The organism is Streptomyces scopuliridis RB72, assembly GCF_000718095.1.
GTDB classification, from domain to species: domain Bacteria; phylum Actinomycetota; class Actinomycetes; order Streptomycetales; family Streptomycetaceae; genus Streptomyces; species Streptomyces scopuliridis.
The window spans coordinates 115,344-173,014 of sequence record NZ_JOEI01000018.1; the positions used below are offsets into that span (position 1 = coordinate 115,344).

Consider the following 57,671-nt stretch of genomic DNA (forward strand, 5'->3'; position numbering starts at 1 on the left):
AGCTGTCGAACAGCTCGGCGTACGCGCTCGAATCCCCGGCTCTGATCCGGGTACGCAGTTGAGTGCTCACTTCAGAGAGCTGTCCGGCACCACACACCGACTTCCCGTGACCTGCGCCACACGCCACTCACTCCTGTCCCGGGGCTCGGGCACCGGCGTGGTTCGACGAGGCGCGGCTCAACCGCCCGCCTCAGACCGGCCCCGGATGGCAGAACAGCGGGCCGGGGCCGGTCTGAGAACCGGTCACTTTCGCCAGAACAGGTGGTGCGTCACCCCGCTCGGGCTGGGCACGACATCCAGACTCCCGCCCACGACCACGCACGAGCACCCCGACCAAACGTCACACCAGCCCCGCTGAAGCAGCTCAACTCAAGTAGGCGGAGGCTCACTGGAGAGCCGGGTGCGGTCAAAGCCGTCTGCCCGGTTGGGGAAGGGGGCCGTCGGAAAAGGACCCGAGCCACGGGCACCTCGTCGGCGGCCTGTTTCACGTGAAGCGGCGGGGGCTGGAAACGGAGCGTCAGCTACCGCGCCAGCCCCGACCCTACCCGTTTGAAGACAGCAAAGCCCCCGGTCAGCGGGGCGTCATCGCTTGGCGATGGGGAGGGCTGCGGAGACCAGGTGGGCCTGCTCGTTGTGCCCGTACTCGTTGGGGTGAGCCGCACCCCACAAGGCATAGTCGGGGTTGGTCTTGGGGGCAGGGACGGGCCAGATCCACCGGTTGGGGGACGCGGGCTGGCAGGGCTCGTGCCCCTTGAAGTGGTCGTAGGTGTTCACGTAGGTGACAGCGAAGTTGGGCTCTTTCGCGGCCAGCCCGGTGACGGTGTCCTCGACGCTTGCGTTGAACGCTTCGAACTTGCCCCGCAGCCACACGAGGTCACCGTGGGAGACCGGCCCGAGCCCGTTCCTCAGGAAGGGGATGGGATCCGTGTAGAAGTTGCACCGCGTCACGTCCTGGGGGATGACTGCGGGATAGCCGACGACCGCTACCTGAGCCTGCGGAGCCCGCTTGTGGATTTCCAGCAGGGCCTTCTGGATTTCTTCCTGTGCCCCCGGGATGTCGAACTGGTAGTTCCTCTCGCGGTTTTCGGAGCGGTCCTTGCACGAGGTGCCCTGGGGGTCGTTGCCCCTGCCGGTGCCGCCGAAGTCGCGGTCGGTCCCGTCATTGATGCAGGTGAGGAAGACGTTGCTGACTCCGCTGTCGTTGCCTCCCATCTGAAACGTCACGTACTTGGTGTCGGCGTCGACCTCGTCGATCATCGCCGGGGTCCGCCCGCCGTCGATGGACTCCCAGAAGCCACCCCTTCCGGACCCCCAGACACCCTTCTTGAGGGTCGCCCCGTTGCAGGAGGTGTCGGTGATGTCCCAGCCCTTGGCTTCGGCCACCTGATGGGGATAGTTCCTCAGCGACCGTCCGCCGCAGGCTTCATCGGTCGGGTCGAGCGGCTCGATGGAGCCGCCGGCGGCGAACGAGTCGCCGATCGCCACGTACTTGGGATCGGCCGGCTTGGACGCCGCGGGCGCCGTATGGGACTGCGGTGCGGCGACCGCGACAGACAGCCCCACGCCGAGCAGGGACGCGGCGGCTGCAGCGATCGCCGAACTGCGCAGCAGGCGGCGTGACGAACGTCGACCGGGCAAGGTGACCTCCTCGTTGGTGTCCCCACCTCAAGGCGGGTGGGGACTCCGACGAATACTCACCAAACTCTCAGGTAAGAGGCAAATCGGTACACCATATGGGTGACGGGATGATCGAACCTCCGCAAAGTCTCGATCGGCAAGCCTCTGACAGTCGTCGGCGATCCGGTCGACGAGGGAGTCCAGCTCCTGGCGGGGCATGCCGGTCAGGGCCGGATCCGACAGCGCAAGCCGCTGACTCGGGCGAAGAAGGAGGTCAACAAGCTGATCGCCAGTGAACGGGCGGTGTGGGAGCACGCGTTCGCGCATCCATTGAAGTTCAGACCCTCAGTAGCTGAGCCGCGTGTTCCTCCCGTGATGGCGACAACGCTGGTGAGACTCCCCGGGCCGGACAAACTCATCGCCGCGTCCGCGACGGTCAGAAATTGGGCTGCCCACTGGGTGTGGCTGGACACCCCGGACGCGCTCGTCCCGTGACCCCCAGCTCCGCACACTGTGTCAGAGCCTCAGCTCAGCGCTCAGCGCTCGGCCAGCAGCTCCGCGTCGTGGGCCAGGACCGCCGCCTGGACACGGTTGGCGCAGCCCGTGGTCGTCAGGATCCGGCTGATGTGGGCCTTGACCGTACCGGCGCTCAGATACAGCTGATCGGCGATCTCCGCGTTCGACAGACCGGTCCCGACCAGCCGCAGGACCTCCCGTTCCGCGGCGGTCAGCTTCTCCGTCCGGCGCAGGGCGGCCTGGGTGTCCTCCGTGGAGCGTACGTGCTGTTCCATCAGCCGCCGGGTGATCCGGGGGGCCAGCACTGGTTCGCCGTTCGCGGCGCGCCGTACCGAGTGGATCAGCTCCGTGGGACCGGTGTCCTTGAGCAGGAAGCCGCTCGCGCCGACCCGCAGGGAGCGCGTCACGCTCTGCTCCTCGCCGAAGGCCGTGAGCATCACCACGTATGTGGCGGGCGAGATACGGGTGATCTCCTCGGCGGCGGCGATCCCGTCCCTGCCCGGCATCTGGATGTCGAGCAGCGCCACGTCGATGGTCCGGTCGCGGCAGGCGGCGACGGCTTCGCGGCCGTCGGCCGCTTCGGCCACCACCTCGATGTCCTCGGCGTTCTCCAGGATCAGCCGGATGCCGGCGCGCATCAGCGTCTCGTCGTCGGCTATGAGGACTCGTATCACCTGTTCATCTTAGGACGGCCGTTGTCAGGAGAATTATCAGGAAAGTCGCGGTGGGCAGTATGACGAGCGCCGCCGCACAGCCCGCTCCCAACACCCGTGGCCAGGTGAGGACTTCCGTCGACAGGGGAGGGCGGGTCCCCGTACGGACCGTCCGGCCCCCGGCGGGTTCGCTCGCCGGCGGCAGGGGGACGGCGGCCGTGGGCATTCCGTTCGGACGCGACGGCAGCAGGGCGACCACCCGAAACCCGCCGTCCGGCAGCGGGCCCGCCGTGAACGAGCCGCCGAGCAGGGCGATCCGCTCCTCCAGGCCGACCAGCCCGCTGCGGTTTCCGGGCTGTGGGCGACGGCCCTCGCGCGGCGCCTCGTTGGTGACGGAGACCTCGATCACGCCGTCCCTGTTCCTGATCTCCACGCGCGTGGGCGCCCCGGACGCGTGCTTCAGTACGTTCGTCAGCCCCTCCCGGACCACGCGGTGCATGGACTGGCGGGTGCGCGGGCTCGGATCAGCCGAGTCGGGGACCGACCAGTCCAGCTCCACGCCGACACCCGCCAGCCGGGACTCCGCCACCAGGGCGCTGACGTCGTCGCGCGTCCCCCGGTCCCGTTCCGGCTCCGACGTCGCCTCCTCGCGGCGCAACAGGCCCAGGATGTCGCGCAGTTCCTCCATCGCCGTACCGGCCGTCGTACGCAGCAGCTCGGCCTGCCCGGCCAGCGGCGGTGCCTGGCGCGCGGCGGCCATTTCCAGCGCCCCGGCGTGCACCGAGATCAGGCTGAGCCGGTGGCCGAGGAGATCGTGCATCTCACCGGCGATACGGGTACGTTCCTCCATCCGCGCCGCCGCCGCCGTCAGTGAACGGGCCTGCTCCAGATAGGTGTTGCGTTCCCGCAGCAGACTGACCAGGGGGCGGCGCCGCCCGAGCAGTGTCCCGGCGAGCGCGGGGAGCAGTACGAGGAGAACGGCAGAGGCGGCGTTCCCCGCCAGATACTCCACCCAGGCGCCGGGCACGATCAGGCTTCCGGTGATCGTCAGTACGACGCATACCGCGCAGGCGATCCCCGCCGCGCGCCAGGCCCGGCGCGGCGGAGCGATGCGGCGGGTGGCGGACAGCACGATCAGCGGTACCACCGCCATTACCCAGACGTTGGGGCCCACCAGCAACGGTCCCGTCCCCAGCACCGCCTGTACCGGACGGTATCGCCGCAGCGGCATCAGGCACGCCGCGTACAGCGCCTCCAGTACGGCCAGTACCGGCCGTTCGGGCCGTATCAGCAACAGGGGGACGAGTCCGAGGGCCGCCGTCAGTACGACGGCCAGCGTCTCGGCGACGACGGTGCGGCGCGGGGCCCGGCGCACGGCGGGCCATGCTCCCGCCGCCTCGCGCCGTACCGACCGTACGGCGTGCGCCGTCCCGGACCTCGCGCGCGACCAGGCCCGCCGCGCGCGCTCGGGCGGCAGCCGCCTCACGTCCATCCCAGCCCTCGCCCCTCGTCCAGTCCCCTGTCCGGCGGATGGCCCCTGTCCGGCGGACGCTCCCTGACCGGCGGCTCTCCGGGTGGCAACGGTAGCGTCGGCCGGACCGCCGGGCGCCTCGCGGGGTCGGCCGCCCCTCACGCGCTCAGTCGCGGAGCCAGGTCCGCCTTCAGCGCGGTCGGGTCCACGCCGTGCGCGCGCAGCCGCCGGGAGACCGAGCCCTCCTCGTCGTCCGCCACATCATCGAGGAGCGCGGCCAGGAGGTGCACCGTTCCGGCCGAGGAGGCGTGGTGCTCCGCCGCGATGAGCCGCGCCGAGGCAAGGGTCCGCTCGGCGGCGGCGGAGAGCGGCACCTCATCGGGTACGGGGGACGGGTCGGCGGCGAGGGCGGACAGGGCCAGCGCGTCCAGCCGTACTCCATGCGTACGCAGCAGACCGGCGGCCCCGTTGACGGCCGTGACCTCGGCCGGCAGCGACCGTCCCGCGAGGGACAGCGCCCGGTCCAGGGCCAGGACGGCCAGCAGCAGATGGACCGGCTCCACCGCGCTCCGTCCGCACCGTACGGCCTGGCGACCCGACTCGACGATCACCGCGAACAGCATGGACGTGCCGTCGCCGGGGTGCTGGGTCGTCCACGCCATCACCTTGCGCGCCAGCCAGTTGCTCCGGTCCTGTAGCAGCCCGGCCCGGCGCAGGACGGTGACGGCGTGGGAGAGCGGGCGGTCGGTCGCGGGCGCGGCCGGTGTGTCCCGCGAGTCGCGTGCGTCCAGCGCGTCCAGTGCGGCGTACGCGGCGGCCCGGTCGAGCCGCCGCAGCGCGTACGCTTCCCGCGCCCTGCTGTCGGGGAGGTCCAGCAGGGCGCGGGCCACATGCCGGGCGTACACACCGGGGGACGCCTCCAGGCGGGCGAGCCCGAGGGCGAGGAACAGGCAGGCGCGCAGGGCGCTGGACGGCTCGGGCCATTCCTGGTCGCCCTGCGCGACCGACTCCGTCGTCTCTGCCGTCTTCGCCGTTTCCGCTGTCTCCGCTGTCTCCGCCGTCTTGGATGCCTTCGTCGTCTTCCGGGCGCGCATTGCGGTCTGCCACTGCGCGACGCGCCACGCGGCGGCAACCTCGTGCTCATCGGCGGGTTCGCCCGACGTCTCGTCGTCGTGGTCGTCGCTCGCCCAACCGCGCCCCGCCCGGCCGCGGATCAGTCCGCTAAGCGCACTGGCGTGCCGCATGCCGGGGGCGATCGCCTCGCCGGCCGCCGAGTCGCCCATGACCAGGGTGGCGAGCAGGTCCTCCGTGCCCACGGTCCGAGACTCGCACTTGAATGCGCTCTGAAGCGTCTCCACGAGAAGTTCGATGACATCGGTCTCGAACTCCGTTGTCACGGAGGTGAGTTGTGGGTGGTTCTCCATCGGGCGATTCCCCTCGGGGTGCGGGTGCGGTGTGTTGGCTGATCCGCGAACGACGCTAGGCGTCCGCCCCGTACCGGCGCATCGGCCGACCGGCCACGCTCACGGTCCGACCGGCCACAGCCGCCGTCCGATCGGCAGACTTCCCCAAACTTCCCTGAACTGCTCAACGGAATGGTAGTTTAGGGAAGGATAAGGAAGTCGAAGGAGCTGGAGTCATTGCCGCAGCAGTACTACTCGGTGGACCAGGTGGCGGAGCTGCTGGATCTCCATGTGCGGACGGTGCGCGGTTACGTACGGGACGGCCGGCTGAAGGCGACCCGCATCGGTAAGCAGTACCGGATCGCGCGCGAGGATCTGGAGGCGTTCACCGGCCGCCCGGCGCCCTCGTCCTCCCCCTCCGCCGGCCCGGAACGGCGCCAGGCCGAGGCATCCGTCATCGTGCGGATCGACGCGATCGGCCCCGAGGCGACCATGCGTCTGACGAACACGGTCATGGCCGCCATCGCGCACGGCCAGGACGGCGGCGAACGCTTGCGCGTGGAGACCGTCTACGACGAGGAGCGGGCCGTGCTGAAGGTGATCATCCTGGGCGGCCTGGACAGCACCGCCGAGCTGCTGAAGATCGTCAACGCCCTGATCGAGCAACCGGAATGAACAGGAACCCGGACATGGCCGAACCCGCCGAAACGTCCCAGCCCCTCCAGACCCTCCAGCACATCCACGGCATACCCGTTCTCCTCTGTGCTCCCGACGGTGATCCGCTGCGCGGCGAGCGCGAGGCGCTCGATCTCATCGGCGACGCGTTCCACCTCGGCGCCGTCTGGGTCGTCATCCCGGCCGGCCGGTTCGAGGACGCCTTCTTCCAGCTGCGTACCCGCGTCGCCGGCGACATCGTCCAGAAGTTCGTCAACTACCGGCTGCGCGTCGCCGTCGTCGGTGACATCGCGCGGCACACGGATGGCAGCGCCTCGCTACGGGACTTCGTCCGCGAGAGCAACCGCGGCACACAGCTCTGGTTCCTCCCCGACATCGAGTCCCTGAGCGCCCGCCTCGGCCCCCAGCCGCACGAGTCGTAAAAAGGCGACAGAAGATGTCCGGTATCCCGTGTTGGCTGGACGCATGACATTCACCTGGGCCGATTTCGTCTCGGCGGAGCCGCGCTTCGCCGAGACCGTTCAGCGGCGATTCGAGAAGCACACCCACCATGTCCTCGCCACTCTCCGCAAGGACGGCTCCCCGCGCGTGACAGGACTCGAAGTCACCTTCAGATTCGGGGAGTTGTGGCTCGGCATGATGCCGAATTCCCGTAAGGCGCTCGATCTGATGCGCGACCCGCGCTTCGCTCTGCACGCGAATCCGGGTGAGGGCGGCGAGATGGCGGACGGCGACGTCAAAGTCGCCGGACGGGCGGTCGAGGTCACGGACGAAGAGACGCTTGTGCGATTTGCGGCGACGGTCGAGCCTCCGCTGCCGTTTCACCTCTTCGGGGTGGACCTCGGCGAGGTGGTGTGGACCGGACTCGACGGTGACGACCTGGTCGTACGGATCTGGCGGCCGGACGGGCCGCTGCGCACCGTACGGCGCGGGTCCGACGACAGTCCGCCCCGCGAGGACCACGGGTGATCGTTGCGCCGGTGCCGGGGCGTGCTAGGCTGACTGCGTTGCAGTTTTGGTACCCATGAACTTTATGTGCGCCTGACGGGAATGTTCCTCAGGCGCATTATTGTTTTTGCCGGCTTCTCCGGATGGGGCTCAATGCGGCGACGAGGAATCCGTAAAGTGCGGATTTCCGGCTCTGCACCTGTTTTAGGAGAATGACATGGCTACAGGCACCGTGAAGTGGTTCAACTCGGAAAAGGGCTTCGGCTTCATTGAGCAGGACGGCGGCGGCGCCGACGTCTTCGCCCACTACTCGAACATCGCCACCCAGGGCTTCCGTGAGCTCCAGGAGGGCCAGAAGGTCTCGTTCGACGTCACGCAGGGCCAGAAGGGCCCGCAGGCGGAGAACATCGTCCCGGCCTAATTTCCGGACGTGTACCTCGCAGCCGGGGCCCGCACCGTGCAGGTGCGGGTCCCGGCTCGCGCTGTTCTCAGGCCCAGGAAGGCTTTTTCCGAATGACTCGATCCGAACGCCCGGCTCGCGCTGCCCGCCCCGCCGGCAAGCGCCCGGTGAACTCCCGCGCGAAGGCGCCCGCGAAGGGCTCGGCGAGGCCGGCCGCCCGCCGCCCCGCCGCGCGCCCGCAGGAGTTCACGCTGCCGGAGACCCTTACCCCCGCGCTGCCCGCCGTCGAGGCGTTCGACGAGCTGGACATGCCCGCAGGACTGCTCAAGACGCTCACCGCCCAGGGTGTGACCACCCCGTTCCCCATCCAGGGCGCGACTCTCCCCAACTCCCTCGCGGGCCGCGACATCCTGGGCCGTGGACGTACCGGCTCCGGCAAGACGCTCGCCTTCGGGCTGGCGCTGCTCGCCCGTACGGCCGGCCGGCGCGCCGAGCCGCGCGCCCCGCTCGCGCTGGTGCTCGTACCCACGCGTGAGCTGGCGCAGCAGGTGACCGACGCGCTCACCCCGTACGCCACCGCCGTCAATCTGAAGCTGACGACGGTCGTCGGCGGGCTCTCGATCAGCAAGCAGGCGGGTTCGCTGCGGCGCGGCGCCGAAGTGCTCGTCGCGACCCCCGGGCGGCTGAAGGACCTCATCGAGCGCGGCGACTGCCGGCTCGACCAGGTGTCGATCACCGTGCTCGACGAGGCCGACCAGATGGCCGACATGGGCTTCATGCCGCAGGTCACCGCGCTGCTCAAGCAGGTCGAGCCGGACGGGCAGCGGATGCTGTTCTCGGCGACGCTGGACAAGAACATCGACCGGCTCGTACGGCAGTACCTGACGGACCCGGTCGTGCACTCCGTCGACCCGTCGCAGGGCGCGGTCACGACGATGGAGCACCATGTGCTCTACGTCCTGGACGAGACGGACAAGAAGGAAGTCACCACGCGGATCGCGGCGCGCGACGGCCGGGTGCTGCTCTTCCTGGACACCAAGCGGTCGGTGGACCGGCTGGTCAAGCGGCTGCTGGCGAGCGGCGTACGGGCCTCGGGGCTGCACGGCGGCCGTTCGCAGCCGCAGCGCAACCGGACGCTGGAACAGTTCAAGACCGGTCTGGTCACCTGCCTCGTCGCGACGAATGTCGCGGCCCGCGGCATCCATGTCGACGATCTCGACCTGGTCGTGAACGTGGACCCGCCGGTCGATCACAAGGACTATCTGCACCGCGGCGGACGCACCGCCAGGGCGGGGGAGTCCGGCAGTGTCGTGACGCTCGTACTGCCCGAGCAGCGGCGCGAGATGACGCGGCTGATGTCGGACGCGGGGATCGCGCCCCGGTCCGCGCGGATCAAGTCCACGGACGAGGAGCTGGCGGCGCTCACCGGCGCGCGGGTGCCCTCCGGGGTGGCCGTCACCATAGAGGTGCCGCAGCAGCCCGTCCAGGCGAAGCCGAAGACGCGCGCGTCGCGTCCGGCGAGGAAGAACACCGGCGGGGGCTCGGGCGGAGGCTCGGGCGCCGGGGGTGGCGCGGCCCGTCTCGGCGGTGCGTCGCGCGGCAGCCGCGGCCGTCGAGGCCGTCCGGACCGGGGCGCCGAGGGCGGACGCCGCACCGCCGCCTGAAGCGGACGTACGTAGTTTTACGCACGACGTCCCACGCACGAAGAACGGAAGCCCGGTGCCGCGCTCGGCGCGCCGCCGGGCTTCCGTACGTCCAGGCCAGGGGGCCACGAATGGGGTGTACGGGGCGCTACGTTGGCGGGCCGGTTGGTTAACTTCCTGGAAATTCCGCACAGTTGTTATTGACGTGTACGCGTCTACGCGCGTCATCATGGGGGCATGCGAATTCCCCCACGGATCGCCACCCTCGGTGGCATCGCCGCTCTGGCCTCCACCCTCCTCGTCGGCGGAGTCACCGCCACCGCTACCGCCGCCCCCACCGCGGTCGGCAGCATCTGCTACTCCAGGCTGCCCGTCCAGGCCCATGACACCCTCGACCTCATCGACGCGGGCGGGCCGTTCCCGTACCCGCAGGACGGTGGCGTCTTCCAGAACCGGGAAGGCATCCTGCCGAGCCAGTCGACCGGCTACTACCACGAGTACACCGTCAAGACGCCCGGCTCCTCGACCCGCGGCGCGCGCCGCATCGTCACGGGCAACAAGACCAATGAGGACTACTACACCGCCGACCACTACGCGTCGTTCTCGCTCGTCAACTACAGCTGCTGACCGGTCGTCGACCGGAACCGGAAGGTAACCTCCGTCCCATGACGGTGACGTATGTGATCGACGGGGCGGAGGTCACCGGCCTCGAAAGCTTCTGGCAGGTGATCGGCGCGGCCGTGAACGGGCCCGGCGGATACTTCGGGAGCAATCTCGACGCGCTCGCCGACTGTCTGCGCGGCGGGTACGGAACGCCGGACGACGGCGACTTCGTCATCGAATGGCGCCGGCACGAACTCTCGCGCCGCGCACTCGGCCAGGAAGAGACCGTGCGTACGCTCCAGCGGCGGCTGGAGCGTGCGCACCCTGACAACAGGGCCGCCATCCAAGGGCGGTTGGACGCCGTCCGGGCCGGCGGTGGTCCGACCGTCTTCGACGAACTGGTGCGACTGATCGAGGAAGAGGCGCCCGGGGTGCTCCGGCTCCTCTGAAAACGCTTAAAACGCCAGGCCGAACGGCCCGTCAGCGGCGGCGCGGGAGTGTCCGCTCCAGGCGCCGTCGCTCCGGGCCGTGCGGTACGTACCGCACGGCCTCCAGCGCCGTCCTGCGCGCGTATCCCTCCGGGTCTTCGTCCCCGAGGATCCGGGCCAGCGCGTCGACCGCGCGCGGATCGCGGCGGGCCGCCAGCCCCTTGGCCGCCTCGGCTGCCGTATGCGCGTCCGGGTCGTTCAGCCGGGCCGCCAGCGCCTCGCGCAGCTCGCGTGTGTCCGCGTCCAGGCCCGCCAGCGCCACGACCGCGCGGGCCCTGACCGACGCGTCCGCGTCCCTGCTCAGCAGCGTCAGCGCCCAGAGCGCGTCGCCGTCATCACCCGGTACGAGCCCGGTCAGCGCGAGGGCCGCCCGGCGGCGTACCCCGGAGTCCGGGTGGCCGGTGTGGCGCAGGATCTCCGGGAGCGCGTCCGGGTCGCCGTACTGGCCGAGCGCCACCACGACCGCGCGGACCAGCTCCGGTTCCACGGCGTGCCGGGACAGTTCGCGCAGCAGGGGCACCGCGCGCGCGGCGAACGGACTCTCCCCGTCCGCCGCGCCCAGCCGCGCCAGCACATCGGCGGCGAAGGCCCGCCGCAGCGGCTCGTCGCTCGCGCACCACGCGGCGGCGGCCTGAAACGTCTCCTCGTCGCCGCGCCGCCACAGCGCGGACACCGCCTCCGTCCAGTCGTCCCTGCCGGGGTCCCCGCAGTGCAGGGCCCGCCCCGCCAGCTCCTCGTAGGGCGTCGGAATGCCCAACTCCGTTTCGAGTATCGTCGCGACGGCGGCGTGCCCGGTCTGCTGCTCGCGGCCGGCCACCGGCTCGCCGTCCCGCAGCAGTTCGACGACGACGGTCTCCGAGCCGTCCTCCTCGATCCGGCGCACCACCGTCTCGTAGCCGTCGCCGTAGGCGCTCAGCAGCCCGGCCCGCAGCTCCTGTTCCACATCGCGGGTCAGCCAGCGCCGCGCCTCGGCGAGCGCCGTGTCGCGCGTCCGCGCGTACACCCCGTCCGGCGCGCCCGCGCCGTAGCGCAGCAGGACCCGCACGGCGGGCGCGGACCCGCGGCGGGCGGCCAGCAGCAGCGGCGGCTCGCCGCCGGGGCCCGGCAGATCGGGGTCGGCGCCGTACTCCAGCAGCGCTTCGACGGTGTCCGCGAAGCCCTGTACGACCGCCCAGGCGACCGCCGTGAAGCCGAACTCCTCGCGGCCGTCGGGCGGCGCGCCGGCGGCGAGCAGCGCACGGACGACCTCGGTGTGCCCGCCGCAGGCCGCCCCGCACAGCGGCAGATCTCCGCCGTCCCGGCCGCTGGCCCGGCGGGGGTCGGCGCCCGCCGTGAGCAGCAGCCGTACGAGACCCGGCTCGTCGCTGACCGCCGCGCGGTAGAGGATCGTTTCGCCGTCCCCGTCGGCCGACTCGGCGGATACGCCGGCGCGCAGCAGCCGTACCACCGTGTCGTCGGCGCCGCCGCCGACCGCCGCGAACAGCTCGTCGACGCCCGCGCCCGCTGTCGGCTCATTCGTCATGCTTCGACCCTACGTTCGCCCGGGTTCCGCCGTCGCCCGGGATACGGGAGGCGAGGCCCGCCCGCTCAGGTGTCGCAGTCCAGCACGCTCCCGCACAGTCCGCACCGCGCCCGCACCCGGCCGCGGACCGGCACCCGGATGCGCTGGAGGCAGGTGGGGCAGGGGAACGAGACGCGCAGCCCGTCCGCCAGCCGCTCGAAGGCGTACGGCGCGTACGGCGCGGCGGGGACGGGCGTGGCGCCCGCGTGGTCCAGCGCGTAACGGCGGTCCTTGGCGTAGCGGTGCCGGCCCGACCAGCCGGCGGTCGTCAGCGGCGGCTGCTGCTCGTCACGCAGCGACTGCGCCCGTCCTTTCGTATACGACGTGTACCCCTGCGGGCTGGTGAACCAGATCCGGGGGTCCTCGTCGAACACGAGCGCGCGCTTCGCCAGGACGTAGCCGAACTCCTCGGGGGTGAGATAGCCGAGTTTCTGGCTGGAATCGCGGTCCTCGCGGTAGGCGTCCAGAAGCAGCCAGCCCGCGCCCAGATAGGTCGTGGCGGTGTCGGTGAGGATCTCGTTGTCGCGGGTGCCGGGGAAGGAGAGGCCGAGACGGTGCAGCAGGACATGGGTGATCTCGTGGGCGAGCGCCGCGCCGATGTCCCTGCGATGGGTACGGAAGCGGTTGTTCAGCTCGATGAAGTACTCCGGCCCGGCGGTCAGCTCGACATTCGCCGCGTGCTCCATGTCGCGGAAGCTCACGATCACGCGCGCGTCCGGCAGCCGCAGCTGCTGGACCAGGACGTGGGCCACGCGCTGGGTGCCCAGATAGAGATCGTCCACGTCGGAGAAGGCGACATCGGCGGGGGCCACGCTGGTGGGGTACGCGCGGATTCCGTCGGCCGAGAGCCGCCGGTAGAGCGCTGTGATGGCCGCGCGCGCCGTGTCGAGATGCGGGTAGCCGTGCTGGACCTCGCCGCCGTTCGTCACGTCCGTACCCCCTGCGTCCCGCGGCTCCGCGTCCGGTATTCCCCCGCGCGGGACGGCCCGGGCCCGCTCGCCTCAACTGTACGGGGGCACCCCGGGCGCCGGAGGGGCACGCCCGGCGGGCGCGTCCGTTCAGCGGACGGCGCGTCTGATCGGTGGACGGCCTGTCTGACCGGCGGACGGCACGTCCGATCAGAGGACAGTGGCCGACAGCTGGCCCTGTCGGGTGGCCGAAAGCAGGTTCTTGTGGCGTGGCTGATCCCCTCCGCATAATCCGGATCACGCTTTCTTGTCGGGCTCATGCCAGCGCTACGCAACGCGCGTTGACCGGAGCCCGGCCCGTGTGCGAATCCCTCATGCCCCCCCACGAAAGGCAGACCGTTGAGCATTCTGGGTGTCCTCAAGAGAACCGCCGCAGCCGGCGCCGTCGTACTCGCCGCCATCAGCCTCCAGCCGTCCTCCGCCTCCGCCGCGCCCGCGCCGGTCGCGCCCAAGACCCAGGCCGCGGCGCCGCTCGCACCGCCCGTCGTCGGCGGCACCCGTGCCGCCCAGGGCGAATTCCCCTTCATGGTCCGGCTCTCCATGGGCTGTGGTGGCGCGCTGTACTCGCCGACCATCGTGCTGACCGCCGCGCACTGTGTGAGCGGATCCGGTAACAACACCAGCATCACCGCCACCGCCGGTGTCGTCGACCTCCAGAGCACCAGCGCCATCAAGGTCAAGTCCACCAAGGTGCTCCAGGCCCCCGGCTACAACGGCGCGGGCAAGGACTGGGCGCTGATCAAGCTCGCCGCGCCCATCAACCTGCCGACCCTGAAGATCGCCACCACCACGCAGTACAACACCGGCAACTTCACCGTCGCCGGCTGGGGTGCGGCCACCGAGGGCGGCGCCCAGCAGCGCTACCTCCTCAAGGCCACCGTCCCGTTCGTCTCCGACGCCAGCTGCAACGCGTCGTACGGCGGCGAGATCATAGCGAGCGAGGAGATCTGCGCCGGGTACGCCCAGGGCGGCACGGACACCTGCCAGGGTGACTCGGGCGGTCCGATGTTCCGCAAGGACGACGCCGGAGCCTTCATCCGGGCAGGTGCTGGACGGTTGGTCCAACACCTGCCCCGCCTGTGTTCAGTACGTGGCGAGCTGTACGTACGGCTGGCCCGCGCCCTCCAGCTCCAGCACCCACACCTCGTTCCCGCCCTCGCGCAGCACCGGACCGGGCACGTACAGCGACTCCTGCGGGCCCCGCGACCAGTAGCGGCCCAGGCAGTGGCCGTTCACCCAGACGAAGCCCCGGCCCCGGGAGGGGAGCGTGAGCCGGGCGTCGCCCGCGCCCGCGACCTCGAAGGCGGCGCGGTAGAGCCCCCGTCCCCCCTCGCCGTCCGGCTCGCGGAACGGGACCCCCGCCACCGCCCGCGCGTCGTCGAAGGCGTCGAGGCGCAGGCCCCGCGCCCGTACGCCGTGCAGATACTGGCGCTCGTGCAGCACCCCGCCCGTGAGGCCCTTGGACTCGCCCAGCCGCGGCCCGTAGTTGACCCGGCCCAGCGACTCCACCCAGATCTCGACGGACGCGGGCCCCGCCACCGGCTTGGCCAGGGCCGCGGTCTCGCCGTCGAGCACCTCCGCCCGTACCCCGTCCACGTACACCACGGCCAGATCGCGCAGCCCGGCCAGCATGAGCGTCCGGGGCGTCCGGGGGCCCGGGACCTCCAGCCGGTAGCGCACCAGCCCGCGGTCCACGTCCAGTTCCTCGAAGGTGGGCGGCAGCGCCGTCTGCGACTCCGGTCCGCCGAGCGTCTCCATGACCTCGGCCAGCGGCGCCCACGCGGTGAACTCCGCGCGTACGGGACCGGCGAGGGCGGGCCGAGGCCGCGGCGGTTCGGGCGGCGGGCCGCTCCGGTAGGCCGCCAGCACCTCGCGGAACCGCCAGAACTTCTCCGTCGGCCGGCCCGCCTCGTCGACCGGCGCGTCGTAGTCGTACGAGGTGACGTCCGGTTCGAGCGCGCCGTCGTTCAGCTCACCGGCCCGGTTGGCGCCCGCCCAGCCCCCGGCGTTCGTACCGCCGTGCGCCATATACACATTGACCGAGGCGCCGGACTCCAGGATCTCGCGCAGCGCGCCGGCCGCCTCCGCCGGATCCCGTACGGCATGCGCACCGCCCCAGTGGTCGAACCAGCCGCACCAGAACTCCATGCACATCAGCGGCCCGTCCGGGCGGTGCCCGCGCAGCGTCCTGAAGGCGTCGCGGGCGCCCGAGCCGAAGTTGACCGTCGCCAGCAGCCCGGGGACCGAACCGCCGGTGAGCATATGGTCCTCGGGGCCGTCCGAGGTGAACAGCGGTACGGAGATCCCGCACGCCCGGGTCAGCTCGGTCAGCCGGGCCAGATAGACCCGGTCGGAGCCGTAACTCCCGTACTCGTTCTCGACCTGCACCATGATCACCGGACCGCCCCGGCCGATCTCGCGCTCGGCGACCTGGGGGAGCAGCTCGCGGTACCACCGCTCCACGGGCGCCAGGAATCCGGCGTCCCTGGTCCGTACCCGCGCGCCCAGCGGGCCGGTCAGCCAGTGCGGCAGCCCGCCGTTCTCCCACTCGGCGCAGATGTACGGGCCCGGCCGTACGATCGCCCACAGCCCCGCCTCGCGCACGGCGTCCAGGAACCGGCCGAGCGCGGCCACGTCGTGGTAGCGGCCGGGCTCCGGCTCGTGCAGATTCCACGGGACGTACGTCTCGGCACAGTTGAGGCCCATGGCGCGCAGCATCCCGAGCCGGTGGCCCCACAGCTCCTCATGGACCCGGAAGTAGTGCAGCGCGCCGGAGAGCAGCCGCACCGGCCGTCCGTTCAGCAGAAAGTCCTCGTCCCCCACCATGAACTCAGCCACCGGCTCAGTCACCGTCCCCGCTCTCCCGTCCCGCGTTCGTTCTCGTGTCTTCTTCGTCCGGTTCCGGACCGTGGTCCACCCTCTCCCTCTGGCGGTGGCACGGTCCATGGACAAAGATCACCTCTGTTTGGACGCGGCGGACGCGACCGGACGACCGGGCCAACGGACGATGAACAGGCGAGGTGGGAGCGGATGTATCACACCTGGATGCGGTACTTCACTCCCAGCCCGGTCCACCACCGGCTCGGGCTCGTCTGCCTCGGCGTCGGACTCCAGCACGGCCGCCTGCCGACGGTCGGGCCGCGCACCCTCGATCACCATGTGGCGGTCGTGATCAGCGCGGGCAGCGGCTGGTTCCGCGCGGCCGACGGGCGGCGCACCCCCGTCACCGCGCCCGCGTTGCTCTGGCTGACCCCCGGCATCGCGCACCACTACGGGCCCGACGAGGAGCACGGCTGGGACGAGAGCTTCGTCGACTTCACCGGACCCGCCACCGCCACGTACACGGAACTCGGCTATATCGAGCCGGACCGGCCCGTCGTACCGCTCTCCGACGCGACGGGCGCGCGGGCGGCCATCGCGCGGATCGCCCGCGCCGCCCGCCGGGGCAACCCGCTGCTCGAAGTCGAGACCGGCGCCGCCGTCCATGAACTGCTCGTCGCGCTGCGCCGGGCCCGCGCCGACACCGACGCCGAGGGCGACCCGGTCCTCCAGGCGCTGGCCCGTGACGCCTGCCGGACGCTCTCGGTCGCCGAGCACGCGGCCCGCCACGGCATGACCCCCGCCGAACTGCGCACGGCCGTACGCAGGGCCGCGGGCTGCAGCCCCAAGGACTATCTGCTGGGCATCCGCCTCGGCCGCGCCAAAGAGCTGCTCGCCGCGACGGAACTGCCGGTCGCGGCGGTGGCGCGGCGCGTCGGGTACGACGACCCGGCGTACTTCTCACGGCTGTTCACCCGCCGCGTCGGCATCCCGCCCATCCGCTTCCGCGACCAGCAGGGGCGCGCCGTCCCGGGCGGCTGGAGCAACGAGATCCCGCATCCTGATCACCCGCCGACCATCGCGCCGTGCTCCTCTACGCTGCTGGACCATGACCAAGAGTGACCCCGGAACCAGCCAGCCCGGCACGGACGCCCCCAGTACCGATCAGCCCGGCGTCGACGAGGCGGTGCGGGCCGAGCTGAACCGCCTCCGCGAGTCCATCGACAACATCGACGCGGCCGTCGTCCATATGCTCGCCGAGCGCTTCAAATGCACCCAGCAGGTCGGCGTCCTCAAAGCCGAACACCAGCTGCCGCCCGCCGACCCGGCCCGCGAATCCCGCCAGATCATCCGGCTCCGGGAGCTCGCCGCGAGCGCCAGACTGGACCCGGCCTTCGCCGAGAAGCTCCTCAACTTCATCATCGCCGAAGTGATCAGACACCACGAGACGATCGCGGGCGAGACACGGGACAGCACCGGCTGACAGCCCCCGCCGCACGTGCGCTCAGAGCGCAATGAACCCTGATGCGCCGCTCGCGGCACATCGGGCAGCATGGCCCCCATGTCCGTACTGACGCGCGACGAAGCGCAGACCCGAGCCCAGTTCCTCGATGTCCACCGGTACACGATCGCACTCGATCTGACCACCGGCGAGGACACCTTCGACTCCCGCACCGTCATAAAGTTCACCGCTCAGGCTGCCGGAGACACCTTCGTCGAACTCAAGCCCGCCACCCTGCGCTCCGTCACGCTCGACGGCCGGCCGCTCGACCCGGCGGCGCTCGCCGGGAACCGGCTCCCGCTCACCGGGCTCACCGCCGGGGAACACGAGCTGCGCGTCGACGCCGCGATGCGGTACTCCCGTACCGGCGAGGGCATGCACCGCTTCACCGACCCCGCCGACGGCGAGACCTACGTCTACACCCAGCTGTTCATGGACGACGTCCAGCGGGTCTTCGCGGCCTTCGACCAGCCCGATCTCAAAGCCGTCTTCGAGCTGACCGTCACCGCGCCCGAGCAGTGGACCGTCCTCGGCAACGGCGTCGCCACCCGGACCGAAGGGCGCCACTGGACCCTCGCCGCCACCCCGCTCATCTCCACCTACCTCGTCGCGGTCGCCGCCGGACCCTGGCACTCCGTACGCACCGAACACGCCGGGCTGCCCTTCGGCATCCACTGCCGGCGCTCCCTCGCGCCCTACCTCGACGCCGACGCCGACGAGATCCTCGACATCACCCGCGCCTGCTACGACCGGTACCACGAGAAGTTCACCGAGCCGTACCCCTTCGACTCGTACGACCAGGCGTTCGTCCCCGAGTTCAACGCCGGCGCCATGGAGAACCCCGGACTCGTCACCTTCCGCGACGAGTTCGTCTACCGCTCCGCCGTCACCGACACCGAGCGCCAGACCCGCGCCATGGTGATCGCCCACGAGATGGCCCACATGTGGTTCGGGGACCTCGTCACCCTCGCCTGGTGGGACGACATCTGGCTGAACGAGTCCTTCGCCGAGTACATGGGCTACCAGACCCTCACCGAAGCCACCCTCGCGGGGTCTGGGGGGAATCCCCCCAGAAAATGGGGCTCCGACACCTGGGTCGACTTCGCCATCGGCCGCAAATCCTGGGGGTACGACGCCGACCAGCGGCCCTCCACCCACCCCGTCGCCCCCGACCCCGACGCCGTCCCCGACACCGCCTCCGCGCTGCTCAACTTCGACGGCATCTCCTACGCCAAGGGCGCCTCCGCGCTGCGCCAGCTCGTCGCCTGGCTCGGCGAGAAGGACTTCCTCGCCGGCATCAACACCCACTTCGCCCGGCACAAGTTCGCCAACGCCACCCTCGCCGACTTCATCGACTCCCTCGCCCAGGCCACCGACCGCGACGTACACGCCTGGGCCGGGCAGTGGCTGCGCACCACCGGCGTCGACACCCTCACCCCCCGGATCTCCGGCACCGACACCGGCTGGACCCTCGACGTCGTACGCGACGGCAGCCGCCCGCACCGCGTCACCGTCGGCGCGTACGACCTCGACCGCGCCGACCCGGCCCGGCTGACCCGGCGCGACCTCCTCGCACTCGACCTGCCGCTGACCGAGCCCGTCACCGCGGCCGGGCACCGCCCCGACCTCGTCGTCCTCAACGACGGCGATCTGACCTACGCCAAGGTCCGCCTCGACGCCGTGTCCTGGGACACCGCGCTGCGCGCCCTCTCCGGTGTCCCCGACCCGCTGACCCGCGCCGTCATCTGGAACGCCGCCCGCGACATGGTCCGCGACGGCGAGCTCGCCCCCACCGCCTATCTGGACGCCGCCCGTGTCCATCTGCCGCGTGAGACGGACCTCGCCGTCGTCCAGGGCGTCCTGGACTTCGCCGCCCTTCAGATCACCGACCGCTATCTGTCCGACACGGACCGCCCCGCCGCGCTCGCCACCCTCACCGCGATCTCCCGCGACCTGATCCGCCGCACCGAGGATGGCGAGGACCCCGGGCTGCGCCTCACCGCCGTACGCCACTTCATCGACGCCGCCGGCCGGCCCGGCGCCCTCCTGGAATGGCTGGAATCAGGCAGTGTCCCCGGCGGCCCCGAGCTCGACCCCGAACTCCGCTGGCGTGTCCTCACCCGGCTCGCCGTCCTCGGCGCCGTCGACCCCGACGTCATCGACGCCGAGCTCGAACGCGACCCCAGCGCCACCGGCCAGGAAGGCGCCGCCCGCTGCCACGCCGCCCTGCCCGACCCGGAGGCCAAGGCCCGCGCGTGGGCCGGGCTCTTCGAGACCGACAACCTCTCCAACTACCTCTTCACCGCCATCGCCAAGGGTTTCTGGCAGCCCGAACAGGCCGCGCTGGTACGGGAGTACGTGCCCCGCTACTACGCCGACGCCGTCGCACTCGCCGACCGGCGCGGACCGGCCATCGCCGACGCGGCCGGCCGCCACGCCTTCCCGCTGTACGCCGTCGACGAGGAGTCACTGCGCCTCGGCCGGAAGTGCCTGGACAGCGCGGAGATGATCCCGGCGCTGCGCCGCAAGCTCGCCGACCAGCTCGACGACCTGCACCGGGCGCTGCGGGTCCGTACCGCCTCCTGACCGCTCCGCCGCCGGTTCCGGGCCGCCGCCGGTTCCGTCCGGGGCCGGTTCCGGTCCGGGGCCGGTGGCCGATCCGCCCGTGATCCGGCGTACGCCTACACGCTCACCCGCGTCGCGCACGCCGGATCCGCGAGCGTTTTCAGCCGACTTCCCGCGTCCTTCGCCGGGCGCCAATACCCCTCGCGGGCGGGCTCGTTGTGCTTCGTAGGCACCACCACCAACCCCGGACCTCCCGGGTGCCCGACTCGTGGAAGGCAGCACCCGCCGATGACCGCCCAGCCAACCGACCTCACCCAGCCCCGCGACCTGGTGGGTGTCGGCATCGGCCCGTTCAATCTCTCCCTCGCCGCACTCGCCGACGGAGTCCGCGGCGGACTCGCCACCACCTTCTTCGACCAGAACCCCGTCTTCCGCTGGCACCCCGGCCTGCTCATCGACGGCGCCAGCCTCCAGGTCCCCTTCCTCGCCGACCTGGTCACCCTCGCCGACCCCGCCAGCCCCTGGTCCTTCCTCAGCTATCTGCGGGCCCGCGACCGGCTCTTCCCCTTCTACTTCGCCGAGCGCTTCCACATCCAGCGCGCCGAATACGACGCGTACTGCCGCTGGGTCAGCGAACAGCTCCCCGGGCTCCACTTCGGCCACCAGGTCGACGCGGTGCGCTGGAACCCCGAACGCGACCTGTTCGAAGTCGACTTCACCCAGCTCGACCAGGACGGCGAGGTCGAAGCCCTCGGCCGCGCCCACGCCCGCCATATCGCCCTCGGCATCGGCACCGAGCCGTACATCCCCGACCCGCTCAAACCACTCGTCGAAGCCCCCGCCGCGCCGGTCATCCACTCCTCCGACTATCTCGACCACCGCGACCGGCTGCTCGCCGCCGGACACATCACCGTCATCGGATCAGGACAGTCCGGCGCCGAGATCTTCCTCGACCTGCTGCGCGCCAGGCCCACCGGAGCCGAGAAGATCCACTGGCTGGCCCGCACCGAAGCCTTCGCGCCCATGGAGTACTCCAAGCTCGGCCTGGAACAGTTCACCCCCGACTACACCCGCTACTTCCACGCCCTGCCCGAGCATGTACGCGACGAGCTGATCCCCCGGCAGTGGCAGCTCCACAAGGGCATCGACGCCGACACCATCGCCGCCATCCACGACGAGCTGTACCGGCGCACCCTGCACGGCGGCTGGCCCGACGTCGTCCTCACCCCCGGCGTCTCCGTCCGTACCGCGGGCCGCATCGCCACGACCAAGGTCGAACTCCATCTGGAACACGCCCAGCAGGCATCCAGGTCCCGGCTCACCACCGACGCCGTCGTCCTCGCCACCGGCTACCGGGAGCGCCCCCTCGACCGGATCCTCGCCGGACTCGACCCGTACATGCGCCGGGACGGTTCAGGACGCCCCCGGATCGACCAGCACCACCGGATCACCCTGGACCCGGAAGTCACCGGCTCCGTCTACGTACAGAACGGCGAACGCCACACCCATGGCGTCGGCGCGCCCGACCTCGGGCTCGCGGCCTGGCGCAGCGCCACCATCCTCAACCACCTCACCGGCAAGGAGTCCTACCCCCTGCCCCGGCGCACCGCGTTCACCAGCTTCGGACTCGACGGACGGGACCGGACCCGCACGGTGCCCGCACCGAGGGGTCTGGTCCCGCTCACCGAAGTACGGTGACAGCGGCCGAAGCGCCTGACGACCGGTGGGTCAGAAGACCGGCGTGCCGTCCCGCGTCAGCTTCCAGTCCACCGAGGCGAACCGCGCCGGATCGACCGTGCCCGCCGACTGCACCCACCCGATGATCGTGTTGCGGATCTCGTCCGAATTGGCCCACAGCTGCTGCGCGCCGGCCACATGCGGGAAGTTCCCGCCGCCGCTCGCCCGGTAGTTGTTGACGGCCAGTACGAACTTCGCCGCCGGGTCCAGATCCTTGCCCTCGAACCTGAGGTTCACGATCCGCGACCCGGCCGGCTTCGCTATGTCGATCTCGTACGTCAGACCGGACACCACGTCATAGTTGTAGTCCGGCGTGTTGCCGGCGTTCGTCAGCTTCGACGTGTCCACCGGCGCACCCGCCGCCGTCTGCACGTAATACCGCGCCGAGAACTCCAGATACTCCCTGATCTGCGCGCCGGTCAGCAGCCGCGCCTCCATCGTGTTCTCGAACGGGTACAGCCCCGCCGCGTCCTTGATGGTCACCTTGCCGGCCGGGATCGCCGCCGTACGCGAGAAACACGACGCCTGCGACAGCACCGGCAGCGCCGCCCACTCGCCGCCCGCCAGCGCCGCCTTCACCGTCTCCGTCTGCACATGATTGATCAGATCGATGATCGGCTCGTCCTTCCACGGCGCGTCGACCGTGGACATGGCGGCCGTGGACGTACCGATCACCTGATTGACATACGCCACGACCTTGCGGTGCTCATCGGAGAGCAGCCCGGTGATCTTCTTGTCCTCGGGGACCGTATTGGAGTTCAGGACCTGCGAGCCGACCTTCTCGACCGTCCAGGAGCCCCGCTCCCACACCAGGTCGAAATCGAAGAGCGTCAGCCGCTGGCCCCACTTGAGCGGCTCGGACAGGACGACGTCCTTGCCCGTCTTCTTGTTGACCACCCGGCGCTCCGGGATCTCGGCGTGCGCGTGCCCGACGAGAATCGCGTCGATCCCCGGCACCTGCTCCGCCACCAGCGTCGCGGCGTTCTCCACGTACGGCACCTGATCGCCGTACGAGGACGTCCCGCTCGTACCGGAGTGCGCGGAGACGATGACGACGTCCGCGCCCATCGAACGCAGCTTCGGCACCCACTTCGCGGCCTGCTCCTCCAGACCCGGGAACGTCATCTTGCCCTGGACGTTCGCCTTGTCCCAGATCGCGATGCCGGGGTTCGTCAGCCCGAGGATCGCGACCCGCACATCACGGCCGTGCGGCGTCCGCAGCTTCTTGATCACATACGGCGCGAAAGCCGGCTTCAGCGTCTTCGCGTCCAGCGCGTTGGCACCGAGCAGCGGGAAATGACACTGCTCCTCGAACTTCCGCAGCACCGGAATGCCGTAATTGAACTCGTGGTTGCCGAGCGCCGCCGCGTCATAGCCGATCGCGTTCATCGCCTGCGCCATCGGATGCACCGGACCGCGCTTCGCGGTGATCGGGTCGACCTTGGCGTAGTAGTACGACAGCTGGGTGCCCTGAATGGTGTCACCCGCGTCGATCAGCAGCGTGTTCTGGCGGCCCTTCTCCTTACGGATTTGGTCGACCAGCGTGGAGATCTTCGCCAGGCCGACATCATTGTGAGCGGAGTCGTCGAACTCCTTGTCGGTGAAGTAGTCCCAGTTGAAGACATTGCCATGGAGATCGGTGGTCCCCAGCACGGTGAACGAGTACCGCTTGGGCGGACGTCCAGTGACGGGACCTTGAGCCTGGCCGGTGGCCTCCGCCGGGACGGTCGCGCCGCCCACCAGCGCCACACTCGCGCCGGCGACAGCCGAACTTCCCAGGAACGTCCTACGGTTCAGCGGCATTTCCTTCTCTTCTCCCTCGGAACATTGCACAACGCGCGTAGATTCTGGCCCAAACGCGACGTCGGCAACACCCCCGCAGGGTTTCGATCAGATGACTGCCGGTTGTCGCATGGCGCTACAGCACCCGACTGTCGTACCCGGGTGCGAGAGTGGAGACGTAGCCGCGGTCGCAGCCGGAGCCGCGATCGCAGCCGCGGTCGCAGCCGGAGCCGGAGCCGAAGCCGCAGCCGAAGCCGCAGCCGAAGCCGCAGTCGTCCAACGAGGGAGCCGCCCGTGACCACCGCCGACACACCGACCCCCGCCGCGCCCTACGGCACGCCCGAGACGCCGAGGGTCGCGGTCCGCGGCGAAGCGCGGCTGGAGGTCGACCCGGAGATCGCCAGGATCGGCATCGCGGTCAGCGCGCGCGGCACCGACCGGCGCACCGCCCTCGACGACCTCACCCGCCGCAACGGAGAAGTCCTCGCGCTCGTCAAGTCCTACGGCGACGCCGTCGAGAAGCTGGAGACCGGAGCGTTCTCCATCAGCCCCGAACTCACCAAGCACGGCCGCGGCGAACGCATCCGCGCGTACCACGGCCGAGTTCATCTCACGGCCGAACTGGCCGACTTCACCGCTCTGGGGGAACTCACCACCCGGCTCGCCGACCTCGAACTGACCAAGGTCAGCGGCCCCTGGTGGGCCCTGCGCCCCGACTCGCCGGCCCACGGCGACGCCCGGCGCCAGGCCGTACGGGAAGCCGTCCAGCGCGCCCGCGAATACGCCGAAGCCCTCGGCGCCCAGCTCGCCGCGCTGGTCGAGCTGGCCGACCTCGGCGCGGAGAACACCGCCGCGTACGGACTGCCCGCCGCGCCCGGCGGCCTGCGCAGCCGCAGCGGCTACGGAGCCGCCGAGGCGGCCGAGGCCGCGCCCGCGCTCGATCTCGAACCACAGCGCCAGACCGTCTACGCGCAGGTGAACGCGCGCTTCACGATGACCCCGCCCGATTTGACGCCGAAGAAATGCTCATAGGAGCGGCCCCGCGCCCATTCAACACTTGTCAATAACCTTTCACGCAAAGGTTGTTGAGTAGTCATGCAGCGCCAATTCCCTACCGGCCGGTAAGCTCTAGGCTCGATATATGCGCCGAGCGAAGATCGTCTGTACCCTGGGGCCCGCCACCGACTCGTACGACCAGATCAAGGCACTGGTCGAAGCCGGAATGGACGTCGCCCGACTCAACCTCAGCCACGGCACCTACGCCGAGCACGAGGAGCGCTATCAGCGCGTACGGGAAGCCGCGGAAGAAACCGGCCGCAGCGTCGGAATCCTCGCCGACCTTCAAGGTCCGAAGATCCGCCTCGGCCGGTTCCGTGAAGGACCGGTACTCCTTGAACGCGGCGACGAATTCACCATCACCGTCGAACCCCTCGAAGGCGACCGCCATACCTGCGGCACCACCTACGAAGGACTCGCCGCCGATGTCACCACCGGGGAGCGCATCCTCGTCGACGACGGCAAGGTCACCCTCGAAGTCACCTCCGTCGAAGGACCCCGCGTCCACACCCTCGTCATCGAGGGCGGCATGGTCTCCGACAACAAGGGCCTCAACCTCCCCGGCGTCGCCGTCTCCGTCCCCGCCCTCTCCGACAAGGACGTCGAGGACCTCCGCTGGGCGCTGCGCGCCGGCGCCGACGCCATCGCGCTCTCCTTCGTACGCAGCGGCGACGACATCAACGACGTCCACCGCATCATGGACGAGGAGCGCCGACGGGTCCCCGTCATCGCCAAGATCGAGAAGCCGCAGGCCGTCGAGAACATCGACGGCATCGTCGCCGCCTTCGACGGCATCATGGTCGCCCGGGGCGACCTCGGCGTCGAAATGCCCCTCGAACAGGTGCCGATCGTCCAGAAGCGCGCCATCAAACTGGCCAGGCGCAACGCCAAGCCGGTCATCGTCGCCACCCAGATGCTCGACTCGATGATCGACAACTCCCGCCCCACCCGCGCAGAGGCGTCCGACGTCGCCAACGCGGTGATCGACGGCACGGACGCGGTGATGCTCTCCGGCGAGACCAGCGTCGGCAAGTACCCCATCGAGACGGTCAAGACCATGGGCCGCATCGTCGAGGCCGCCGAGGAAGACCTCCTCGCCAAGGGCCTCCCCCCGATCACGGAGAGCAGCAAGCCCCGCACCCAGGGCGGCGCGGTGGCCCGCGCGGCGGCCGAGATGGGCGACTTCCTCGGCGCGAAGTTCCTGGTCGCCTTCACCCAGTCCGGCGACACGGTCAAGCGCCTCTCCCGCTACCGCTCCCCGATCCCCCTGCTCGCCTTCACCCCGGACCCGGCCACCCGCGCCCAGCTGAACCTCACCTGGGGCGTGGAAGCCTTCCTCGGCCCGCACGTCGACTCGACGGACGCGATGGTCGCCCAGGTGGACGACCAGCTCCTGAAGATCGGCCGCTGCGACAAGGGCGACATCGTCGTCATCACGGCGGGCTCCCCGCCGGGGGTGGCGGGCTCCACGAACCTGGTGCGCGTACACCACATCGGCGAGGACGACAGTCCGAAGTAACACGGGGGCGCGGCGCGTTCTTATACGACCTTGGAAATGAAGGAAAGTGCCCCAGGTGGGATTCGAACCCACACTGTCCGCTGTTTGAGAGCGGCCTCTCTAACCAGTTGGAGTACTGGGGCCTCAGAATGCAAGGGATTGGGGTCCCCCGCTCGGGCCTACTTTACCGCAGCTCGGTAGGCTCATGGGGAGCAGCACCCTGTCTGGAACGAGGAGCCCCCGTGACCGCCCCCGAGTCGCCCCAGCCCGTCGACGATGACGACAAGTCGCACGTTCCGCCGCTGACGACGCGTGTCGTCATCGCCGAGGACGAGGCGCTGATCCGTCTCGATCTCAAGGAGATGCTTGAGGAAGAGGGTTATTCGGTCGTCGGCGAGGCCGGCGACGGTGAGCGGGCCGTGGAGCTCGCGCGGGAGCATCGGCCGGATCTGGTGATCCTGGATGTGAAGATGCCCGTCCTGGACGGGATCTCCGCGGCCGAGAGGATCGCCGAGGAGTCCATCGCGCCGGTGCTGATGCTGACCGCGTTCTCGCAGCGTGATCTGGTGGAGCGGGCGCGGGACGCGGGGGCGATGGCGTATCTCGTGAAGCCGTTCAGCAAGAGTGATGTGGTGCCGGCCATCGAGATGGCGGTGTCGCGGTTCACGGAGCTGAAGACGCTGGAGCGGGAGGTCGCGGATCTTACGCTGCGGCTGGAGACGCGGAAGCTGGTGGACCGGGCGAAGTCGGTGCTGCAGACGCAGTACGGGCTGACGGAGCCGGCGGCGTTCCGGTGGATTCAGAAGACGTCGATGGACCGTCGGATGTCGATGCAGCAGGTGGCCGAGGCGGTCATCGAGGACGCGGCGGAGAAGAAGGCGGCGAAGGGCGGCCAGTAGCCCCGCGGCTCGTACGTACCTACGTACCTACGTCAGGAGGCCCGCACCCGTTTCTCTCGGGGCGGGCCTCCTGATGTACGTCCGGTGCGCGAGGGTCAGTCCTCGCCCAGGTACGCCTTGCGTACGGACTCGTCGTGCAGCAGGTCCTGTCCGGTGCCGGAGAGCACGATCTTGCCGATCTCCATGACATGGCCCTGGTCGGCGAGTGAGAGCGCCGCCTGGGCGTTCTGTTCGACGAGCAGGATCGTCGTGCCCTGTTCGCGCAGCTCGACGATGGTCTCCATGATCTTCTGCATCATGATCGGGGAGAGGCCCATGGAGGGCTCGTCCAGCATGAGCAGCTTGGGCTGGGACATCAGCGCGCGTCCCATGGCGAGCATTTGCTGCTCGCCGCCGGAGAGGGTGCCCGCGGCCTGCTTCCGTCGTTCGCCCAGGATGGGGAAGAGGTCGTAGGCGCGCTGGATGTCCTTCTCGATGCCGGCCTTGTCGGTCCGGAGGAACGCTCCGAGCTGGAGGTTCTCCGTGATGGTGAGCCGGGGGAAGATGTGCCGGCCTTCGGGGGAGTGGGCGAGTCCCAGCGCGACGATCTTGTGTGCGGGGACTCCCGAGAGGGGCTTCCCGTCGAAGGTGATGCGCCCGCCGGAGGGCTTGAGGAGCCCGGAGAGGGTGCGCAGGGTGGTGGTCTTGCCCGCGCCGTTGGTGCCGATGAGGGTGACGACCTGGCCGGCTTCGACGCTGAAGGAGATGCCCTTGACCGCCTCGATCTTGCCGTAGGCGACTTTGAGGTCTTCGACCTCCAGGAGTGCGGTCACTTCGCGTCCCCTTCCGAACCGGTGGTGCTGGTGTCGCTGTGCGCGTCCGCTTCGGCCGCCTCGACTTCGGCGACCTCCTCGGCGCCGGGGGCGCCTTCGAAGGGGGTGCCGAGGTAGGCGGCGATGACGCGTTCGTCGCCCTGGACGACTTCCGCGGTGCCTTCGACGAGCTTCTCGCCCTGGACGAGACAGGCGACGCGGTCGCTGAGGTTGAAGATGAAGCGCATGTCGTGCTCGATGACGAGTACGGCGATGCCCTGGTCGCGGATGGCGAAGACGAGGTCTTCGGTGACGCGGGTTTCCTGCGGGTTCATTCCGGCGGTGGGCTCGTCCAGGAGCAGCAGGCCGGGTTCGCTGGCGAGGGCGCGCGCGATTTCGAGCTTGCGCTGTTCGCCGTAGGGGAGGTTGCGGGCGAGGTGGTCGGCCTTGTGCTGGAGGCCGATGAATTCGAGGAGTTCCATGGCGCGCTCATGGGAGGCGGCTTCGGCTTTCTTGAAGCCGGGGCCGCGCAGGAGTGCGGACCAGAGGCCCTCTTTGGTCCTGGTGTGGCGTCCGACGAGGACGTTTTCCAGGACGGTCATGTTGGAGAAGAGCCTGATGTTCTGGAAGGTGCGCGCGATGCCCGCCTGGGTGACCAGGTGGGGTTTGGGCGGCAGGACGGTGCCCTTGTAGCTGACTCTGCCTTCGGTGGGTACGTAGAGCCCGGTGAGGCAGTTGAAGAAGGTGGTCTTTCCGGCGCCGTTGGGGCCGATGAGGCCGACGATCTCGCCGCTGCTGACCTGGAGGTCGACGGAGCGTACGGCGGTGAGTCCGCCGAAGCGCATGGTGACGCCGGTGGCGTCGAGCACGGTGGTCCGGGTGCTCGTGGTCGTGGTGGTCATGTCGTTCACGCCCCCGCCTTGGCGGTGCTGACGCCCGCGCCGGGTTTGTCGTCGGGTACGTCGAGCTGGTCGGTCTCGTGGAATTCGAGTTGTGCGCGCCGGTTGGCGATGAGTCCTTCGGGGCGGAAGCGCATGAGGAGGATGAGCGCGATTCCGAAGCCGAGGAGCTGGTAGTCCTGGAGGAACTGGAGCTTCGCCGGGATGAGGTAGAGCAGTGAGGCGCCGATGAGGGGTCCGCTGATGGTGCCCATGCCGCCGAGGATGACGGCGGCGAGCAGGAAGGCGGAGTTCGGCGGGACCGGGCCGGCGAAGACGTACATCTCGGGGACCACGGTGTGCTGGACGTGCGCCTGTACGGTGCCGGCGAGGCCGGCGAGGGTGGCGCCGAGGGCGAAGGCGATGAGTTTGACGCGGAAGCCGTTGATGCCCATGGCGGTGGCGGCGGTCTCGTCCTCGCGGATGGCGACCCAGGCGCGGCCGATACGGGAGTTGCCCGCCCGGCTGAAGACGATCACCACGAGGATCATGGCGAGCAGCATCAGCAGGTAGTAGTTGGCGTAGGAGCCGAGTTCGAAGCCGAGGACGGTGTGGGATTCGCCGAAGTTGTACCCGAAGAAGTTGAGGTCGGGGATGTTCGGGACACCGTTGGGACCGTTGGTGATGCGGGGGCCGGAGACTCCGTCGAGGTTGCCGACGGCGATACGGAAGATCTCTCCGAAGCCGAGGGTGACGATGGCGAGGTAGTCGCCGCGCAGCCGCAGGGTGGGCGCGCCGATGAGGACGCCGAAGATCAGTGAGACGACGGCGCCGGTGAGGACGGCGGCCCAGAACGGGAAGTGGACATCGAAGACGGACGCGGTGGTTCCGGAGACGAGGGCGGCCGTGTAGGCGCCGACGCCGAGGAACGCGACGTATCCGAGGTCGAGGAGGCCGGCGAGGCCGACGACGATGTTCAGTCCGAGGGCGACGGTCGCGAAGATGAGGATGTTGACCGCGATCAGGGTGAACTGGTCGGTGTTCTGGGTGAAGGGGAAGGCCGCGGCGGCGACGAACGCGGCCGAGACGGCGATCATCCGGTACTTGGTGGTGAGCCCGTTGAGGCGGGCGATGAGGCCGGCCCTGAAGAGCGCGGTGGCGGCGAAGCCGACGGTGAGGAGGTAGCCGGTGAAGAGTTCGGCGTACTCGGTGTCGATGCCGTAGGTGAAGACGAAGAGCCCGATGGCGAAGGCGGCCACGATGATCAGGATCTCTGCCCAGGAGGGGAGTTCCTTGGGCCGCGTGGCCTTGCGGGTGTCGTCGGGGAGCAGGAAGGCCGCGACGACGGGGATGACGGTGGCGACCGCCGCGACGAATCCGCCGGGTTCGAGGTTGACGACTCCGCCGAGTTCGACCGCGATGGCGATGACGGTGAACCAGGTGGTGGCCAGGGCTCCGAGGGCGAAGAGCTGGAGCGCCTTGGTGGAGCCGGTGGGGGTGAGCCAGCGCAGGCCCTTGACGCCGAGTGCGGAGAGCGCGAAGAGCGCGATGAGCAGACCGGCGGTGAGGGTGAGGACCTGGAGGCCGCCCGGGTAGCCGTAGACGGTGAGGTCGCCGGGGAACTCGGCGGTGTAGGTCCAGGAGAGGAAGGTGCTGGCTACGGTGGCGATGCCGCCGGCGAGGGCGAGTACGCGCAACTGCGTGGTGCGGGAGGAGGCTGTGTCGGTCATAGTTCTCACGCCCGATCCGCGACGCGCTCACCGAGCAGGCCCTGTGGCCTGACGAGGAGTACGACGATGAGAAGTACGAACGCCCAGACGTTGGCCCAGGCGCCGCCGCCGAGCTGCTGCATGCCGGGGATTTCCTCGATGTAGGCGATCGACATGGCTTCGGCGAGGCCGAGGACGACGCCGCCGACCATGGCTCCGTAGATGTTGCCGATGCCTCCGAGGACGGCGGCGGTGAACGCCTTGAGTCCGAGGAGGAAGCCCATCTCGAAGTTGATCTGGCCCTTGTCGAGTCCGTAGGCGACCGCGGCGACCGCGGCGAAGGCGGCGCCGATGGCGAAGGCCATCACGATGATGCGGTCGGTGTTGATGCCCATGAGCTTGGCGGTGTCCCGGTCCTGGGACGTGGCCTGCATGGCGCGTCCGCTGCGGCTCTTGGAGACGAAGACGCCGAGGGCGAGCATGCACAGGGGGGCGAGGACGAAGATGAAGGCGTCGGCCCGCTGGATGTAGAGGTTGTCGGTCAGCTGGAAGGACTCACCCTTGAATTCGGGGAAGCTGACGGCCTTCTTGGCGTCGGGGTAGAAGGCCCAGATGAGCTGCTGCAGTGTGATGGACAGGCCGATCGCGGTGATCAGCGGCGCGAGCCTGGGTGCTCCGCGCAGGGGGCGGTAGGCGAAGCGTTCGGCGGCGGTGGCCACGGCCACCGCGGCTATGGCGCCACCTATGATCATGAGCGGGATCGCCACCAGCAGGGAGGTTCCGCCGGGGAGCCAGGTGTAGGTGGTGAGGGCACCGAAGCCCCCGATCATGAAGATCTCGCCATGGGCGAAGTTGATGAGCTGGACGATGCCGTAGACCATGGTGTACCCAATGGCGATCAAGCCGTAAAGGGCACCGAGGGCAAGGCCGTTGGCCAGCTGTTGCGGCAGTTCGTTCACCGCAGGGCCTCCGATGAGCGTGTCGGATATGACACCGCGCGAGGGCGCTGTTGCGCCCTCGCGCGGTCCGGTCGTGTTGTGGGGGCCGTGTCCGGGAGGTCAGTCCTCGAACGTGGCGCTCTTGACGTCCTTCCAGGTACCGCCTTCGACCTTGTACACGGTGAGCTGCTTGTTGGTGGTGTCGCCGTACTCGTCGAAGGAGACCTTGCCGGTCACACCGTCGAAGCTGACCTTGCTGGTGGCCTCGACGACCTGCTTGCGGGCGTCGTCGGGGAGCTTGCCGTCGTTGGCGGCGACGACGGCCTTGACGGCCTGGATGATCGTCCAGCCGGCGTCGTACGAGTAGCCGCCGTAGGCCGCGTACGGGTCCTTGTAGCCGCCGGCCGCGTAGTCGGCGATGAACTTCTTGGCGGTGTCGAGCTTCTCCACGGGGTAGCCGATGGAGGTGGCGAAGTCGCCGTCGTTCGACTCACCGGAGGCCGAGATGAAGTTCGGGTCGTAGATGCCGTCGCCACCCATGGTGGGGATCTTGGCGCCCGTCTTCTTGATCTGGTCGGAGAGCAGTCCGCCTTCGGGGTACTGGCCACCGAAGTAGACGGAGTCGGCGCCCGCGGCCTTGACCTTGTCGGCGGTGGAGGAGAAGTCGGTCTCCTTGACCGTGACGTGGTCGGTGCCGACGACCGTGCCGCCGAGGCGCTTGAACTCCTCGGAGAAGATCGCGGCGAGGCCGGCGCCGTAGGTCTGCTTGTCGTCGACGACGAAGACCTTCCGCTTCTTGGCGTCGTTGTAGTAGTACTGCGCGGCGAATTTGCCCTGGACGACGTCCGTGGCGGCCGTGCGGAAGTACGACGCGAAGGGACGCTTGAGGTCGCCCTTGGCCCAGTTGTCGCCCTGGCTCAGCGACGGGTTGGTGTTGGCGGGGGAGACCTGGAGCAGGTTGGCGGAGTTGAAGACGCCCTGCATCGACTGGGCGACGCCGGAGTTCAGCGGGCCGACGACGCCGAGGACGTCCTTGTTGCCGACGAGCTTGGTGGCGTTGGCCTGGCCGGAGGCCGGGACGGCCTGGTCGTCGAGGGCCTCGATCTTGAACTCGACGCCGGGGACCTCGTTGGTCTTGTTCGCGGTCTTGGCGGCGAGGTCGACCGAGTTCTTGATGCCCTGGCCGAGCGCGGAGAGCGATCCGGTGAGCGGCGCGTCGACACCGATGACGACGGTTATCTTGTCGCTTCCCCCGGTGCTCTTGCCTTCGTCGCGAGAACCACAAGCGGTGAGTGTGAGTGCTCCCGTGGTGATCACGGTGGTGAGGATGAGCAAGGAACGGTGTCGCACGATGAATCCTTTCCCTGGCGCGGCCTCCTCTGCTGAGGTGCCGTTCGCGTTCGCCGGGCTGCTCTGGCGGGTAGGTGGAGCGAGCCGAATGCCTGTCCGGCGGCGCGGTGACTGGCCGTGACTCTAAGCGCAGGTGAGGGGGTCGTGGAGTGGTGCGCGAAGGATGTGACTGTCTTGTTATGCCGGGGCCAACGCTTGGCGGCCACAGCCGGGGCGAATGGGGCGTTTCCGTGCTTTCTCAAAACGACCACATGGTGAGAACGCGCAGTTCCGCTAAGGTACTTGGGCCCATTTTGGTGCTGACTGCCCAATCGGGCACGGGAGGGCGGGAAAGCGGGCAGCGCGGATGTGTGTGCGGGCGGCGTGAGCGTCCTCGTTCACCTGGTTGTTACACAGCGTGATGTCGGGCGGGGGTCACGGAGGTGGTGTGCCGGTCGCTGTCCAGTCCGGTTCGCGCCAATTCTCCGAGCTGCCCGTGGCGCCGTTCGCGGCGGCGCACTTTTCCGCGGTCCTGCGGTCGATCAGAGCCCCGGCCGCCGCGCCGCCGTGCTTCGCCTGCTCGGCGCGCGCCGCGGCCACGACCTCTTCGTGAATGGCGTACTGCTCATTCGACAGCCCCTTCTGTTCCCAGTCGAGCCCTGCCCACTCGGAGCCCTTGAGGGCTTCCTTCGCCCAGTACGAGACGAGTGCGGCGCAGATCTCGGCGGGGGTGCTGCGGTGTGCGGCGGGGGTGGCGCCCGGATCGGGCGCGGCGGTCCCGCCACCGCCGCAACCGGTCAGCGCGCCGCCGAGGAGGGCGGCGCAGAGCGCGAGCGCGCGTCGGCCCGCGCATCGGCCGGCCGGGCGGAACCCGCGCTGTCCGGCCGTGGTCATGGGCGCAGGGTAGGCGGTGCTCCGGGCACGCACAAGGGCGCGTACGGGCATTCCCGTACGCGCCCTTGTCGGTGGGGCGGGTGGGCCGAGTGTTCCGGCCGTTACTTGGGCGGCGTCTACTTGGGCGCGGCGTCCGTGCCGGTTCCGGCGTCGCGCAGCAGGCAGGTCAGCCGGGCGGTGCAGACCCGCTTGTCCCGCTCGTCCGTGATGACGATCTCGTACGTCGCGGTGGAGCGGCCGCGGTGGACGGGGGTGGCGACGCCCGTGACCAGTCCGCTCCGTGCGCCCCGGTGGTGGGTGCAGTTGAGGTCCACGCCGACAGCGATCTTGCTCGCGCCGCCGTGCAGCATGGAGCCGATGGAGCCGAGCGTCTCGGCGAGGACGGCGGAGGCGCCGCCGTGCAGCAGCCCGTACGGCTGGGTGTTGCCCTCCACCGGCATGGTGCCGACGACGCGTTCCGCGGCGGCCTCGACGATCTGCACCCCCATGCGCGTGCCGAGATGGCCCGCGGAGAAGAGCGCGGGCAGATCGACGCCGAGCAGGGCGTACTCGTCGATGATCTCCTGAGGGAACTTCGTGGAGGGCTGCTCACCCATGGGCCCGGCTCCGATCGGCTGCGGTGATGGCGTACGGGGGGTGCGTGCTCTGTGCACCGTCTTGCATATCAGATGACTGAGCAAACGCTTAGCCCGGCCGCTTCATTCCGCTACTCGAAGCGCACGACGACGGACTTGCTCGTCGGGGTGTTGCTCGTGTCGGCCGTGGCGTCGAGCGGCACCAGCACGTTGGTCTCCGGGTAGTAGGCGGCCGCGCAGCCGCGCGCGGTCGGATAGTGCACCACCCGGAAGCCCGGGGCCCGGCGCTCGACACCGTCCTTCCACTCACTGACGATGTCGGTGAACGCGCCGTCGGCGAGGCCGAGTTCGCGCGCGTCGTCGGGGTTGACCATGACGATACGGCGGCCGCCCTTGATGCCGCGATAGCGGTCGTCCAGCCCGTAGATGGTGGTGTTGTACTGGTCGTGCGAGCGCATCGTCTGGAGCAGCAGCCGGCCCTCGGGCAGCTTGGGGTACTCCACGGGCGCGGCGGTGAAGTTGGCCTTGCCGGTGGCGGTGGGGAAGCGGCGCTCGTCGCGTGGCGCGTGCGGCAGTTCGAAGCCGCCGGGGCGGGCGACCCGCGCGTTGAAGTCCTCGAAGCCGGGGACGACGCGCGCGATCCGGTCGCGGATGTTCGCGTAGTCCTTCTCGAAGTCCTCCCAGGGCGTGGTCGAGGAGGGGCCGAGGACGGCGCGCGCCATGCCGGTGATGATGGCGGGCTCGGAGAGCAGATGAGGGCTCGCGGGCGGCAGGTTGCCGCGCGAGGCGTGCACCATGCCCATGGAGTCCTCGACAGTGACGATCTGCTTGACGCCGGCCTGGATGTCCTTGTCGGTGCGGCCGAGTGTGGGCAGGATCAGTGCGCGTACGCCGGTGACCACATGCGAGCGGTTGAGCTTGGTGGACACGTGCACCGTCAGCCGGGTGTTGCGCATCGCGGCCTCGGTGACCTCGGTGTCGGGCGTCGCTCCGACGAAATTGCCGCCCATGGCGAAGAAGACCTTGGCGTCGCCGTCGCGCATCGCCTCGATGGAGCGCACCACGTCATAGCCGTGGTGGCGGGGCGAGGTGATGGAGAACTCCCGGTCCAGGGCGTCGAGAAAGGCCGGATCGGGCCGCTCGAAGATGCCCATCGTGCGGTCGCCCTGCACATTGGAGTGTCCGCGCACCGGGCAGACCCCGGCGCCGGGGCGGCCGATGTTGCCGCGCAGCAGCAGGAAGTTGACGACTTCGCGGATGGTCGGCACGGAGTGCTTGTGCTGGGTCAGGCCCATCGCCCAGCAGACGATGGTGCGCTTCGAGGCGAGGGCCATCTCGGCGGCCCGCTCGATCTCGGCCCGCTGGAGGCCGGTGGCGACGAGGGTCTCGTCCCAGTCGGCGGCGAGCGCGGCGGCCCTGAACTCCTCGTACCCGTGAGTGTGTTCCTCGACGAACGCCTCGTCGACGGCGCCCGGGGTCTCCAGGACGAGCCGGTTGAGCAGCCGGAACAGCGCTTGGTCGCCGCCGATGCGGATCTGCAGGAAGAGGTCGGTGAGGGCGGCGCCCCTGACCATACCGAGCGGGGTCTGCGGGTTCTTGAACCGCTCAAGACCGGCTTCGGGCAGCGGGTTCACCGAGATGATCTTCGCACCGGCGGCCTTGGCCTTCTCCAGCGCGGAGAGCATCCGGGGGTGGTTGGTGCCCGGGTTCTGGCCGGCGACGATGATCAGATCGGCCTGGTGCATGTCGTCGAGGGAGACGCTGCCCTTGCCTATGCCGATGGTCTCCGAGAGGGCGGAGCCGGAGGACTCGTGGCACATGTTCGAGCAGTCGGGCAGGTTGTTCGTGCCGAACTCGCGCGCGAAGAGCTGGAGGAGGAACGCGGCCTCGTTGCTGGTGCGCCCCGAGGTGTAGAAGCAGGCCTCGTCGGGTGAGCCGAGGGCGTTGAGCTCCTCGGCGATGATCGCGAAGGCGCGCTCCCAGCTGATGGGTTCGTACTGGTCGGCGCCCTCGGGCAGATACATCGGGTGGGTGATCCGGCCCTGCTGGCCGAGCCAGTAGCCGCTTCGCTCGAAGAGGTCGGACACCGGGTGCTCGGCGAAGAACTCCGGCGTGACCCTGCGTACGGTCGCCTCCTCCGCGACGGCCTTGGCGCCGTTCTCGCAGAACTCGGCGGTGTGCCGGTGGTCGCCCTCGGGCCAGGCGCAGCCGGGACAGTCGAAACCGTTCTTCTGGTTGACCTTCAGGAGTGTCCGCGCGGTCCGGCGCGCGCCCATCTGCTGGTGCGAGATGAGCAGGGAATGCGCGACCGCGGGGATTCCCGCCGCGGCGTGCTTGGGGGCCTTTACCTGTGGCGAATCCTGTACCGGATCACCTGCCGGCGGCTTGCTGGCCATCACGCTCTCCTTGAGCTCAGTGAGGCTGAAACAGATTGTCTACAGTAGACAATCTTCTCACGCCTCTGTGGCCACGATACGTCCGGCCCATGTCTGACTCGTCACGCGCGCAAGGCGGATGGGGACGGGAAGAGAGGGGTACGGGGCCGCCGCCGGCCGTCCGGGCGGCCGGGATTGTCAGTGCGACGTGGCAGGATCGGGTGCGTGGCTGAGACAGCATCGAAGAAGACCGCAGACAACCGTCCTCGCCTGCTCCTCATGGACGGGCACTCCCTGGCGTACCGGGCGTTCTTCGCGCTGCCCGCGGAGAATTTCACGACCGCGACCGGTCAGCCGACGAACGCCATCTACGGCTTCGCGTCGATGCTGGCGAACACATTGCGTGACGAGTCGCCCACACATTTCGCCGTCGCTTTCGACGTGTCCCGCAAGACCTGGCGCTCCCAGGAGTTCCCGGAGTACAAGGCCAACCGCTCCAAGACGCCCGACGAGTTCAAGGGGCAGGTCGAGCTGATCGGCGAGCTGCTGGACGCGATGCGCGCGGACCGGTTCGCGATCGACGGGTTCGAGGCGGACGACGTCATCGCGACGCTCGCCCGCCAGGCCGAGGCCGCGGGCTTCGAGGTGCTGATCGTCACCGGCGACCGGGACTCGTTCCAGCTCATCTCCGAACACACGACGGTGCTGTACCCCACCAAGGGCGTCTCCGAGCTGACCCGCTTCACCCCGGAGAAGGTCCAGGAGAAGTACGGACTGACCCCGGCGCAGTACCCGGACTTCGCGGCCCTGCGCGGCGATCCGTCCGACAATCTCCCCGGCATCCCGGGCGTCGGTGAGAAGACCGCCGCGAAGTGGATCAACCAGTTCGGCTCGTTCGACGAACTGGTCGCGCGCGCCGACGAGGTGAAGGGCAAGGCCGGGCAGAACTTCCGGGACCACCTGGAGTCGGTCAAGCTCAACCGCAGGCTCACGGAGCTGTCGTGCGATGTCGAGCTGCCCAAGACCCCGCAGGAGCTGGAGCGCGCCCCGTACGACCGTACGGCCCTGATCGGTGTGCTGGAGGTCCTGGAGATCCGTAACCCCAGCCTGCGCGAGCGGCTGCTCGCGGTGGATCCCGGCGCCGCCGAGGACGAGGCCCCGGCGCCGGCCGCCGGGGTGGAGCTGGACGGCGCGGTGCTGGCCTCCGGCGAGCTGGCGCCCTGGCTCGCGGAGCACGGCGCGCAGCCGCTCGGTGTCGTCACGGCCGACACCTGGTCGCTGGGTACGGGCAGCGTCAGCGAGGTCGCGCTCGCCGCGGCCGGCGGCGCCGCGGCCTGGTTCGACCCGACGCAGCTGGACGAGGCCGACGAGCGGGCCTTCGCGGCCTGGCTCGCCGACGAGGCCCGGCCCAAGGTCATGCACAACGCGAAGGGCGCGATGCGCGTCGCCCCCGAGCACGGCTGGCGGGTCGGCGGCGTCACGATGGACACCGCTCTCGCCGCCTATCTGGTCAAGCCCGGCCGCCGCTCCTTCGCCCTGGACGCCCTCGCCATCGAATACCTGGGCCGGGAGCTGGCCCCGGCCACCGCCGACGGACAGCTCGCCTTCGGGACCGACGAGCAGGCCGAGGCCGAGGCGCTGATGGCCCAGGCCCGCGCCGTCCTCGATCTGGGCGACGCCTTCACCGAGCGGCTGGACGAGGTCGGCGCCACCGGACTGCTCCAGGACGTGGAGCTGCCCACCTCCGAGCTGCTCGCCCGGCTGGAGCGGCACGGCATCGCCGCCGACCGCGCCCATCTGGAGGCCATGGAGCAGCAGTTCGCGGGCGCCGTGCAGCAGGCCGTGAAGGAGGCGCACGCCGCCGTCGGCCATGAGTTCAACCTCGGCTCGCCCAAGCAGCTCCAGGAAGTCCTCTTCGGTGAGCTGGGCCTGCCCAAGACGAAGAAGACGAAGACCGGTTATACGACGGACGCCGACGCGCTCGCCTGGCTGGCCGCCCAGACCGAGCACGAACTGCCGGTCATCATGCTGCGCCACCGCGAGCAGGCGAAGCTGCGGGTCACGGTCGAGGGCCTGATCAAGACGATCGCGGCCGACGGCCGGATCCACACGACCTTCAACCAGACGGTGGCGGCGACCGGCCGGCTCTCCTCCACCGACCCCAATCTGCAGAACATCCCGGTCCGCACCGACGAGGGCCGGGCGATCCGGCGCGGCTTCGTCGTCGGCGAGGGCTACGAGTCGCTGATGACGGCCGACTACAGCCAGATCGAACTGCGCGTGATGGCCCATCTCTCCGAGGACGCCGGGCTGATCGAGGCGTTCACCTCCGGCGAGGACCTGCACACGACGGTCGCCTCCCAGGTGTTCGGGGTGAAGAAGTCCGCGGTCGACCCCGAGATGCGCCGCAAGATCAAGGCGATGTCGTACGGGCTGGCGTACGGGCTCTCGGCGTTCGGGCTCTCGCAGCAGCTGAACATCGAGGCGGCCGAGGCGCGCGGCCTGATGGACACGTTCTTCGAGCGCTTCGGGGGCGTGCGGGACTATCTGCACCGCGCGGTCGTGGAGGCCAGGGCCACCGGCTATACGGAGACGATGCTCGGCCGCCGCCGCTACCTGCCGGACCTCAACAGCGACAACAGGCAGCGCAGGGAGATGGCCGAGCGGATGGCGCTCAACGCCCCCATCCAGGGCACCGCGGCGGACATCGTCAAGGTCGCCATGCTCAACGTCGACCGGGCGATGACCGAGGCGGGGCTGACGTCCCGGATGCTCCTCCAGGTCCATGACGAAATCGTCCTGGAGATCGCGCCGGGCGAGCGCGAACCGGTGGAGGAGCTGCTGCGCCGCGAGATGTCGACGGCGGTCGAACTGCGCGCGCCGCTGGATGTGTCGGTGGGTGTGGGCAGGGACTGGGAGTCGGCGGCGCACTGACGGGTGGTGCCGGGCCCGCGATGCCCGAACGATGAGGCCCGAGGTGCCCCCGTTGAGGGGCTCTTCGGGCATCCAGACGACTCACAGGTAGCGAACTGGTGAAAAGCGGTCACGGACCGGTGTGCTGGGGCGAGGAGTTGACATAGGGTCGCCTGAGTCCTCGCGCGGGGAGCGCGAACAGCCGTCCACCGGGAGGGGCCAGACATATGTCCGCGCTATTCGGCAGGCGCCTGCGCAGAGGAGCGACCACCACCGCGGTGGCCGCCGCCGCGATCGCGGCCCTCTCCGCTTCCCAGGCACCGGGCGCCATCCCCTCCGGCCCGGGCGGTGCCCAGGCCGCCGCCGACGCGAACCCGCCCGCCGACTCGTCGGCGACCGGCAACTCCCCGTACTACACCGAGCTTCCGCCGCTCGTCACGCCCGACGAGCCCGGCACGTCGATCGACCTGCCGGCCCTCGGCACCGGCCCGGCGGAAGCGGGCATACCGGCCTCGGTGCTGGCCGCGTACAAGCAGGCGGAGCAGTCCCTCGCGGAGACCAAGCCCGGCTGCAACCTGCCGTGGCAGCTGCTCGCCGCCATCGGGAAGGTCGAGTCCGGCCAGGCGCGCGGCGGCCGGGTGGACGCCAATGGGACCACGCTGGCGCCGATCCTCGGCCCGGTGCTCAACGGCAACGGCTTCGCGAACATCTCCGACACCGACAACGGCGCGTACGACGGCGACTCCACGCATGACCGCGCGGTCGGCCCGATGCAGTTCATCCCGTCGACCTGGGCGACCTGGGGCCGGGACGCCAACGGCGACGGCCGCAAGGACCCCAACAACATCTACGACGCGGCGCTCGCGGCAGGGGAGTACCTCTGCCACGCGGACCGCGATCTGTCGGTCGACGCCGATCTCCGTCAGGCGATCCTCAGCTACAACCACTCGCAGGAGTATCTGAGCACCGTCCTGACCTGGTTCGAGTACTACAACAAGGGCACGCACGAGGTCCCGGACGGCACGGGCGTGCTGCCCGTCGGCACCGGCCCCGCCGACCCGGTCCCCTCGCCGACCCCGACCCCGCCCCCGTCGCCGAAGCCCAGCCCCAAGCCCCAGAAGCCGTCCGAGCCCAGCCCCGACCCGTCCCCTCCCGGGTCCGGCGGCCCGGAGGACCCGTCCAAGCCGGGCGGCGGAGGCTCGACCCCTCCCTCCACGGGCGACCCCGCCACCCCCACCCCGATGCCCGTCGTCAAGCGGATCGAGAAGACCGGCACGGGCACGCTCACGGCCGTGGCGGGCAGCCAGTTCACGGAGCGGACCTCGGTACGCGCCGTGGACGCGGCGGGCAAGCCCGTCGCCGACGTTCCGGTGCGGTTCGAGATCGTCGGCGACACCGACGCGCGCTTCACGCCCGGCAAGTCCGCGCTGACCCTCACCACCGGCGAGGACGGCACGGCGACCGCCCCGCCCGTCCAGGCGGGCGAGCAGACCGGTGAGTTCACGATCCGGGCCACCGTGGACGTCGAGAATGTCGCGGGTGTCGAGTACACCGCGTCGGTCACGGCCCGCGAGGCGGACGGACTCACCAGGACCGGCGACAAGGAGCTGACGGCCGAGACCGGCAAGGAGTTCGCGGACCAGATCTCGGTCAAGGCCACCTACCAGGGAGAGGCCGCGTCGGGCGTCGCCGCGACCGCCACCATGATCACGTCCGCGAGCGGCTCCGCCCCGCGCGCCGACGGGCCCTACTTCAAGGACGCGGACGGCAATCCGCTCCGTGAGCTCAAGGACCTGAAGACCGACGCCAACGGCGCCCTCCAGCTCCCGAAGATCTACGCGGACGACACGACAGGCACGTTCCTGCTCCGCATCGAGACCGAGGGCGGCGCCACGCTGACCATCGAGCTGAAGGTCACCGCTCCGCCGGCCGCGTAACCGTCACGTCCCGAACGCCGCCGCCCTCCGCCCGATCCGCCGGAGGGCGGCGGCGCGCGCTCAACGCCTCTGGTTCAGGCGGCGCGTGGGCACGGCCGTCGAGGGGTCCTCCGGCCAGGGATGGCGCGGGTAGCGGCCCCGCAGCTCCGCCCGTACGGCGCGATAGCCCTCGCGCCAGAACGACGCCAGATCCGCCGTCACCGCCGCCGGCCGGCCCGCCGGGGACAGCAGATGCACCAGCACCGGCACCCCCGCGACCCGCGGGGTCTCGCCCAGACCGAACAACTCCTGGAGCTTCACGGCCAGTACGGGCTGCGGCCCGCCGTACTCCACCCGTACCCGCGAACCGCTCGGCACCTCGATCCGCTCCGGCGCCAGCTCGTCCAGCCGTGCCGCCTCGCCCGTCGTCCAGGGCAGCAGTCGGCGTAGCGCCTGTCCCGCGTCCAGTCGGCCGAGATCCGACCGGCGCCGGGCCCTGGAGAGCTCCGGCTCCAGCCACGCGTCCGCGCGTGCCAGCAGCGCGGCGTCCGAGACATCGGGCCAGCCGCCGCCCAACTCCCGGTGCAGGAAGTCCAGTCGGTCGCGCAGCCCCTGGGCGTCGCGGGTCCAGCGCAGCAGCCCGAGCCCCTCGCGCCGCAGCCCGTCCAGCAGCGCCGCACGCACCCGCCGCGCGTCCGGCGCGCGCAGGGCGCGTACGGACAGCTCGACGGCGCCGAGCCGCTCCACCTCCCGGGCGACGACATCGCCGTCCTCCCAGCGCACCTCCTCGCCCGCCACCAGCAGCCGGCCGGCCGCGAGGCGCGCGGTGTCCTCGTCGATGACCGCGGCGAGCCGTACCCGCGCGGAGGCCGCCGTGGCGGGACGGTCCGCGACCGCCACCGCCAGCCAGGGCGCGCCGCGCAGCCGGGAGCCCTCGCCCAGCTCGCCGCCGGTGCCCGACACCATGAGACAGGCGCCCTCACCGCGCGCCCGCGCCACGCGCTCGGGAAAGGCGAGCGCGGCGATCAGCCCGGCGACGGCGTCGTCGGACCCGGAACCCCGGCCTCCGGCGGACGAGGCCAGTTCCGGAGCCCGCTCCAGCCGCCGTACCTCCTGGCGCCAGCGCGCCGCGTATCCGTCCTCGCCCCGGCGGGCCGTACGCCACGCCGCCGCGAGATCGTCCCCGTACGACCGCGGCGGCTCCTCGCTCAGCAGGGCCACCACCTCGGCCGCCCGCCGCGTGCCCACCTCGGGCGCGCCGTCCAGCAGGGCGCGGGCCAGCCGGGGGTGCAGCCCGAGCCTGGCCATCCGTACGCCCCGCTCCGTGACCCGCCCGCCCCCGCCCCCGCCGCCGCTCCCGTCCCCTTCCACCGCTTCCACCGCGCCGATCGCCGCCAGTACGGACCGCGCCGCCGCCAGCGCTCCGGCCGGCGGCGGGTCCAGCAGGGCGAGGCCCGCCGCGGACGGGTCGCCCCAGCACGCGGCCTGGAGCGCGAACGCCGCCAGATCCGCGACCTTGATCTCGGGGGAGGGGAAGCGGGCCAGCCGGCTGTCCTCGGCCTCCGTCCAGCAGCGGTAGACCGCGCCGGGCGCCTCACGCCCGGCCCGTCCCGCGCGCTGACGCGCGCCCGCCTGCGACACCCGTACGGTCGTCAGCGCGCTCAGCCCCCGCGCGTGGTCGGTACGCGGCTCCCGCGCCAGCCCCGCGTCCACGACGATCCGTACGCCCGGCACCGTCAGGCTCGACTCGGCCACAGCCGTGGCCAGTACGACGCGCCGGCCGCCCGACGAGCCGGCCGACCCCGCCAGGACCGCGTCCTGCACGTCCGCCGGCGCCCGCCCGTGCACCTGAAGAACCTCGGCCCCGGCGTCCCCCAGCAGCCCCGCCACCCGGCCGATCTCCCCCACGCCGGGCAGGAAACAGAGCACATCGCCGTCCCGCTCGGCCAGCGCCCGCCGCACCACCGACGCAACATGAGTGAGCAGCGCCGGATCGACCCGCATCCCGTGCGGCGGCCGTACGGGCTTGACGGGCGGCGCCCAGACCACCTCCACCGGATACGACACGCCCCGCGCCTCCACCACCGGCGCGTCCCCGAGCAGCCGCGCCCACCCGGCCGCGTCGGTCGTCGCCGACGCCGCGACGAGCCGCAGCTCCGGCCGCAGCGCGGCCCGTACGTCCAGCAGGAACGCCGCCACCGTGTCCGCGTCCAGATGCCGTTCATGGCACTCGTCGAGGATCACCACATCGACCCCGGCCAGCTCCTGGTCGCGCTGGAGCCGCTGGAGCAGCACCCCGGTGGTCACCACCTCCACCACCGTCGCGCGCCCCACCGCGCGCTCCCCGCGCACCGTGAAACCGACGCGCTCCCCGACGCGCTCCCCGAGCAGCCAGGCCATCCGGCGGGCCGCCGCACGCGCGGCGATCCGGCGCGGCTCGGCGACGATCACCCGCCGTACCGGTCGCCGTGCGGAGCCGTCCCCGAGCAGCCCGGCCAGCACCAGCGGCACCAGCGTCGTCTTGCCCGTCCCGGGCGGCGCGCACAGCACCGCGCACCCGTGCGCGTCGAGGGCCCGCTCCAGGGCGGGGACGGCGGTGTGTACGGGCAGACTGCCGAGGATGTCGTCGCGGATCACCCGCACAGTGTCGTACGGGGCCGTACGCGCGGACGACCGAACGGCCCCGCGCTCAGTCCCGTACGCGGATCAGTCCCGTACGCGGATCATCCGCACGCGGATCAGTCCCGTACGCAGACGAAGATCGCCGTGCCCGGGATCAGATTCCCCCGCAGCGGGGACCAGCCGCCCCACTCCTGGGTGTTCCAGGCCGGCCACTCCGGCTCCACCAGATCGATCAGCCGGAATCCGGCGCCCACCACGTCCCGCACCCGGTCACCGACCGTCCTGTGGTGCTCCACATAGACCGCGCGGCCCTCCTCGTCCTGCTCCACGTACGGCGTGCGGTCGAAGTACGAGGCCGCGACCGACAGTCCCTCGGGCCCCGGCTCGTCGGGGAACGCCCAGCGGACCGGGTGCGTGACGGAGAAGACCCAGCGCCCGCCCGGCCGCAGCACCCGCCGTACCTCGCGGAACACCGCCACCGGATCGGCGACGAAGGGGATCGCGCCATAGGCCGAGCAGGCCAGGTCGAAGGAGCCGTCCCGGAAGGGCAGCGCGCCGGCGTCCGCCTCCACCAGCGGGAAGCTCAGCGAACGGCCCTCGCCGATCCGCAGCGCGTGCTGGAGCTGGCGGTGGGAGAGGTCCAGCGCCACCGGGCGCGCGCCCTGCGCCGCCAGCCAGCGCGAGCACTGCGCCGCGCCCGCCCCGATCTCCAGGATGTCCAGCCCCCGCAGGGACTCCTGGGGCCCCAGCAGACCGGCCTCCACCTCGTCGAGCCCCTCCGGGCACCAGACGAAACGGTCGTCGCCGAGGAAGGTGCCGTGCTCGATCTGGTAGTCGTCCGCGTTCCGGTCCCACCAGCCGCGGTTGGCCCGGCTGCTCTCCGTGGCACCGCTGTCGCGGCGTGTCGCCTCGGGCTCCGCTTCGGTCTCGCCTCCGGGGTCGGCGGGCCCGGCGTCGAGAACGGGTTCGCAAGCGGTTTCGCGAACGGTTTCGGGTTCGTGCTCTTGGATCATCGTGTCCGTCGTCGTAGTGTGCGAGGAGTCGTCATGGGGCCGTTCTGGCCTCATGGAACGCTGGTTGTGCCGGGTATGAGAGGTTCCGCCCCCGGTGGGGGCGTTCGCGCATTGACCGTGCCCGGCTGCCCCCGTATGCTAAAGGTTGCGCTGCGGGCTTGCGCGCCTCAGACGTAGCAGCCGCGCTCGCATCTGTATGTAAGTTCCCTCGGTTGTCGAGGCGCTTTCCCTATTGTCCGGGGCCGGCGCTTCCTTGGCTGTCCGGCTTCTGCAGAGGCGATACAGGCTCTCGGCGTAGCAGTACCTACGACTCACTGTCCGCACCGGAGCCCTTTCCCACATGACGAGCAGCACCGAGACCACCGCCACCACCCCGCAGGTTGCGGTCAACGACATCGGTAACGAGGAAGCCTTCCTCGCCGCGATCGACGAGACGATCAAGTACTTCAACGACGGCGACATCGTCGACGGCGTCATCGTGAAGGTCGACCGGGACGAGGTCCTGCTCGACATCGGTTACAAGACCGAAGGCGTCATCCCCTCCCGCGAGCTTTCGATCAAGCACGACGTCGACCCCAACGAGGTCGTCGCCGTGGGCGATGAGATCGAGGCCCTGGTTCTCCAGAAGGAGGACAAGGAAGGCCGTCTCATCCTGTCCAAGAAGCGTGCGCAGTACGAGCGCGCCTGGGGCACGATCGAGAAGATCAAGGAAGAGGACGGGATCGTCACCGGCACCGTCATCGAGGTCGTCAAGGGTGGTCTCATCCTCGACATCGGCCTCCGTGGCTTCCTGCCGGCCTCCCTCGTCGAGATGCGCCGCGTCCGCGACCTCCAGCCCTACGTGGGCAAGGAGCTCGAAGCCAAGATCATCGAGCTGGACAAGAACCGCAACAACGTGGTCCTGTCCCGCCGTGCCTGGCTGGAGCAGACCCAGAGCGAGGTCCGCCAGACCTTCCTCACGACTCTGCAGAAGGGCCAGGTCCGCTCCGGCGTCGTTTCCTCGATCGTCAACTTCGGTGCGTTCGTGGACCTCGGCGGCGTCGACGGTCTCGTGCACGTCTCCGAGCTGTCCTGGAAGCACATCGACCACCCCTCCGAGGTTGTCGAGGTCGGTCAGGAAGTCACCGTCGAGGTTCTCGACGTGGACATGGACCGCGAGCGTGTCTCCCTGTCGCTCAAGGCGACGCAGGAAGACCCGTGGCAGCAGTTCGCCAGGACGCACCAGATCGGTCAGGTCGTCCCGGGCAAGGTCACCAAGCTCGTTCCGTTCGGCGCGTTCGTCCGTGTCGACGAGGGCATCGAGGGTCTGGTGCACATCTCCGAGCTGGCCGAGCGCCACGTGGAGATCCCGGAGCAGGTCGTCCAGGTCAACGACGAGATCTTCGTCAAGGTCATCGACATCGACCTGGAGCGCCGCCGCATCAGCCTCTCGCTGAAGCAGGCCAACGAGTCCTTCGGCAGCGACCCGGCCTCGGTCGAGTTCGACCCGACGCTCTACGGCATGGCCGCGTCCTACGACGACCAGGGCAACTACATCTACCCCGAGGGCTTCGACCCCGAGACCAACGACTGGCTTGAGGGCTTCGAGACCCAGCGCGAGGCGTGGGAGGGCCAGTACGCCGAGGCGCAGCAGCGCTTCGAGCAGCACCAGGCCCAGGTCATCAAGTCCCGCGAGGCCGACGAGGCCGCCGCTGCCGAGGGTGCTGCCGCGCCCGCCGGCGGGGGCAGCGCTCCGGCCGCCTCCGGTGGTGGCTCGTACTCCTCGGAGTCCGCGGACAACTCCGGCGCCCTGGCGTCGGACGAGGCGCTGGCCGCCCTTCGCGAGAAGCTGGCCGGTGGCCAGAGCTGACGCTCCGGTCCCGTTCGTAGGTAGCTGAACGTAAGGCCCGTTCCCCTTCGGGGGAGCGGGCCTTACGCGTGCGCGGATCTCTCTTGCGGATCTCTCTTGCGGATCGCTTCCGGATCGCGCGGTGGGGTGGCGGATCAGGGGGTGACGGTGATGTTCGTCAGGCCCTTGCCGCCGGTCACGGTGTTGCTGCCGTAGACGGTGGTACGGCAGCTCGAACTGTTGTTGGTGACATTGATGGCGAGCTGGTTGGCGCCCGTGGAGCCGCGCAGATCCGAGGTGTTGGAGCGGAAGACCGTGCCGCAGCCCCAGCCGCTCTGCTGGGTGTGGGTCTCGTAGCCGTTGTTGGTGGTGTTCTTGCCGGTGTTGCCCTCGACGAGAACGTTGTTGCCCTTGACGTCCACCCAGGAGTCGTCGTAGTTGGCGCCGGTGAGGCCGCTGCCGTCGAACGTGTTGCCGACGATGCGCGCGCCGGTGGTGCCTTCCTTGATGTCGATGTTCTCGCCGCCGACGTCCGGGCCGATGGTGTTGTTGAGGATCTGAGCGTTGTCGCTGCGGTCGGACAGCGTGTTGGCGCTGCCGACGTACACGCCCTCGCCCATGCCCCGGCCGTCGTTGCCGGTGTCGTAGATCCGTGAGTTCTTCAGGACGCCGTCGCTGCTGGACTGGCGGAAGTGCACGCCCTCCATGTCGAGGTTGTGCACGGTCACGGAGTCGATGACGACCCCGTTGGCCCCGTCCGCCACGATGCCCTTCTGGGCGTTGGTGACGGTGAGGCCCTTGACGGTCCAGTACGCGGCCCCGTTGAGGTGCAGGCCGTAGCCCCCGCCGCCGGTGGTGAGGATCGCGGCGGACGAGCCGGTGAGGGTGATGCGGGAGCCGGATGTACCGGGCGTCGTCGCCTTGAAGTTCCCCGTGTACGTGCCGTCGGCGAGCTGGATCGTATCGCCGGGACGCGCCGCGGTGAGGGCCGACTTCAGCTGGGCCGCGGTCGAGACCTGGATGACCGCGGCGGCACCGGTGGGGGCGGCCCCGGCGGTCGGGGCGGCGAGCAGGGGCAGCGCGCCGGTGGCGAGCAGAGGGGTCAGCAGAGCAGGAAGCAGCGTGCGGATGCGCATGGGGGGAGCCTTCCCGTTGAGGTCCGAGGTGTGGCGACTGGTGTGGCGACTCTGTTCTCTTATGTGGACGATGGTCGCGTCCGTGAACTTGACCGCTGCCCCGTGACGGTAGGGACGCGTCCTGGGCATGTCAAGGTCTGGACCAATACCCGTACGGGCGGCGCGGCAGGACGGCCGGGGAAGGGGCGGTGAGCGGAGGGCAACCGGCGGGACACACGGTCATCTGACGGGCCGTAACAAGCGATTGCCAGGATCCCGGCACACCTGAAGACCGAAAGGGGAACCGGGACATGAGTCATGCGCCGAACACCACCGCGGGCACCAGTCGCCGCGGCTTTCTGCGACAGGTAGGCATCACCGGCGGAGCGGGAGCGATGCTCGCCACCATGGGGGCCCTCGGCCTCGCCCCCACCGCCGAGGCCGCCGGCCGTGAACCCGCGTTCAGCGCCCCCAGAACAGGGGACTTCACGCTCACGGGCAAGGGGGCGGCCAGGGTCGTCATCGTCGGCGGCGGCATCGCCGGTCTCGCCGTCGCGTACGAACTGGGCAAGGCGGGGTACGACTGTACGGTCCTGGAGGCCCGGGACCGCACCGGCGGACGCAACTTCACGGTCCGGGGCGGTGACACGAACCTCGATCTCTCCGGCAACCGCCAGACGGCACGCTTCAGTGACGGTCAGTATCTCAACGCGGGGCCGGCCCGGATTCCGCAGTGGATGGTCACCATGGACTACTGCCGCGAACTGGGCGTCCCGGTCGAGGTGTTCACGAACGTGAACGCGAGTGCCTATATCTACAACGAGAAGGCCGGTATGACGGCCCCCGTGCGCTACCGGACCGCCAAGGCCGATGTGTACGGCTATGTCTCCGAGTTGCTCGCCAAGGCCACCGACACGGGCGCGCTCGACGCCGAACTCTCCGCCGAGGACCGGGAGCGGCTCCTCGAATTCCTCAAGGGCTTCGGGGACATCGGCGGCACGCTCAGATACGAGGGGAGCGAGCGCCGCGGCTACCGCGTGGACCCGGCCGCGTCCGGCACACCCGGCGTCGAACTGGGCGCGGTGCCCTCCGCGTCCGAGGTCTTCGCCAGCGGCGTCGGCCGGTACTTCTCCTTCGAGTTCGGCTACGACCAGGCGATGCTGATGTTCCAGCCGGTCGGCGGCATGGACCGGATACCCGCCGCGCTGACCAGGGCGATAGGCGCGCATCGCATACGGACCGGCGCGGCCGTCCAGCGGATCACCGACACGGCGCATGGCGTGAGCGTCACGTACACGGAGCACGGCCGGGTCCGCACCCTGGACGCGGACTACTGCGTCGCCGCGCTGCCGCCCAACATCCTCGCCAGGACCGCGCACAATCTGGGCGCGGACGTACAGACGGCGCTGGAGGCGTGCAAGCCGTCGTCGGCCGGCAAGATCGGCCTCGAATACCGCAGCCGCTGGTGGGAGAGCGACCACCGGATCTACGGCGGAATCACCGAGACGGATCTCGATCTGGCCCATGTCTGGTACCCGTCGTACGGCCACCACGGCAGACGCGGACTGATCGTCGGCTACTACAACACGGGCGCCCAGGCCGACGCCTACGCCCGGCTCACACCGCGCGAGCGCGAGGCGCGGGCCGTGGCGCAGGGGGTGAAGATCCACGGCGAGAAGTACCGCACCGAACTGGCCTCGTCCTTCTCCCACCACTGGCGGCAAACCCCCTATCTGGAGGCTTCCTGGCACTCCCTGTCCGGCGGCCCGGACGCGCCCGTGTTCGACCCGCTCAACAAGCCCGCCGGACGTGTCTACTTCGCCGGTGACCATCTCTCGTACGCCGACGCCTGGCAGCACGGCGCCTTCACCTCGGCGCGCAAGGTGGTCACGGCCCTGCACGCGCGCGTTCTCACCTGACGATCAGCGCGGTTCGGGCCCGTTCGCGGGGTTAGTCCCACGGGGCGCGGGGAATGCCCGCGCCCTGTGGGGCGTTCTTCGTTATGAACACGAGGAGGAGCGGTAATCGTGCTTGATCCGCAGGGTTTGTACGAATGGGAGCCCAAGGGCCTCGCCGTCGTCGACATGGCACTGGCGCAGGAGTCGGCGGGCTTGGTCATGCTGTACCACTTCGACGGCTATATCGACGCGGGGGAGACCGGCGACCAGATCGTCGAGAACCTGCTGGAGTCGCTGCCCCACCAGGTGGTGGCCCGTTTCGACCACGACAGGCTGGTCGACTACCGCGCACGGCGACCGCTGCTGACCTTCCGGCGTGACCGCTGGGCCGACTACGAGACGCCGACGCTCGACGTACGGCTCGTCCAGGACGCCACCGGCGCGCCGTTCCTGCTGCTGTCCGGCCCCGAGCCGGATGTGGAGTGGGAGCGCTTCGCGACGGCCGTACGGCAGATCGTGGAGCGCCTCGGGGTGCGTCTTTCGGTCAACTTCCACGGCATCCCGATGGGCGTTCCGCATACCCGCCCCGTGGGCGTGACCCCGCACGGCAACCGCACCGACCTCATGCCCGGTCACCGCAGCCCCTTCGACGAGGCGCAGGTCCCGGGCAGCGCCGAGTCGCTGGTCGAGTACCGGCTGATGCAGGCGGACCATGACGTGCTCGGTGTCGCCGCGCACGTACCGCACTATGTCGCCAGGTCCTCGTACCCCGACGCGGCGCTGACCGCCCTGGAGGCGATCACGGCCGCGACCGGCCTGGTGCTGCCGAGCGTCGCGCACTCGCTCCGTACGGAGGCACAGCGCACCCAGACCGAGATCGAGCGGCAGCTCGGCGAGGGGGACGAAGAACTGGTCACGATGGTGCAGGGGCTTGAGCACCAGTACGACGCGATCGCGGGCGCGGAGACCCGCGGCAATCTGGTCGCCGAGCCCGCGGAACTGCCGTCCGCCGATGAGATCGGCCGCGAGTTCGAGAAGTTCCTCGCGGAGCGGGAAGGCGAGGGCGGCGCGTAACCGGGCCTCGACCGGGTGCTCGGCCGGCTTGAGGCAGGGGCGCGGCGGCCGTACGGACTCCCTCGGGAGCCGTACGGCCGCTCGCTGTTGAGGCGCCCGTCGTTGAGGCAGACGCCCGTCGTTGAGGCGCCGGTCCCGTCCAGACGCGGCCCGTTTAGGCTGACCGCATGCTGAGGTTGGGACTCACGGGCGGAATCGGTGCGGGAAAGAGCGAGGTCTCGCGCCTGCTGACCAGTTACGGAGCGGTGCTGATCGACTCCGACCGGATCGCGCGCGAAGTGGTCGAGCCGGGGACGCCGGGTCTGGCGGCCGTGGTGGCCGAGTTCGGACCGGAGGTACTGACTCCGGACGGCGGTCTCGACCGGCCGAAACTCGGCGGGATCGTCTTCGCCGATCCGGACCGGCTGCGGGCCCTGAACGCGATCGTGCACCCGCTGGTCCGCGCACGCTCGGCCGAACTGGAGACGGCGGCGGGGCCGGACTCGATCGTGGTGCACGATGTGCCGCTGCTCGTCGAGAACGGCATGACAGGGCTGTACGACCTGGTCGTCGTCGTGGACGCCTCGCCCGAGACCCAGCTCGACCGGCTCGTACGGCTGCGCGGAATGGCCGAATCCGAGGCCCGCAAGCGCATGGCGGCCCAGGCCACCCGCGAGCGCCGCCGCGCCGCCGCGGATGTTGTGATCGACAACGATGGTCCGCTGGAGCAGCTGGAACCGCAGGTCAGACGCGTATGGCAGACGCTGAGAGACCGCGCCGCGACCGGGAGCTGACCGCCGGCGCGGGCGGATGTGAGGAATAGCGTCGTCATACACGGCGTTGAATGCGCGCAGCTAGGGAAGGATGCGACCGTGCCCGAGAGTCCGGAAACCCACGTCATCGACTATCGCGCGGCGGAGCAACTCCTGGCCGCGCGTGATCCGCGCGGGGCCGTGAAGCTGCTCGACTCGGTGATCGCGGCCCATCCGGAGAACACCGCGGCCCGGCTGCTGCGCGCCCGCGCGTTCTTCGCCGCCGCCCAACTGCGGCCCGCCGAGCTCGAATTCGAGCTGGTGCTGGAGCGGGAGCCGGACAACGCGTTCGCCCATTTCGCGCTGGCCCGTACCTATGAGCGCTCAGGACGGCCCGAGCAGGCGAAACGCCACTTCAGGCTGGCGGCGGCGCTGGATCCCAAGCCGGAGTATGTGAAGGCGGCCCAGTTCGACGCGGACCGGCGCGCCGCCGACTGACCGCACGGCTCGCGCGGGGCCGGTCAGGCCAGTCGCGGGTCGGGGTCGGTCATGGGCCGTGTCCGTGCGCGCTGCGATGGCGGGTACGGCCACCGCGCTGCGCCGGGTCCGGCTCGCGCATCCACTCGCGTACACGGCTGCCGAGATCATGGTCGAGACTCCGCTCGCGATCCAGGTCCGAGCCATGGCGCCCCGGCTCGTACGGCGGGACGTCCCTCCCCGGCTGATAGCGCGACCCCTGCCGGAGGTGCCGCAGGACCAGCACCAGATCCGTGGCGATGATCAGCATCAGCACGCCGCAGGCGAGTGCCCACCCGAAGCGCCCGGCGCTCGCGAACGCCGACGTACCGAAGGCCGTCCAGATCAGGCCCCATACGCTCAGCCAGAACCGCATCCGCAGCGGACTGCGCGCGGTGACCGGCTCACTTCCGGTGCGCATGATTCGCTCACCTCCCATACGCCCCACCAACCCCCTACCCGTGTTCGCGGCTTTTGACCCCTTGTGGCAGAGGGGCGCGGAACTCATCGGACGGGGCCGATGAGTTCCGGGAGGCCGGCCCGTCTGTCTCCGTGAAAGCGCCCACGCTCAACGGAGGAGAACGAGCATGTCCGACGCGTCCACCACCCCTGCCGCCGCTGTTTCGGAGAGCCCGCGTCCGTCGCGCCGGGCGCATCTCACGGCGCGCGTGCTCCAGATCGTGCTGGCGCTGTTCTTCGGGATCGCGAGCGCCGCGCCGAAGCTCATCGGCCACTCGTCCGCCAAGGAGTCCTTCGACGCGATCGGCTTCGGCGACTGGTTCATGTATCTGACGGGAGCGCTGGAGCTGGCCGGTGCCATAGCGCTGGTGATACCGATCCTGTCCGGTGTGTCGGCGCTGGCGCTGATCGGTCTGATGATCGGGGCCCTGATCGCCCAGCTGACCGCGTTCGGCGGGCAGAACGCGCTCACGCCCGTGGTGCTGATCGTGCCGCTGGCGGTGATTGCCCGGGTCCGGCGGAACCACACGGCGGAGCTGTCCGCGCGGATCCGCGGGCGTGGGTAGCGCCGGGGTTCGCGCCAGGGCGTCAGTGCACGATGGTGTAGCTGCGCCACGGCCCTTCGCCGGGGGCGATCACATCGGACAGCGTGGTGGCGATGTACGTCGTGCCCTTGCCCGTGCAGTCGGGCGTCCCGTACATCACGAAGTCGATCAGGGTGCGGTTCGCGAGCGAGACGGCACCGCCCGGCGCGAGGCGGTGGCAGCCCGTGACCACGGGGTTGGAGACCTGGATGTGCCGGCCGCGCGGGGTGTCGTACGTAACGGTCCCCACCGCGGTCCGGCCGAGGCCGGAGCAGCCGGCGACGGCGACGGTCAGGAACGCGGCCCCGGCAGCGATGCCGAGGCGCCGGTGATGGGTCACGGACATGAGCGGGTCCTCGTCTGTGCGGAGTGCTCGGCCACGGGGGTGCGGATGCCCGGCGCGGGTACCGGTGTGGGTTCCGTGTGGTGGGGGCGTGCGGGTGAGCCTGCTGGTCACACTGCCGGATCCCCGGGACGGCGGCACCCGATGTGCGGCCGGCCGGGCTATCCGGCCGGGCTGTCCGGTCCCGCGCCTACGCACCGGTATCTCCCTGCCGCACGCTCCTCGACCACTGGTCATACAAGGCATACCGTGGTTATTAGCACCTCGTCCGGCGTCGTCAGGGGGCCCAAGATGGTCGAGGAACTGGTAATCGCTGTCATAGCGGCGGTATGCGCGTGCGGGCTGTACGCGATGGCGGCCGCGCGGGTCATCAGGCAGTACGAACGGGGCGTCGTCTTCCGCCTCGGCCAGCTGCAGGGAGCGATCCGAGGACCCGGATTCACGACGATCGTTCCGTTCGTGGACAAACTGCACAAAGTCAATATGCAGATCGTGACGATGCCGGTGCCGGCCCAGGACGGCATCACGCGGGACAACGTGACCGTGCGCGTGGACGCCGTGATCTATTTCAAGGTGGTCGACGCGGCGGACGCGCTGGTCCAGGTCGAGGACTACCGGTTCGCGGTGTCGCAGATGGCGCAGACGTCTCTGCGGTCGATCATCGGTAAGAGTGATCTGGACGATCTGCTGTCCAACCGGGAGAAGCTGAATCAGGGCCTGGAGCTGATGATCGACAGCCCGGCGATCGGCTGGGGCGTGCAGATCGACCGCGTCGAGATCAAGGATGTCTCGCTGCCGGAGACCATGAAGCGGTCGATGGCCCGCCAGGCGGAGGCCGACCGTGAGCGCCGCGCCCGGGTGATCAACGCGGACGCGGAGCTGCAGGCGTCGAAGAAGCTCGCCGAGGCGGCCAAGCAGATGTCCGGCCAGCCCGCCGCGCTTCAGCTGCGGCTGTTGCAGACGGTCGTGGCGGTCGCGGCCGAGAAGAACTCGACGCTCGTCCTGCCCTTCCCCGTCGAACTGCTCCGCTTCCTCGAACGCGCCACACCGGCCGAGGCGGTACAGGCCGTGCAGGCGGTTTCGGAAGCAGTGGAGGCGGCCCCGTCGCCCCCCGCCGATGAGCCCGCCGCCCCTGCTTCCGCTCCCGCGGTCACACCGGAGGCGACCGCCGTCGAACCCGGCGCACCCGACCTCACCACGCCCGACCTCACCACGCGGCCCAAGGTGTCGTCCGTACCCACGTCGGCACCGCCACTGGACGAGAAGCCGCAGAAGCGGCAGGACGCGCAGCCCGTCTGAGTCCGTTCCCCGCCGTCCGTGCCGTAGCGTCCGTCGGCACTCGGAGCCGGACGATCCCGCGGTCGAGCACTGCGGGGTCGTCCTTTCCGCTGCCCGCCCCCGGGCCACCCGCTGAGCTGCGGAAACGTCGTATCGAGATCGACTGTCAGACCCCCGGCCTAGACTCGCAGAGGAATCAGATCCTGAGGTGATCCCGGGCTGGGAGGGAGTCGGTGACCGTGGCGCAATCCGTGCATACCCACACCGCTCTGTCCGCGCATGCCGCGACGGCGGCCCTGGCCCGCTGCGCCGCCGTCTTCCTGCCCGCCGGACTGCCGCGCGAGGGGCGGGTCGCCTTCTGGTCCCCGGACGGGGAGCTGCCCGCCGGTGCCCTCGGCGAAGCCGGGACGGCGCCGGGCGCGCCCGGGCTCGGGCCGGGGGAGCTGACGGTCGTACGGCGTCGGGGCGATGGCGGGGACAGAAGCGATGGCGGCGACGGTGTCCATACGCGCACCGTCCCCGCCATGCTGCTGTCCGTCGCCGACGCGATCCCGCTGCTGGTACGCGCCCGGCGTGACCGGACAGCGCATCCCGCCGCCGCGTGCTGGGGCGCCGCCTCGCTGCACGCACTCCAGCTCGCCGGGCGCGGCAGACTGCTGCCCGGTCTCACCGCGTCCGACCACGACGCCTGGCGCGCCGGCCCGCTCGACGCCGATGACATCGCGCAGCTGAGAGCCATCGCCGCGGCCATGCCCCCCGAGGCCCACGCCGTACCGGTCCCGGATCTGAGCCCGCTCCAGCTGCCCGACCCGGAAGCGCTGGTACGGGCGTTCCTCGACGCGGTGGCGGATTCCCTGCCGCGTACGCCCGCCGCCGCCTACGCGGCGGGCGCGCCGTTCGCCGCCCGGGAGGCACAGCATCTGCCGGGCGCCCGGACCTGGGCCGCGGAGGCGGCGGCCGGTATGGACGCGGGGGTACGGGTCTCGCTGCGCCTCGACCTCTCCGCGTACGACCTCTTCGATCAGGAGGGGACGGACCCGGCCGCGGGTAGGGAGACGGATTCCGGCCGGGCGGAAGCTCGCCCAGGGGCGGGCGCGGACATCGGCCCCGGCGCCGAGGAGGCCCAGGTGACCCGGCGGGCCGGGGCCGCCCTCGTCCAGATCCACAGCCTGGCCGACCCGACCCTGGTCATCGACGCCTCGGGGCTCTGGGCGGGCCACGGCGACGAGAGCTTCGGCCCGCGCGCCCGGATCGACGCGATGCTCGCCCTGCGCCGCGCGGCCCGCGTCTGGACCCCGCTGGCCCGGCTGCTGGAGCGGGACGTCCCCGACGCGCTGCCGCTCTCCGAGGACGAGCTGTACGAACTGCTCGGCCCGGGGGCGGCCCGCCTCGCCGCCGCGGGGGTCGCCGTCCACTGGCCGAGGGAGCTGGCCCGTACGCTCACCGCCGCCGCGGTCGTCCGCCCCGCGCCCGGCTCGGCCACGGACGGCACGCCCTTCTTCGACAGCGCGGAACTGCTCAAGTTCAACTGGCAGTTGGCGCTCGACGGCGATCCCCTCAGCGAGCGGGAGATGGACGCGCTCGCCGAGTCGCACCGGCCGATCGTGCGGCTGCGCGATCAGTGGGTGGTCGTCGACCCGGCCCTCGTACGGAAGGCGCGCAAGCGGGAGCTGGGCCTGCTGGAGCCGGTCGACGCGCTCGCCGTCGCCCTGACCGGCACCGCCGAGGTGGACGGCGAGACGGTGGAAGCGGTCCCGACCGGTGCGCTGGCCGCGCTGCGCGACCGTCTTATCAACGGCCCGGCCGCGATCGCCCAGCCGCCCGCCCTCACCGCCACCCTGCGCGACTACCAGCTGCGCGGTCTCGCCTGGCTGGACCTGATGACCTCACTCGGTCTCGGCGGCTGTCTCGCGGACGACATGGGCCTGGGCAAGACGGTCACGGTCATCGCCCTCCATCTGCACCGGGCCCGCACCGCCCCCACCCTTGTCGTCTGCCCCGCCTCCCTCCTGGGCAACTGGCAGCGCGAGATCACCCGCTTCGCGCCCGGCGTCCCCGTACACCGCTTCCACGGCGCCGGACGGACCCTGGCCGGGGCCCCGGCGGGCGGGGTTCCGGGCGGGTTCGTGCTCACCACGTACGGCACGATGCGCAGCAGCGCCGACGTGCTGGCCGGGCACGGCTGGGGGATGGTCGTCGCCGATGAGGCCCAGCATGTGAAGAACCCCTTCTCGTCCACGGCCAAGGCGCTCCGTACGATCCCGGCGCCCGCCAGGGTCGCGCTGACCGGCACGCCCGTCGAGAACAATCTGTCCGAGCTGTGGGCGCTGCTCAACTGGACCACCCCCGGACTGCTCGGCCCGCTCAAGGCGTTCCGTGCCCGTCACGCCCGGATCGTCGAGAACGTCGAGAACGCGAAGAGCGCCGACGTCAAGGACGCGGACAACGCGGAGGCGGTGGAGCGGCTGTCCCGGCTGGTCCGGCCGTTCCTGTTGCGCAGGAGGAAGTCCGACCCCGGGATCGTGCCCGAGCTGCCGCCCAAGACGGAGAGCGATCACCCCGTCGCGCTCACCCGCGAACAGGCATCGCTCTACGAGGCGGTCGTCCGCGAGACGATGGCCGCCATCGAGGCGGCCGAGGGCATCGCGCGCCGTGGCCTCGTCATGAAGCTGCTCACCGCCCTCAAACAGATCTGCAACCACCCCGCGCAGTATCTGAAGGAGGACACGGCCCGGCTCACCGGCCGTTCCGGCAAGCTCGCCCTCCTCGACGAACTGCTCGACACGATCCTCGCGGAGGACGGCTCCGTCCTTCTCTTCACCCAGTACGTGTCGATGGCGCGGCTGCTCTCCGCGCATCTCGCGGCGCGCGCCATCCCGTCCCAGCTCCTGCACGGCGGCACGCCCGTCGCCGAGCGCGAGCGCATGGTGGACCGGTTCCAGTCCGGCGAGGTCCCGGTCTTCGTCCTCTCCCTGAAGGCGGCGGGCACCGGTCTCAATCTGACCAGGGCCGGCCATGTCGTCCACTTCGACCGCTGGTGGAACCCGGCCGTGGAAGAACAGGCCACGGACCGCGCGTACCGCATCGG

The 57,671-nt window shown here is 70.4% G+C and carries 45 protein-coding genes, 1 tRNA gene and 2 pseudogenes (2 of these 48 cut by a window edge); 25 read left to right on the plus strand and 23 right to left on the minus strand.

The window, feature by feature from the left end; genetic code table 11:
- The 5 genes from IF11_RS0122990 to IF11_RS0123010 all read right to left on the minus strand — a co-directional run.
- Positions 1–70: the 5' end (the start) of an RNA polymerase sigma factor gene (locus IF11_RS0122990; protein ID WP_030353588.1), read on the minus strand. It extends 641 nt beyond the left edge of the window; the window shows 70 of its 711 coding nt (coding positions 1–70); its start codon is at positions 68–70; the stop codon falls past the left edge of the window.
- Positions 71–582: 512 nt separating this feature from the next.
- Positions 583–1,638, minus strand: a complete 1,056-nt coding sequence (locus IF11_RS0122995; protein ID WP_030353589.1) for an SGNH/GDSL hydrolase family protein — start codon at positions 1,636–1,638, stop codon at positions 583–585.
- Positions 1,639–2,153: 515 nt separating this feature from the next.
- Entirely contained in the window at positions 2,154–2,807 is a 654-nt protein-coding gene (locus tag IF11_RS0123000) for a response regulator transcription factor (RefSeq protein WP_030353590.1), read from the minus strand.
- Positions 2,808–2,811: 4 nt separating this feature from the next.
- Positions 2,812–4,278: a sensor histidine kinase gene (locus IF11_RS36890; RefSeq protein ID WP_078490863.1), complete on the minus strand. Its 1,467-nt coding sequence runs from the start codon at positions 4,276–4,278 to the stop codon at positions 2,812–2,814.
- A gap of 137 nt (positions 4,279–4,415) precedes the next feature.
- A complete protein-coding gene (locus tag IF11_RS0123010; protein WP_030353592.1) occupies positions 4,416–5,681 on the minus strand; it encodes a Clp protease N-terminal domain-containing protein in 1,266 nt (421 codons plus the stop codon).
- Positions 5,682–5,897: 216 nt separating this feature from the next.
- Between IF11_RS0123010 and IF11_RS0123015 the strand changes: the two genes are divergently transcribed.
- The 7 genes from IF11_RS0123015 to IF11_RS0123045 all read left to right on the plus strand — a co-directional run bounded on the left by IF11_RS0123015 (position 5,898) and on the right by IF11_RS0123045 (position 10,378).
- Positions 5,898–6,335, plus strand: a complete 438-nt coding sequence (locus IF11_RS0123015) for a helix-turn-helix domain-containing protein (protein WP_030353593.1) — start codon at positions 5,898–5,900, stop codon at positions 6,333–6,335.
- A gap of 14 nt (positions 6,336–6,349) precedes the next feature.
- A complete protein-coding gene (locus IF11_RS0123020; RefSeq protein WP_051746145.1) occupies positions 6,350–6,757 on the plus strand; it encodes a DUF4180 domain-containing protein in 408 nt (135 codons plus the stop codon).
- A gap of 43 nt (positions 6,758–6,800) precedes the next feature.
- The gene (locus tag IF11_RS0123025; RefSeq protein ID WP_030353595.1) at positions 6,801–7,304 is read left to right on the plus strand and encodes a pyridoxamine 5'-phosphate oxidase family protein; all 504 of its coding nucleotides are present in this window, start codon (positions 6,801–6,803) and stop codon (positions 7,302–7,304) included.
- A 196-nt stretch (positions 7,305–7,500) separates the two neighbouring features.
- Positions 7,501–7,704 (plus strand): cold-shock protein, encoded by a 204-nt coding sequence (locus IF11_RS0123030; protein ID WP_015607926.1) that lies wholly within the window; start codon positions 7,501–7,503, stop codon positions 7,702–7,704.
- Between the two features lie 92 nt (positions 7,705–7,796).
- A complete protein-coding gene (locus tag IF11_RS0123035; RefSeq protein ID WP_030353596.1) occupies positions 7,797–9,347 on the plus strand; it encodes a DEAD/DEAH box helicase in 1,551 nt (516 codons plus the stop codon).
- 216 nt (positions 9,348–9,563) lie between these two features.
- On the plus strand, positions 9,564–9,953 hold the full coding sequence (locus IF11_RS0123040) for a guanyl-specific ribonuclease (protein ID WP_030353597.1): 390 nt from the start codon (positions 9,564–9,566) through the stop codon (positions 9,951–9,953).
- Between the two features lie 38 nt (positions 9,954–9,991).
- The gene (locus IF11_RS0123045) at positions 9,992–10,378 is read left to right on the plus strand and encodes a barstar family protein (RefSeq protein WP_030353598.1); all 387 of its coding nucleotides are present in this window, start codon (positions 9,992–9,994) and stop codon (positions 10,376–10,378) included.
- Positions 10,379–10,409: 31 nt separating this feature from the next.
- Here the strand turns inward: IF11_RS0123045 and IF11_RS0123050 are convergent, their stop codons facing one another.
- The gene (locus tag IF11_RS0123050) at positions 10,410–11,939 is read right to left on the minus strand and encodes a HEAT repeat domain-containing protein (protein ID WP_030353599.1); all 1,530 of its coding nucleotides are present in this window, start codon (positions 11,937–11,939) and stop codon (positions 10,410–10,412) included.
- A gap of 65 nt (positions 11,940–12,004) precedes the next feature.
- A complete protein-coding gene (locus IF11_RS0123055; RefSeq protein WP_030353600.1) occupies positions 12,005–12,907 on the minus strand; it encodes a hypothetical protein in 903 nt (300 codons plus the stop codon).
- Positions 12,908–13,285: 378 nt separating this feature from the next.
- Between IF11_RS0123055 and IF11_RS39185 the strand changes: the two are divergent.
- A pseudogene (locus IF11_RS39185) lies at positions 13,286–13,993 on the plus strand (S1 family peptidase); the annotation flags it as partial.
- A gap of 36 nt (positions 13,994–14,029) precedes the next feature.
- Here the strand turns inward: IF11_RS39185 and IF11_RS0123070 are convergent.
- A complete protein-coding gene (locus IF11_RS0123070; RefSeq protein ID WP_030353601.1) occupies positions 14,030–15,784 on the minus strand; it encodes a glycoside hydrolase family 35 protein in 1,755 nt (584 codons plus the stop codon).
- Positions 15,785–15,976: 192 nt separating this feature from the next.
- Here IF11_RS0123070 and IF11_RS0123075 point away from each other — a divergent pair, with 192 nt between their 5' ends.
- The 4 genes from IF11_RS0123075 (at position 15,977) to IF11_RS0123090 (ending at position 21,530) form a co-directional block, all read left to right on the plus strand.
- Positions 15,977–16,888, plus strand: coding sequence for a helix-turn-helix domain-containing protein (locus IF11_RS0123075; protein ID WP_030353602.1), 912 nt, complete (start codon positions 15,977–15,979; stop codon positions 16,886–16,888).
- Positions 16,875–17,249 carry a chorismate mutase gene (locus IF11_RS0123080; RefSeq protein WP_051746146.1) on the plus strand — a complete coding sequence of 125 codons (375 nt, stop codon included), beginning with the start codon at positions 16,875–16,877 and terminating at the stop codon, positions 17,247–17,249. The genes IF11_RS0123075 and IF11_RS0123080 overlap by 14 nt, the downstream gene beginning before the upstream one ends.
- Before the next feature lie 78 nt (positions 17,250–17,327).
- Positions 17,328–19,853, plus strand: a complete 2,526-nt coding sequence (gene pepN, locus IF11_RS0123085) for an aminopeptidase N (RefSeq protein ID WP_030353604.1) — start codon at positions 17,328–17,330, stop codon at positions 19,851–19,853.
- Positions 19,854–20,120: 267 nt separating this feature from the next.
- Positions 20,121–21,530 (plus strand): lysine N(6)-hydroxylase/L-ornithine N(5)-oxygenase family protein, encoded by a 1,410-nt coding sequence (locus tag IF11_RS0123090; protein WP_030353605.1) that lies wholly within the window; start codon positions 20,121–20,123, stop codon positions 21,528–21,530.
- A gap of 30 nt (positions 21,531–21,560) precedes the next feature.
- On the opposite strand, the gene IF11_RS0123095 is transcribed toward IF11_RS0123090, so the two are convergent.
- Entirely contained in the window at positions 21,561–23,372 is a 1,812-nt protein-coding gene (locus tag IF11_RS0123095; RefSeq protein ID WP_030353606.1) for a bifunctional metallophosphatase/5'-nucleotidase, read from the minus strand.
- A 273-nt stretch (positions 23,373–23,645) separates the two neighbouring features.
- Here IF11_RS0123095 and IF11_RS0123105 point away from each other — a divergent pair, with 273 nt between their 5' ends.
- Positions 23,646–24,383, plus strand: coding sequence for an SIMPL domain-containing protein (locus tag IF11_RS0123105; RefSeq protein WP_030353607.1), 738 nt, complete (start codon positions 23,646–23,648; stop codon positions 24,381–24,383).
- A 109-nt stretch (positions 24,384–24,492) separates the two neighbouring features.
- Entirely contained in the window at positions 24,493–25,926 is a 1,434-nt protein-coding gene (gene pyk, locus IF11_RS0123110; protein WP_030353608.1) for a pyruvate kinase, read from the plus strand.
- A 47-nt stretch (positions 25,927–25,973) separates the two neighbouring features.
- On the opposite strand, the gene IF11_RS0123115 is transcribed toward pyk, so the two are convergent.
- Positions 25,974–26,048: transfer RNA gene (locus tag IF11_RS0123115), tRNA-Leu, on the minus strand.
- Positions 26,049–26,147: 99 nt separating this feature from the next.
- Here IF11_RS0123115 and IF11_RS0123120 point away from each other — a divergent pair.
- Positions 26,148–26,804, plus strand: coding sequence for an ANTAR domain-containing response regulator (locus tag IF11_RS0123120; protein ID WP_030353609.1), 657 nt, complete (start codon positions 26,148–26,150; stop codon positions 26,802–26,804).
- A gap of 95 nt (positions 26,805–26,899) precedes the next feature.
- Here the strand turns inward: IF11_RS0123120 and IF11_RS0123125 are convergent, their stop codons facing one another.
- The 8 genes from IF11_RS0123125 to IF11_RS0123160 all read right to left on the minus strand — a co-directional run bounded on the left by IF11_RS0123125 (position 26,900) and on the right by IF11_RS0123160 (position 36,314).
- On the minus strand, positions 26,900–27,616 hold the full coding sequence (locus tag IF11_RS0123125) for an ABC transporter ATP-binding protein (RefSeq protein WP_030353610.1): 717 nt from the start codon (positions 27,614–27,616) through the stop codon (positions 26,900–26,902).
- Positions 27,613–28,497, minus strand: a complete 885-nt coding sequence (locus IF11_RS0123130; RefSeq protein WP_030353611.1) for an ABC transporter ATP-binding protein — start codon at positions 28,495–28,497, stop codon at positions 27,613–27,615. The genes IF11_RS0123125 and IF11_RS0123130 overlap by 4 nt, the downstream gene beginning before the upstream one ends.
- Positions 28,498–28,502: 5 nt before the next feature.
- Complete coding sequence (locus tag IF11_RS0123135; protein WP_030353612.1) at positions 28,503–30,203, minus strand: branched-chain amino acid ABC transporter permease; 1,701 nt, start codon at positions 30,201–30,203, stop codon at positions 28,503–28,505.
- Between the two features lie 5 nt (positions 30,204–30,208).
- Positions 30,209–31,141 carry a branched-chain amino acid ABC transporter permease gene (locus IF11_RS0123140; RefSeq protein ID WP_030353613.1) on the minus strand — a complete coding sequence of 311 codons (933 nt, stop codon included), beginning with the start codon at positions 31,139–31,141 and terminating at the stop codon, positions 30,209–30,211.
- A gap of 99 nt (positions 31,142–31,240) precedes the next feature.
- Positions 31,241–32,470: a branched-chain amino acid ABC transporter substrate-binding protein gene (locus IF11_RS0123145; RefSeq protein ID WP_030353614.1), complete on the minus strand. Its 1,230-nt coding sequence runs from the start codon at positions 32,468–32,470 to the stop codon at positions 31,241–31,243.
- Between the two features lie 414 nt (positions 32,471–32,884).
- On the minus strand, positions 32,885–33,343 hold the full coding sequence (locus IF11_RS0123150) for a hypothetical protein (protein ID WP_030353615.1): 459 nt from the start codon (positions 33,341–33,343) through the stop codon (positions 32,885–32,887).
- A gap of 116 nt (positions 33,344–33,459) precedes the next feature.
- Positions 33,460–33,939 carry a PaaI family thioesterase gene (locus IF11_RS0123155; RefSeq protein WP_030353616.1) on the minus strand — a complete coding sequence of 160 codons (480 nt, stop codon included), beginning with the start codon at positions 33,937–33,939 and terminating at the stop codon, positions 33,460–33,462.
- A gap of 110 nt (positions 33,940–34,049) precedes the next feature.
- Positions 34,050–36,314, minus strand: a complete 2,265-nt coding sequence (locus IF11_RS0123160; protein ID WP_030353617.1) for an FdhF/YdeP family oxidoreductase — start codon at positions 36,312–36,314, stop codon at positions 34,050–34,052.
- A 204-nt stretch (positions 36,315–36,518) separates the two neighbouring features.
- On the opposite strand from IF11_RS0123160, the gene polA reads away from it, so the two are divergent.
- Both polA and IF11_RS0123170 read left to right on the plus strand, forming a co-directional pair.
- Positions 36,519–39,227, plus strand: a complete 2,709-nt coding sequence (gene polA / locus IF11_RS0123165; protein WP_030353618.1) for a DNA polymerase I — start codon at positions 36,519–36,521, stop codon at positions 39,225–39,227.
- 206 nt (positions 39,228–39,433) lie between these two features.
- Positions 39,434–41,143: a lytic transglycosylase domain-containing protein gene (locus IF11_RS0123170; protein WP_030353619.1), complete on the plus strand. Its 1,710-nt coding sequence runs from the start codon at positions 39,434–39,436 to the stop codon at positions 41,141–41,143.
- A gap of 60 nt (positions 41,144–41,203) precedes the next feature.
- Here the strand turns inward: IF11_RS0123170 and hrpB are convergent, their stop codons facing one another.
- A complete protein-coding gene (gene hrpB / locus IF11_RS0123175; RefSeq protein ID WP_030353620.1) occupies positions 41,204–43,759 on the minus strand; it encodes an ATP-dependent helicase HrpB in 2,556 nt (851 codons plus the stop codon).
- Positions 43,760–43,860: 101 nt separating this feature from the next.
- Positions 43,861–44,757 carry a class I SAM-dependent methyltransferase gene (locus IF11_RS0123180; protein WP_030353621.1) on the minus strand — a complete coding sequence of 299 codons (897 nt, stop codon included), beginning with the start codon at positions 44,755–44,757 and terminating at the stop codon, positions 43,861–43,863.
- 340 nt (positions 44,758–45,097) lie between these two features.
- On the opposite strand from IF11_RS0123180, the gene rpsA reads away from it, so the two are divergent.
- Positions 45,098–46,606, plus strand: a complete 1,509-nt coding sequence (gene rpsA, locus IF11_RS0123185; protein ID WP_030353622.1) for a 30S ribosomal protein S1 — start codon at positions 45,098–45,100, stop codon at positions 46,604–46,606.
- A 134-nt stretch (positions 46,607–46,740) separates the two neighbouring features.
- Here the strand turns inward: rpsA and IF11_RS0123190 are convergent, their stop codons facing one another.
- On the minus strand, positions 46,741–47,721 hold the full coding sequence (locus IF11_RS0123190; RefSeq protein ID WP_030353623.1) for a right-handed parallel beta-helix repeat-containing protein: 981 nt from the start codon (positions 47,719–47,721) through the stop codon (positions 46,741–46,743).
- Positions 47,722–48,095: 374 nt separating this feature from the next.
- Here IF11_RS0123190 and IF11_RS0123195 point away from each other — a divergent pair, with 374 nt between their 5' ends.
- From IF11_RS0123195 to IF11_RS0123210, 4 genes are all read left to right on the plus strand, one after another.
- Positions 48,096–49,619 carry a flavin monoamine oxidase family protein gene (locus tag IF11_RS0123195; RefSeq protein ID WP_030353624.1) on the plus strand — a complete coding sequence of 508 codons (1,524 nt, stop codon included), beginning with the start codon at positions 48,096–48,098 and terminating at the stop codon, positions 49,617–49,619.
- A 108-nt stretch (positions 49,620–49,727) separates the two neighbouring features.
- Complete coding sequence (locus tag IF11_RS0123200; RefSeq protein ID WP_030353625.1) at positions 49,728–50,672, plus strand: PAC2 family protein; 945 nt, start codon at positions 49,728–49,730, stop codon at positions 50,670–50,672.
- A 167-nt stretch (positions 50,673–50,839) separates the two neighbouring features.
- The gene (gene coaE, locus IF11_RS0123205; protein ID WP_030353626.1) at positions 50,840–51,445 is read left to right on the plus strand and encodes a dephospho-CoA kinase; all 606 of its coding nucleotides are present in this window, start codon (positions 50,840–50,842) and stop codon (positions 51,443–51,445) included.
- A gap of 78 nt (positions 51,446–51,523) precedes the next feature.
- Positions 51,524–51,901: a tetratricopeptide repeat protein gene (locus IF11_RS0123210; RefSeq protein ID WP_030353627.1), complete on the plus strand. Its 378-nt coding sequence runs from the start codon at positions 51,524–51,526 to the stop codon at positions 51,899–51,901.
- A 187-nt stretch (positions 51,902–52,088) separates the two neighbouring features.
- On the opposite strand, the pseudogene IF11_RS0123215 reads toward IF11_RS0123210, so the two are convergent.
- Positions 52,089–52,340 (minus strand): annotated as a pseudogene (locus IF11_RS0123215) (DUF6343 family protein); the annotation flags it as partial.
- Positions 52,341–52,506: 166 nt separating this feature from the next.
- On the opposite strand from IF11_RS0123215, the gene IF11_RS0123220 reads away from it, so the two are divergent.
- Positions 52,507–52,944, plus strand: coding sequence for a DoxX family protein (locus IF11_RS0123220; protein WP_030353629.1), 438 nt, complete (start codon positions 52,507–52,509; stop codon positions 52,942–52,944).
- A gap of 22 nt (positions 52,945–52,966) precedes the next feature.
- Here the strand turns inward: IF11_RS0123220 and IF11_RS0123225 are convergent, their stop codons facing one another.
- A complete protein-coding gene (locus IF11_RS0123225) occupies positions 52,967–53,308 on the minus strand; it encodes a hypothetical protein (protein ID WP_030353630.1) in 342 nt (113 codons plus the stop codon).
- A gap of 288 nt (positions 53,309–53,596) precedes the next feature.
- Between IF11_RS0123225 and IF11_RS0123230 the strand changes: the two genes are divergently transcribed.
- Positions 53,597–54,604, plus strand: a complete 1,008-nt coding sequence (locus tag IF11_RS0123230) for a slipin family protein (RefSeq protein WP_078490865.1) — start codon at positions 53,597–53,599, stop codon at positions 54,602–54,604.
- 230 nt (positions 54,605–54,834) lie between these two features.
- A protein-coding gene (locus tag IF11_RS0123235) for a DEAD/DEAH box helicase (protein WP_240627946.1) crosses the window boundary here: on the plus strand, positions 54,835–57,671 show its 5' portion. It continues 184 nt past the right edge of the window; the window shows 2,837 of its 3,021 coding nt (coding positions 1–2,837); it begins with the start codon at positions 54,835–54,837; its stop codon lies beyond the right edge, outside the window.

What these genes read in the sequence shown, in the direction of transcription:
- IF11_RS0123080 (WP_051746146.1), top strand. Translation starts at nt 16,875, where the DNA reads ATGACCAAGAGTGACCCCGGAACCAGCCAGCCCGGCACGGACGCCCCC.
- IF11_RS0123010 (WP_030353592.1), bottom strand. Translation starts at nt 5,681, where the DNA reads ATGGAGAACCACCCACAACTCACCTCCGTGACAACGGAGTTCGAGACC.
- IF11_RS0123075 (WP_030353602.1), top strand. Translation starts at nt 15,977, where the DNA reads ATGTATCACACCTGGATGCGGTACTTCACTCCCAGCCCGGTCCACCAC.
- IF11_RS0123030 (WP_015607926.1), top strand. Translation starts at nt 7,501, where the DNA reads ATGGCTACAGGCACCGTGAAGTGGTTCAACTCGGAAAAGGGCTTCGGC.
- IF11_RS0123195 (WP_030353624.1), top strand. Translation starts at nt 48,096, where the DNA reads ATGCTCGCCACCATGGGGGCCCTCGGCCTCGCCCCCACCGCCGAGGCC.
- IF11_RS0123160 (WP_030353617.1), bottom strand. Translation starts at nt 36,314, where the DNA reads ATGGCCAGCAAGCCGCCGGCAGGTGATCCGGTACAGGATTCGCCACAG.
- IF11_RS0123230 (WP_078490865.1), top strand. Translation starts at nt 53,597, where the DNA reads ATGGTCGAGGAACTGGTAATCGCTGTCATAGCGGCGGTATGCGCGTGC.
- IF11_RS0123035 (WP_030353596.1), top strand. Translation starts at nt 7,797, where the DNA reads ATGACTCGATCCGAACGCCCGGCTCGCGCTGCCCGCCCCGCCGGCAAG.
- IF11_RS0123170 (WP_030353619.1), top strand. Translation starts at nt 39,434, where the DNA reads ATGTCCGCGCTATTCGGCAGGCGCCTGCGCAGAGGAGCGACCACCACC.
- IF11_RS0123050 (WP_030353599.1), bottom strand. Translation starts at nt 11,939, where the DNA reads ATGACGAATGAGCCGACAGCGGGCGCGGGCGTCGACGAGCTGTTCGCG.
- IF11_RS0123220 (WP_030353629.1), top strand. Translation starts at nt 52,507, where the DNA reads ATGTCCGACGCGTCCACCACCCCTGCCGCCGCTGTTTCGGAGAGCCCG.
- IF11_RS36890 (WP_078490863.1), bottom strand. Translation starts at nt 4,278, where the DNA reads ATGGACGTGAGGCGGCTGCCGCCCGAGCGCGCGCGGCGGGCCTGGTCG.
- IF11_RS0123130 (WP_030353611.1), bottom strand. Translation starts at nt 28,497, where the DNA reads ATGACCACCACGACCACGAGCACCCGGACCACCGTGCTCGACGCCACC.
- IF11_RS0123090 (WP_030353605.1), top strand. Translation starts at nt 20,121, where the DNA reads ATGACCGCCCAGCCAACCGACCTCACCCAGCCCCGCGACCTGGTGGGT.
- IF11_RS0123135 (WP_030353612.1), bottom strand. Translation starts at nt 30,203, where the DNA reads ATGACCGACACAGCCTCCTCCCGCACCACGCAGTTGCGCGTACTCGCC.
- IF11_RS0123180 (WP_030353621.1), bottom strand. Translation starts at nt 44,757, where the DNA reads ATGATCCAAGAGCACGAACCCGAAACCGTTCGCGAAACCGCTTGCGAA.
- pepN (WP_030353604.1), top strand. Translation starts at nt 17,328, where the DNA reads ATGTCCGTACTGACGCGCGACGAAGCGCAGACCCGAGCCCAGTTCCTC.
- IF11_RS0123025 (WP_030353595.1), top strand. Translation starts at nt 6,801, where the DNA reads ATGACATTCACCTGGGCCGATTTCGTCTCGGCGGAGCCGCGCTTCGCC.
- coaE (WP_030353626.1), top strand. Translation starts at nt 50,840, where the DNA reads ATGCTGAGGTTGGGACTCACGGGCGGAATCGGTGCGGGAAAGAGCGAG.
- IF11_RS0123155 (WP_030353616.1), bottom strand. Translation starts at nt 33,939, where the DNA reads ATGGGTGAGCAGCCCTCCACGAAGTTCCCTCAGGAGATCATCGACGAG.
- IF11_RS0123150 (WP_030353615.1), bottom strand. Translation starts at nt 33,343, where the DNA reads ATGACCACGGCCGGACAGCGCGGGTTCCGCCCGGCCGGCCGATGCGCG.
- IF11_RS0123190 (WP_030353623.1), bottom strand. Translation starts at nt 47,721, where the DNA reads ATGCGCATCCGCACGCTGCTTCCTGCTCTGCTGACCCCTCTGCTCGCC.
- IF11_RS0123225 (WP_030353630.1), bottom strand. Translation starts at nt 53,308, where the DNA reads ATGTCCGTGACCCATCACCGGCGCCTCGGCATCGCTGCCGGGGCCGCG.
- IF11_RS0123020 (WP_051746145.1), top strand. Translation starts at nt 6,350, where the DNA reads ATGGCCGAACCCGCCGAAACGTCCCAGCCCCTCCAGACCCTCCAGCAC.
- pyk (WP_030353608.1), top strand. Translation starts at nt 24,493, where the DNA reads ATGCGCCGAGCGAAGATCGTCTGTACCCTGGGGCCCGCCACCGACTCG.
- rpsA (WP_030353622.1), top strand. Translation starts at nt 45,098, where the DNA reads ATGACGAGCAGCACCGAGACCACCGCCACCACCCCGCAGGTTGCGGTC.
- IF11_RS0123095 (WP_030353606.1), bottom strand. Translation starts at nt 23,372, where the DNA reads ATGCCGCTGAACCGTAGGACGTTCCTGGGAAGTTCGGCTGTCGCCGGC.
- IF11_RS0123045 (WP_030353598.1), top strand. Translation starts at nt 9,992, where the DNA reads ATGACGGTGACGTATGTGATCGACGGGGCGGAGGTCACCGGCCTCGAA.
- IF11_RS0123040 (WP_030353597.1), top strand. Translation starts at nt 9,564, where the DNA reads ATGCGAATTCCCCCACGGATCGCCACCCTCGGTGGCATCGCCGCTCTG.